The 57,671-nt window shown below is 36.7% G+C and carries 62 protein-coding genes, 1 tRNA gene and 1 pseudogene (1 of these 64 only partly in view); 20 read left to right on the top strand and 44 right to left on the bottom strand.

Annotation, left to right across the window (positions count from 1 at the left end; all coding sequences use genetic code 11):
- Nucleotides 1–445 precede the first annotated feature (445 nt).
- From NQ185_RS14090 to NQ185_RS14065, 6 genes are all read right to left on the bottom strand, one after another.
- On the bottom strand, nucleotides 446–1,606 hold the full coding sequence (locus tag NQ185_RS14090) for an AlbA family DNA-binding domain-containing protein (RefSeq protein ID WP_257582566.1): 1,161 nt from the start codon (nucleotides 1,604–1,606) through the stop codon (nucleotides 446–448).
- A gap of 71 nt (nucleotides 1,607–1,677) precedes the next feature.
- Nucleotides 1,678–2,508, bottom strand: a complete 831-nt coding sequence (locus NQ185_RS14085; protein ID WP_257582565.1) for a hypothetical protein — start codon at nucleotides 2,506–2,508, stop codon at nucleotides 1,678–1,680.
- Nucleotides 2,509–2,599: 91 nt separating this feature from the next.
- Nucleotides 2,600–4,102, bottom strand: coding sequence for a serine/threonine-protein kinase (locus NQ185_RS14080; protein ID WP_257582563.1), 1,503 nt, complete (start codon nucleotides 4,100–4,102; stop codon nucleotides 2,600–2,602).
- A gap of 169 nt (nucleotides 4,103–4,271) precedes the next feature.
- Nucleotides 4,272–9,014, bottom strand: a complete 4,743-nt coding sequence (locus tag NQ185_RS14075; protein WP_373370809.1) for a DEAD/DEAH box helicase — start codon at nucleotides 9,012–9,014, stop codon at nucleotides 4,272–4,274.
- A gap of 51 nt (nucleotides 9,015–9,065) precedes the next feature.
- Entirely contained in the window at nucleotides 9,066–9,683 is a 618-nt protein-coding gene (locus NQ185_RS14070; protein ID WP_257582562.1) for a recombinase family protein, read from the bottom strand.
- A 170-nt stretch (nucleotides 9,684–9,853) separates the two neighbouring features.
- Nucleotides 9,854–10,153, bottom strand: coding sequence for a helix-turn-helix domain-containing protein (locus tag NQ185_RS14065; protein WP_257582561.1), 300 nt, complete (start codon nucleotides 10,151–10,153; stop codon nucleotides 9,854–9,856).
- A 167-nt stretch (nucleotides 10,154–10,320) separates the two neighbouring features.
- Between NQ185_RS14065 and NQ185_RS14060 the strand changes: the two genes are divergently transcribed.
- Nucleotides 10,321–10,833 carry a hypothetical protein gene (locus NQ185_RS14060; protein WP_257582560.1) on the top strand — a complete coding sequence of 171 codons (513 nt, stop codon included), beginning with the start codon at nucleotides 10,321–10,323 and terminating at the stop codon, nucleotides 10,831–10,833.
- A gap of 104 nt (nucleotides 10,834–10,937) precedes the next feature.
- Here the strand turns inward: NQ185_RS14060 and NQ185_RS14055 are convergent, their stop codons facing one another.
- The 9 genes from NQ185_RS14055 to NQ185_RS14015 form a co-directional block, all read right to left on the bottom strand.
- Nucleotides 10,938–11,990: a phage/plasmid replication domain-containing protein gene (locus NQ185_RS14055; protein ID WP_257582559.1), complete on the bottom strand. Its 1,053-nt coding sequence runs from the start codon at nucleotides 11,988–11,990 to the stop codon at nucleotides 10,938–10,940.
- Between the two features lie 234 nt (nucleotides 11,991–12,224).
- Nucleotides 12,225–12,353, bottom strand: coding sequence for a hypothetical protein (locus NQ185_RS14050; protein ID WP_257582558.1), 129 nt, complete (start codon nucleotides 12,351–12,353; stop codon nucleotides 12,225–12,227).
- Between the two features lie 212 nt (nucleotides 12,354–12,565).
- Nucleotides 12,566–13,642 carry an RNA-guided endonuclease InsQ/TnpB family protein gene (locus tag NQ185_RS14045; protein WP_257582557.1) on the bottom strand — a complete coding sequence of 359 codons (1,077 nt, stop codon included), beginning with the start codon at nucleotides 13,640–13,642 and terminating at the stop codon, nucleotides 12,566–12,568.
- The gene (locus NQ185_RS14040) at nucleotides 13,630–14,034 is read right to left on the bottom strand and encodes a hypothetical protein (protein ID WP_257582556.1); all 405 of its coding nucleotides are present in this window, start codon (nucleotides 14,032–14,034) and stop codon (nucleotides 13,630–13,632) included. Before NQ185_RS14040 ends, NQ185_RS14045 begins: the two co-directional genes overlap by 13 nt.
- Before the next feature lie 144 nt (nucleotides 14,035–14,178).
- A complete protein-coding gene (locus NQ185_RS14035) occupies nucleotides 14,179–14,379 on the bottom strand; it encodes a hypothetical protein (protein ID WP_257582555.1) in 201 nt (66 codons plus the stop codon).
- A 26-nt stretch (nucleotides 14,380–14,405) separates the two neighbouring features.
- A complete protein-coding gene (locus tag NQ185_RS14030) occupies nucleotides 14,406–14,966 on the bottom strand; it encodes a DnaA N-terminal domain-containing protein (RefSeq protein ID WP_066144733.1) in 561 nt (186 codons plus the stop codon).
- A 158-nt stretch (nucleotides 14,967–15,124) separates the two neighbouring features.
- Nucleotides 15,125–16,633 (bottom strand): hypothetical protein, encoded by a 1,509-nt coding sequence (locus NQ185_RS14025; protein WP_257582553.1) that lies wholly within the window; start codon nucleotides 16,631–16,633, stop codon nucleotides 15,125–15,127.
- Nucleotides 16,634–16,687: 54 nt separating this feature from the next.
- The gene (locus NQ185_RS14020) at nucleotides 16,688–17,260 is read right to left on the bottom strand and encodes a hypothetical protein (protein WP_145981942.1); all 573 of its coding nucleotides are present in this window, start codon (nucleotides 17,258–17,260) and stop codon (nucleotides 16,688–16,690) included.
- A 301-nt stretch (nucleotides 17,261–17,561) separates the two neighbouring features.
- Entirely contained in the window at nucleotides 17,562–18,329 is a 768-nt protein-coding gene (locus tag NQ185_RS14015) for a four helix bundle protein (protein WP_257582551.1), read from the bottom strand.
- Nucleotides 18,330–18,707: 378 nt separating this feature from the next.
- Between NQ185_RS14015 and NQ185_RS14010 the strand changes: the two genes are divergently transcribed.
- The 3 genes from NQ185_RS14010 to NQ185_RS14000 all read left to right on the top strand — a co-directional run bounded on the left by NQ185_RS14010 (nucleotide 18,708) and on the right by NQ185_RS14000 (nucleotide 22,192).
- Entirely contained in the window at nucleotides 18,708–18,869 is a 162-nt protein-coding gene (locus tag NQ185_RS14010) for a hypothetical protein (protein WP_257582549.1), read from the top strand.
- A 14-nt stretch (nucleotides 18,870–18,883) separates the two neighbouring features.
- Nucleotides 18,884–20,368, top strand: a complete 1,485-nt coding sequence (locus NQ185_RS14005) for a recombinase family protein (protein WP_257582548.1) — start codon at nucleotides 18,884–18,886, stop codon at nucleotides 20,366–20,368.
- A gap of 66 nt (nucleotides 20,369–20,434) precedes the next feature.
- A complete protein-coding gene (locus tag NQ185_RS14000; RefSeq protein WP_257582547.1) occupies nucleotides 20,435–22,192 on the top strand; it encodes a recombinase family protein in 1,758 nt (585 codons plus the stop codon).
- Here NQ185_RS14000 and rlmH read toward each other — a convergent pair.
- The 3 genes from rlmH to NQ185_RS13985 all read right to left on the bottom strand — a co-directional run bounded on the left by rlmH (nucleotide 22,085) and on the right by NQ185_RS13985 (nucleotide 24,313).
- A complete protein-coding gene (gene rlmH / locus NQ185_RS13995; RefSeq protein ID WP_257582546.1) occupies nucleotides 22,085–22,564 on the bottom strand; it encodes a 23S rRNA (pseudouridine(1915)-N(3))-methyltransferase RlmH in 480 nt (159 codons plus the stop codon). The genes NQ185_RS14000 and rlmH overlap by 108 nt on opposite strands.
- Before the next feature lie 179 nt (nucleotides 22,565–22,743).
- Nucleotides 22,744–22,902, bottom strand: coding sequence for a CxxH/CxxC protein (locus NQ185_RS13990; protein WP_257582545.1), 159 nt, complete (start codon nucleotides 22,900–22,902; stop codon nucleotides 22,744–22,746).
- A gap of 193 nt (nucleotides 22,903–23,095) precedes the next feature.
- Nucleotides 23,096–24,313: a S1C family serine protease gene (locus tag NQ185_RS13985; RefSeq protein WP_257582544.1), complete on the bottom strand. Its 1,218-nt coding sequence runs from the start codon at nucleotides 24,311–24,313 to the stop codon at nucleotides 23,096–23,098.
- A 108-nt stretch (nucleotides 24,314–24,421) separates the two neighbouring features.
- Between NQ185_RS13985 and NQ185_RS13980 the strand changes: the two genes are divergently transcribed.
- Entirely contained in the window at nucleotides 24,422–24,847 is a 426-nt protein-coding gene (locus NQ185_RS13980) for a hypothetical protein (protein WP_257582543.1), read from the top strand.
- A gap of 55 nt (nucleotides 24,848–24,902) precedes the next feature.
- Here the strand turns inward: NQ185_RS13980 and NQ185_RS13975 are convergent, their stop codons facing one another.
- The 7 genes from NQ185_RS13975 to NQ185_RS13945 form a co-directional block, all read right to left on the bottom strand.
- On the bottom strand, nucleotides 24,903–25,697 hold the full coding sequence (locus NQ185_RS13975; protein WP_257582541.1) for an MBL fold metallo-hydrolase: 795 nt from the start codon (nucleotides 25,695–25,697) through the stop codon (nucleotides 24,903–24,905).
- Nucleotides 25,698–25,702: 5 nt separating this feature from the next.
- The gene (locus NQ185_RS13970; RefSeq protein WP_257582538.1) at nucleotides 25,703–26,515 is read right to left on the bottom strand and encodes a two-component system regulatory protein YycI; all 813 of its coding nucleotides are present in this window, start codon (nucleotides 26,513–26,515) and stop codon (nucleotides 25,703–25,705) included.
- Complete coding sequence (locus NQ185_RS13965; RefSeq protein ID WP_257582537.1) at nucleotides 26,502–27,854, bottom strand: YycH family regulatory protein; 1,353 nt, start codon at nucleotides 27,852–27,854, stop codon at nucleotides 26,502–26,504. The genes NQ185_RS13970 and NQ185_RS13965 overlap by 14 nt, the downstream gene beginning before the upstream one ends.
- The gene (walK, locus tag NQ185_RS13960) at nucleotides 27,851–29,677 is read right to left on the bottom strand and encodes a cell wall metabolism sensor histidine kinase WalK (RefSeq protein WP_257582536.1); all 1,827 of its coding nucleotides are present in this window, start codon (nucleotides 29,675–29,677) and stop codon (nucleotides 27,851–27,853) included. Before walK ends, NQ185_RS13965 begins: the two co-directional genes overlap by 4 nt.
- Before the next feature lie 5 nt (nucleotides 29,678–29,682).
- The gene (gene yycF, locus NQ185_RS13955) at nucleotides 29,683–30,390 is read right to left on the bottom strand and encodes a response regulator YycF (protein ID WP_257582535.1); all 708 of its coding nucleotides are present in this window, start codon (nucleotides 30,388–30,390) and stop codon (nucleotides 29,683–29,685) included.
- Nucleotides 30,391–30,529: 139 nt separating this feature from the next.
- A complete protein-coding gene (locus tag NQ185_RS13950) occupies nucleotides 30,530–31,963 on the bottom strand; it encodes a M23 family metallopeptidase (protein WP_257582531.1) in 1,434 nt (477 codons plus the stop codon).
- 413 nt (nucleotides 31,964–32,376) lie between these two features.
- Nucleotides 32,377–32,449 (bottom strand) — tRNA-Phe (locus NQ185_RS13945).
- Between the two features lie 726 nt (nucleotides 32,450–33,175).
- Here NQ185_RS13945 and NQ185_RS13940 point away from each other — a divergent pair.
- From NQ185_RS13940 to NQ185_RS13930, 3 genes are all read left to right on the top strand, one after another.
- Nucleotides 33,176–33,904, top strand: coding sequence for an alpha/beta fold hydrolase (locus tag NQ185_RS13940; protein WP_257582530.1), 729 nt, complete (start codon nucleotides 33,176–33,178; stop codon nucleotides 33,902–33,904).
- A gap of 101 nt (nucleotides 33,905–34,005) precedes the next feature.
- Nucleotides 34,006–34,920 (top strand): VOC family protein, encoded by a 915-nt coding sequence (locus tag NQ185_RS13935; protein WP_257582529.1) that lies wholly within the window; start codon nucleotides 34,006–34,008, stop codon nucleotides 34,918–34,920.
- Nucleotides 34,921–35,069: 149 nt separating this feature from the next.
- On the top strand, nucleotides 35,070–35,423 hold the full coding sequence (locus NQ185_RS13930) for a YciI family protein (protein WP_257582528.1): 354 nt from the start codon (nucleotides 35,070–35,072) through the stop codon (nucleotides 35,421–35,423).
- Nucleotides 35,424–35,674: 251 nt separating this feature from the next.
- Here NQ185_RS13930 and NQ185_RS13925 read toward each other — a convergent pair whose 3' ends face one another.
- A complete protein-coding gene (locus tag NQ185_RS13925; RefSeq protein WP_257582527.1) occupies nucleotides 35,675–35,842 on the bottom strand; it encodes a MerR family transcriptional regulator in 168 nt (55 codons plus the stop codon).
- A gap of 272 nt (nucleotides 35,843–36,114) precedes the next feature.
- On the opposite strand from NQ185_RS13925, the gene NQ185_RS13920 reads away from it, so the two are divergent.
- From NQ185_RS13920 to NQ185_RS13905, 4 genes are all read left to right on the top strand, one after another.
- Nucleotides 36,115–36,672: a hypothetical protein gene (locus NQ185_RS13920; protein WP_257582526.1), complete on the top strand. Its 558-nt coding sequence runs from the start codon at nucleotides 36,115–36,117 to the stop codon at nucleotides 36,670–36,672.
- Nucleotides 36,673–36,812: 140 nt separating this feature from the next.
- The gene (locus tag NQ185_RS13915; RefSeq protein ID WP_257582525.1) at nucleotides 36,813–37,187 is read left to right on the top strand and encodes a nuclear transport factor 2 family protein; all 375 of its coding nucleotides are present in this window, start codon (nucleotides 36,813–36,815) and stop codon (nucleotides 37,185–37,187) included.
- A gap of 63 nt (nucleotides 37,188–37,250) precedes the next feature.
- A complete protein-coding gene (locus NQ185_RS13910) occupies nucleotides 37,251–37,577 on the top strand; it encodes a YnfA family protein (protein ID WP_257582524.1) in 327 nt (108 codons plus the stop codon).
- Nucleotides 37,578–37,634: 57 nt separating this feature from the next.
- Entirely contained in the window at nucleotides 37,635–38,342 is a 708-nt protein-coding gene (locus NQ185_RS13905) for a DNA alkylation repair protein (RefSeq protein WP_257582523.1), read from the top strand.
- 334 nt (nucleotides 38,343–38,676) lie between these two features.
- Here the strand turns inward: NQ185_RS13905 and NQ185_RS13900 are convergent, their stop codons facing one another.
- From NQ185_RS13900 to NQ185_RS13885, 4 genes are all read right to left on the bottom strand, one after another.
- Nucleotides 38,677–39,636: an NAD(P)-dependent alcohol dehydrogenase gene (locus NQ185_RS13900; RefSeq protein ID WP_257582522.1), complete on the bottom strand. Its 960-nt coding sequence runs from the start codon at nucleotides 39,634–39,636 to the stop codon at nucleotides 38,677–38,679.
- Between the two features lie 140 nt (nucleotides 39,637–39,776).
- Nucleotides 39,777–40,490 (bottom strand): DUF4386 domain-containing protein, encoded by a 714-nt coding sequence (locus NQ185_RS13895; protein WP_257582521.1) that lies wholly within the window; start codon nucleotides 40,488–40,490, stop codon nucleotides 39,777–39,779.
- Between the two features lie 57 nt (nucleotides 40,491–40,547).
- Nucleotides 40,548–40,775: a helix-turn-helix transcriptional regulator gene (locus NQ185_RS13890; RefSeq protein WP_257582520.1), complete on the bottom strand. Its 228-nt coding sequence runs from the start codon at nucleotides 40,773–40,775 to the stop codon at nucleotides 40,548–40,550.
- A gap of 1 nt (nucleotide 40,776) precedes the next feature.
- Nucleotides 40,777–41,226: a hypothetical protein gene (locus NQ185_RS13885; RefSeq protein ID WP_257582519.1), complete on the bottom strand. Its 450-nt coding sequence runs from the start codon at nucleotides 41,224–41,226 to the stop codon at nucleotides 40,777–40,779.
- 341 nt (nucleotides 41,227–41,567) lie between these two features.
- Here NQ185_RS13885 and NQ185_RS13880 point away from each other — a divergent pair, with 341 nt between their 5' ends.
- The 7 genes and pseudogenes from NQ185_RS13880 to NQ185_RS13855 all read left to right on the top strand — a co-directional run bounded on the left by NQ185_RS13880 (nucleotide 41,568) and on the right by NQ185_RS13855 (nucleotide 46,664).
- Complete coding sequence (locus tag NQ185_RS13880; protein WP_257582518.1) at nucleotides 41,568–41,966, top strand: DUF2500 domain-containing protein; 399 nt, start codon at nucleotides 41,568–41,570, stop codon at nucleotides 41,964–41,966.
- Between the two features lie 252 nt (nucleotides 41,967–42,218).
- Nucleotides 42,219–42,317 (top strand): annotated as a pseudogene (locus tag NQ185_RS20195) (maltose acetyltransferase domain-containing protein); the annotation flags it as partial.
- A gap of 138 nt (nucleotides 42,318–42,455) precedes the next feature.
- Nucleotides 42,456–42,737: a DapH/DapD/GlmU-related protein gene (locus NQ185_RS20190; RefSeq protein WP_308784544.1), complete on the top strand. Its 282-nt coding sequence runs from the start codon at nucleotides 42,456–42,458 to the stop codon at nucleotides 42,735–42,737.
- Between the two features lie 155 nt (nucleotides 42,738–42,892).
- The gene (locus NQ185_RS13870; protein WP_257582599.1) at nucleotides 42,893–43,702 is read left to right on the top strand and encodes a putative protein N(5)-glutamine methyltransferase; all 810 of its coding nucleotides are present in this window, start codon (nucleotides 42,893–42,895) and stop codon (nucleotides 43,700–43,702) included.
- Nucleotides 43,703–43,852: 150 nt separating this feature from the next.
- Entirely contained in the window at nucleotides 43,853–44,545 is a 693-nt protein-coding gene (locus tag NQ185_RS13865; protein WP_257582517.1) for a CPBP family intramembrane glutamic endopeptidase, read from the top strand.
- A gap of 613 nt (nucleotides 44,546–45,158) precedes the next feature.
- A complete protein-coding gene (locus tag NQ185_RS13860) occupies nucleotides 45,159–45,953 on the top strand; it encodes a YheC/YheD family protein (protein WP_257582516.1) in 795 nt (264 codons plus the stop codon).
- 228 nt (nucleotides 45,954–46,181) lie between these two features.
- On the top strand, nucleotides 46,182–46,664 hold the full coding sequence (locus NQ185_RS13855; RefSeq protein ID WP_257582515.1) for a DinB family protein: 483 nt from the start codon (nucleotides 46,182–46,184) through the stop codon (nucleotides 46,662–46,664).
- Nucleotides 46,665–46,699: 35 nt separating this feature from the next.
- On the opposite strand, the gene NQ185_RS13850 is transcribed toward NQ185_RS13855, so the two are convergent.
- The 12 genes from NQ185_RS13850 to NQ185_RS13795 form a co-directional block, all read right to left on the bottom strand.
- A complete protein-coding gene (locus tag NQ185_RS13850; protein ID WP_257582514.1) occupies nucleotides 46,700–47,542 on the bottom strand; it encodes an STAS domain-containing protein in 843 nt (280 codons plus the stop codon).
- Nucleotides 47,543–47,894: 352 nt separating this feature from the next.
- Nucleotides 47,895–48,353 carry an anthrone oxygenase family protein gene (locus NQ185_RS13845; RefSeq protein WP_257582513.1) on the bottom strand — a complete coding sequence of 153 codons (459 nt, stop codon included), beginning with the start codon at nucleotides 48,351–48,353 and terminating at the stop codon, nucleotides 47,895–47,897.
- 331 nt (nucleotides 48,354–48,684) lie between these two features.
- Nucleotides 48,685–49,512 carry a putative RNA methyltransferase gene (locus NQ185_RS13840; protein ID WP_373370807.1) on the bottom strand — a complete coding sequence of 276 codons (828 nt, stop codon included), beginning with the start codon at nucleotides 49,510–49,512 and terminating at the stop codon, nucleotides 48,685–48,687.
- A gap of 56 nt (nucleotides 49,513–49,568) precedes the next feature.
- Nucleotides 49,569–49,922, bottom strand: coding sequence for a VOC family protein (locus NQ185_RS13835; RefSeq protein ID WP_257582512.1), 354 nt, complete (start codon nucleotides 49,920–49,922; stop codon nucleotides 49,569–49,571).
- A 176-nt stretch (nucleotides 49,923–50,098) separates the two neighbouring features.
- Complete coding sequence (locus tag NQ185_RS13830; RefSeq protein ID WP_257582511.1) at nucleotides 50,099–50,659, bottom strand: DEAD/DEAH box helicase family protein; 561 nt, start codon at nucleotides 50,657–50,659, stop codon at nucleotides 50,099–50,101.
- A gap of 258 nt (nucleotides 50,660–50,917) precedes the next feature.
- Nucleotides 50,918–51,535 (bottom strand): NUDIX hydrolase, encoded by a 618-nt coding sequence (locus NQ185_RS13825; RefSeq protein WP_257582510.1) that lies wholly within the window; start codon nucleotides 51,533–51,535, stop codon nucleotides 50,918–50,920.
- A 30-nt stretch (nucleotides 51,536–51,565) separates the two neighbouring features.
- Nucleotides 51,566–52,336: a class I SAM-dependent methyltransferase gene (locus NQ185_RS13820; protein WP_257582509.1), complete on the bottom strand. Its 771-nt coding sequence runs from the start codon at nucleotides 52,334–52,336 to the stop codon at nucleotides 51,566–51,568.
- Between the two features lie 20 nt (nucleotides 52,337–52,356).
- Entirely contained in the window at nucleotides 52,357–52,824 is a 468-nt protein-coding gene (locus tag NQ185_RS13815; protein ID WP_257582508.1) for an SRPBCC family protein, read from the bottom strand.
- 29 nt (nucleotides 52,825–52,853) lie between these two features.
- On the bottom strand, nucleotides 52,854–53,222 hold the full coding sequence (locus tag NQ185_RS13810; RefSeq protein ID WP_257582507.1) for a VOC family protein: 369 nt from the start codon (nucleotides 53,220–53,222) through the stop codon (nucleotides 52,854–52,856).
- Nucleotides 53,206–53,886, bottom strand: a complete 681-nt coding sequence (locus NQ185_RS13805) for an HAD family hydrolase (protein WP_257582506.1) — start codon at nucleotides 53,884–53,886, stop codon at nucleotides 53,206–53,208. The genes NQ185_RS13810 and NQ185_RS13805 overlap by 17 nt, the downstream gene beginning before the upstream one ends.
- A complete protein-coding gene (locus tag NQ185_RS13800; RefSeq protein ID WP_257582505.1) occupies nucleotides 53,883–54,650 on the bottom strand; it encodes a CPBP family intramembrane glutamic endopeptidase in 768 nt (255 codons plus the stop codon). Before NQ185_RS13800 ends, NQ185_RS13805 begins: the two co-directional genes overlap by 4 nt.
- Before the next feature lie 34 nt (nucleotides 54,651–54,684).
- Nucleotides 54,685–55,152, bottom strand: a complete 468-nt coding sequence (locus tag NQ185_RS13795) for an NUDIX domain-containing protein (protein ID WP_373370806.1) — start codon at nucleotides 55,150–55,152, stop codon at nucleotides 54,685–54,687.
- Between the two features lie 150 nt (nucleotides 55,153–55,302).
- Between NQ185_RS13795 and NQ185_RS13790 the strand changes: the two genes are divergently transcribed.
- On the top strand, nucleotides 55,303–56,982 hold the full coding sequence (locus tag NQ185_RS13790) for a hypothetical protein (RefSeq protein WP_257582504.1): 1,680 nt from the start codon (nucleotides 55,303–55,305) through the stop codon (nucleotides 56,980–56,982).
- 171 nt (nucleotides 56,983–57,153) lie between these two features.
- On the opposite strand, the gene NQ185_RS13785 is transcribed toward NQ185_RS13790, so the two are convergent.
- Nucleotides 57,154–57,423, bottom strand: coding sequence for an aspartyl-phosphate phosphatase Spo0E family protein (locus NQ185_RS13785; RefSeq protein WP_257582503.1), 270 nt, complete (start codon nucleotides 57,421–57,423; stop codon nucleotides 57,154–57,156).
- A gap of 24 nt (nucleotides 57,424–57,447) precedes the next feature.
- Nucleotides 57,448–57,671 carry the final stretch of a hypothetical protein gene (locus NQ185_RS13780; RefSeq protein WP_257582502.1) on the bottom strand. It continues 1,120 nt past the right edge of the window, so the window shows 224 of its 1,344 coding nt (coding positions 1,121–1,344); the start codon falls outside the window, past its right edge; it ends in the stop codon at nucleotides 57,448–57,450.

Raw genomic sequence — 57,671 nt, 5'->3', positions numbered from 1 at the left:
TTAACCTGCATAGTTTGCGCAGGGCAAGATATTCGTCTTTCGGAAGCTTCAGTATTTCTTTTTGGACTCCAAATTTCTCCTCCGCCTTTTTCCCTTTTTTACCTTATATCACCTCCATTTTTATAATTCAATTATACGAAACGGAACGTATGTTTGCAACCCATTTACATGATATCTAAGAAGGAGAACACCCATTCATCCCACGATTTAAATCACCGGTGTTCTGGGCGTTGACATAAAATTAATTAATCAAATCAGCCGTACTGCTCTCAGAAAGTGAATACCCTGCAGATTAAAATAGCCTATCTGTTTCTCTTTTTATATGTTAAAAACTGCATCTACTTATGATACGGTTCACCGTAGTGATTTAAGAGGCAAAAAAACAGCATTGGGGGGCAAATCTCAATGCTGTTTTCTTAAATCTAATCCCAATATATAGCCGTTATCATAAGTGATATGAAAACTGCCTTCTGAAGGTCAGTAATTCCCTATTAAGCAATACCCCCGTATGAATTCTTTTATTCTCAACATCCCTAATATGTTCATCGACACCTTCAAAAACCAAATTACTCTTTTTCATTTCATCCAGCTCTTGTACAATATCGGTAATATTTTTCCTAACATGGGATTCAAATAGCTTTCTTTCCCTTTCCGAATTGTATAAAAGAACCAACTCCATAAATCTATCTCTCGCAATTCTTGCTTCTTCACTATTTTCATCAAATAGAAAAATATTTAATTGATATTTCAGCGACCCTTTAACATAATATTTATATGATAGTTTTTCTCGATGATATTTATCTAACGGAATAAACCCCCAGTTAGGAACCGGTGCAACATACCTTCCACTATCAAGTACAACAGACTGACACTCGAATAAAACCGTGATATGATATTTGCAATGAAGTGCTTCATATGAAGTAGAAGAATTCATTTGATAATAAGAATAGAACTCTCGATTCGTATTATGATACCGATCTTCATAATCATATATTTGTTCAATAGTAAATTCGGGGGATGGGTTATAATAACTAACAGAATCTTTTTTTGTCCAATTTTTCTTATCCGATAGGGAATGCTTTAATCTGTCTATTGGCAATGGAAGAAGTCCGAATCTTCTTTTCCATAAATTCTCTACAACCCTTTCATCAGCAGACTTATCTTTAGGTGTATTTGTATCCATAATCCTCGAATAAATATGATATGCTCTCACTTTTTTCTTACCATCGCCATAGTCTTTTGTTAAAAAATATGGTGTTCGGTTACTTTGCTTGATAATTAAGACATCAATGCTATGGCTGCCTAACTCAAAACTATTATATTCAACAACTGGTCTATATCCACCCTCAAAATCCTTATCTCTTAAAAATGAAATGAAATTTTCTTGGTTTTTTCTATTTGGATCATCTTCTACACCCAGGATTCTTCCATCATCTGTTATTCCAAAAATAAGATAAGCATCTCGATTCTCAGTGTTATTGGCCAAGCAGATAATATCGTGTAACAAATCTGCCCTGTTTTCATGATATTGTTGCTTATAATCCCAATAAGCCCCTTCATATTTTCTGCTTATTAATTCATTAATTTTCTCATTTAGCGATACCAAAATGCTCACCTACAGCTTTATATATATATTGACTGACTCTTACTATGCCTTTGCGGTAAAAAGTGGTAGTATCAATCATCTTCTTTACTTATGAAAAACCTAACAAAATCCTTCCCAAACTTGGACAACTCTAAATTCTCCTTGGATTTTAGTTTTGGTAGCCTTAACTTTGGAAGAGAACGTTTATATTTAGGATTAGTCGCTTTGTCTAGGTATGCGTATAACTCCTTGAATTTCTTTACTATCTCTTCAAGATCATCGGTTACATTAAGATCTGTCTTCGTTATGAGCAAGCCTATTCTTTGTAGGTTTCTTCGAACTGATTGGTATTGCTCATAGCTAAGTCCATGCCTTTCCATAATATCTCGAAATGTTTCAGTTGTGTCGTTGCCAATTATATACCGTGAATTGTACATTAACCTTAGTACTGATATATCCACCATTCTCAGCTCTCTAAGCACATCATAATACGTAAGGACAAAGTCATCTGATACTTTTTCATGATTTGTTAAGTTTAGAAACCCATTCACCATGTATTGAATCTTGTCTTCCTGCTGTTCATCAATAACATAATCCAAAACAATATTAAACAATTGATCAATTTTTTCTTTTTGCTCATTAGTCTTGGTTTCTAAGTTCACCCGTATCGTATCAATATTAGAATATAATTGCTCAGTAAAGATAGTAATATTTCTTTCGAAGCGGACACGCTTATATCCCTGAACTGCTCCTGAAATACCAGGAAGAAGAGAGCTTGCGGTGTCAACAAGAAGATCTCCTATTATGCTAGTTATTGATTCTTTTGCAATCTCTGCGGCAGTATCACTCCCGACACTTAATACAGTATCAAGTGCAAGCCCTTTACCCGCTTCTTGTATATCTTTTCTTTTATCTTTGCTCAAAAAGGAATCTCCTCTCTTAATAAATCAATGCACATATAAAATTCTTTAGATAGCAATTTAAACAAAACATATAGTCTTTTGTTTCAAGAAATTACCGTTGTAATACATTCTCAATCAAGGGTTCTACACCTCTATCAATCAATCTTTCAACCATTCTTTGTGCACTAAAACGATTAACTGAGAAAGCAATGTGGGAAAGGATTCTCGCAGCCTTTTCCTTAGTAAGAAAGGAAAACTGGTCTTGCAAAATTGTATTTGCTAGGGAAGCAATAGGATCATAAGACTCAAAAGTTGGACATGAATCCCTAAAGTTTTCTTCAACAGCTGTAATAACATACTTCTCATTGTTGTCATTTAACTTCATATAATTTAACAATACAATTTCAAATTTTGGATTCATTACTATTTGGGCACATAATCTTTCTCCATCCAAATTATGAATGTATTGTTGTACAACCGTAGTAAGCTCACCATTAAGAATATCCTGCTTTGCTTCTTCTTTGAGGTTACTTTTTTTGATAATATCATATAGCTGATCTGAATCCCGTAACATCTCTACTGCGGATTCATAACGATCATCTCTATTTTGACTTGTAGCTTTATTAATTACTTGACCAAATTCATGTCGTTCATTATCCGGATTTCCTGTGAAAATAAAGTTAATGACTTTCCCCAATGAGAATACATCACTTTTTTTATCTCCATCCTTTAGTGCATACAATTGCTCCGGGGAACAATAATAGAATTGCCCAAAAGCATTAGTATGCAGAGTTTTATGAGAATGGATTTCTTCAATGTTTTTACCAAGCCCAAAATCGGCTATCTTTAATATCCCATTAACAAACAAGATGTTTGAAGGGCTAAGGTCTCTATGAATAATGTTCCTTTCATGGATGGTTGCCATTATCCTCATCACTTGAAAAGAAATTCTCACTTTTTCATCACTAGATAGTTTGTTGTCGATTACATACTTAAATAAGGTAAAGTCACCTTTTTCCATCTCATATAACATTTTATTATTATCAAAGTCATATAATCTAATTACCCCGGGAACATCCTGTAAAGACTTGGTTATTTCGTATTCCCTTTTAAACCTACTACGGATTCCTGGATTGGCAATATATTCGTCGTGTAGTTTCTTCAAGACCTTGTTGTCACTTCTTCGAAGATAAACTGTTGCAAATCCCCCTTCCCCTAATTGCTCAAGATCTTCATCCTCATTTCTAAAAACATAGTTACCATCTTTTCGAATTATTTGATACGTATCATACTGTAACTGTTCATTAAAAAGATTCAGGGCATTATGACTTAATTCGATTGCATTGAATTCATTCACTTTGTTATCTCTCATAATAAATCGTTTACTCAAGATTAATGTGAAAAAGGCATCTATCCTATTTCCTTGCATCATGTCCTGTAGTTTATCTACAACATAGTACCACCTTGAGGGAAAGCCAGGTTGATAGCTATCCTCATAACCAAAATACTGATTAAAAAAATCTACCAAATCCCCTCCAGTTTTATATGAATAACATTCCCCTGTGTCCCCTATAAACACCTCTGAAATATATCTTAGTGCTTCTTCAGAAACCATTGTATTCCCTCTTTCCGATTAATATTTCAGCAACGTAAATGCGAATCTCTATTTGTGTTAAACTACATAAAAAAGGCAGCACCAAACTAAAGTTCGTTGGAACTGCCTCTCGTTGTTCTATCTATCCTGTTGTTTTCATCACCAAGTATTCACATCAATTTCTTAACTGTTAAATCTCTTCAAATTCGGGTAAGTTATCAACTATCCTATTGGTTTCTATTGAAACTGTAATTAGCCTTTTTATCAAGTCAATTATATATCGTGGATTTTCAGAATACTCATTTGGATCAATGGTAATACCACTTCTTCCATCTGGTTTCACTTGATATTGATCAATAATCCATTCGATTGGTGATCTACCATTTATCATAAAATTGTACGCTTCAAGTGGTATGTCGGATAAAGTAATGTACTCGTTATATATAATTATTGATTTATCCACTTTTCTGTTCTTATCTCTACCAAACCGCATCTTTTTGACAGTATAGAGGTTTTCACCACTATTTTCCTTTTGATTCTCTGTTACCCCTTCATAAAGTTCCGCTTCTTCGTAATTCAAATGCAATTTGGCAAGTTCACGACCAGCGTTAGAGTATCCCCAAAAGTCTTTTACCATTGGGATTCGAGGCATTTCCTTTTTTAGGTCATTTGAAAAATTCTCCCTATAAATTGGACAGTAAAGAATACCATAAACGTAATTAAAAAGATCTTCTTCGGTAATTTTTTTGTCATATTGGAGCTTGAACATCTCAAGTATTTTCTTATTAATATTTCCTTTTACCTGATATTCTCCCTCATTATCAAATAATGTCCGTTCATCAATCTTTTCATAAATATTTTGGGGGAAACTTCTATTGTTAAACATCGTTTGATAGTCCGTTATTTCATCAGTAATCAAAGCTGAAAAATCCCTACTGCTTCCTCCACCTATAGTATTTATGATTTTATTTTTAGTCTCTTTATCTGGAATTATTTGATTCCATCTACTTGGGTATTCTACTAGACCTTCATCATTATACATATATCTTTTTACGAATGGTCTATATTGAATGGTTGTAATTTTTTCTGCAGAAAACTCTATTTTCTCTTTTCGTTTCCATCTATTCTTCAAACCACGTGACCAATTTATCTCTTTGGGATTGTTGTTCAAATCATTAACATTTTTAACAGAGTCAACTTCTCGGTTATAGTTATCAATTAGTCGTTTTACATTTTTGATTAATGTCTTTTTAGAATAACCAGTTACCCATGTATCTCTACTTGAACTAATGCCAATATATCTGTCGTTAAATATATTTTCCTCTCCCCCGCTAATTGGAATAAACTTTTCAAATTCCTCACTTTGTTGATTTATCCAATTATTATATTTATCAGGAGTAATTTTTACTAATTCTGACTTCATATCAGCGAAACTTCTATTGTCGGCTATTATTTCTAGTTTTTCTTCACGGCTCAAGTAATCGCCAATATCCTTGTAATATAGCGTACATCCAACTTTGCTTGGATTTTTAACAAGTAATGTAATAGCTACTGGAGTACGAGAACCACTTCCAAAAATCTTTCCACCCTCTTTACGTGAATCCTCTCCCTGTGTTCGTTGATTTCCACGTAAATTGAATACAAAGATGGAATTAAACTCCTCATATAACGATTGCCTTAATCCGTCAGAATTTAAGCTATCAATAAACGATCCATTTGTTACAAATCCAATAACTCCTTTATCAACAATCCTATCACTTGCCCACCTAATGGCACGTATATAAGAGTCATATAAACTATTCTTATTTACAGCTGTTGATTTTTTTGCATAAGTATCTTCTATCTGCTTATCCAAAATTGGATACTTCTGATTTTGATTATTATCATTTGCACTATGTTGCCTTGCAGAATATGGAGGATTTCCCATTATTGCAACAATACGATTCTCATTTTGTTTTTTTGCACGTTCCGAGTTTGCACCAAACATTTCAGAGAGCAAGGTATCCTTTTCCTCTGTCATCTGGAAGGTGTCCGTTAAAACCATTCCCTCAAATGGATGATAATCTTCTCCGTACAGAGCATGAAACGTTTCTTCAATGTTAATTGTAGCTATATAATATGCTAGTAATACAATCTCATTGGCATGAATCTCATTGGTATATTTATAAAGAATTTTTTCCTTTTCAATTAATCCACTTTGTAATAATCGAACTACAAATGTTCCAGTACCAGCAAACGGCTCTAGGACATGTATACCGTCGTCATTAAGGGTAACCCCAAATTCCTCTTTTAGAGCCTCATTTACACTTCTGATAATGAAATCGACAATTTCTACAGGAGTATAAACGATTCCTAAGCGTTCTGTGGTTCTCTTAAAGGCAGTCCCAAAGAACCTATCATACAATTCAATAATCACTTTCTGTTTACCGGCCAAGTTGTCAATTTTACTTGCACGGGTTTTAACACTTTCATAAAACTTTTCTAAAATGCGGGTTTCCTTCTCTAAATTTTCTTCTTCTAGTAAAGAAAGCATACTTTCCATAGCTATTGAAACAGGGTTGTTTTGAACGAAGCTATAATCCTCAAACAATGCCTGAAAAACAGGTTTTGTAATCAAGTGTTGCGATAGCATTTCAATTGCTTCGGCTTCTTCTATGGAATCATTCAAGTTATTTCTTAAATCTGATAAGAATTGCTGAAATACTTGATAATGTTCACTGTTTTTATCACGTAATAAAAGTTGAATTCGATCAAAATGACGTTGAGCAATTTGTGCTACATCACTAGACCAATTTTCCCAATAACGTTTATCCCCTACTTTATCGACTATTTGGGCATATATGGCATCTTGTAATTCTTCAAGATCAGGGAAACTCCAAACAATTTGCTCCGATTTTTCGGTTATTTTTTCCGACTTGTCCTTCCCATCATATTCGGATTGCTCTTCCTTCACAACGTCATTTTTCTCACCAGTATGTCCAATGATTTCTACATTTTGGGGTTTATTCATATTCAATTCCATTTGGTTTATCATGGCATTGAATCGTTCATCATGTGAGCGTAATGCTTGTAGTACTTGCCATACAACTTGATACTGTTTATTATTATTTAGTTCTGTTTCAATATCTTCACCTTTATTGATTGTGATAGGTAAAATAATGTAACCATATTGCTTATTATCAGCCTTACGCATTACCCTACCAACCGCCTGTATGACATCTATAACTGAATTACGTGGATTAAAGAAGATTACAGAGTCCAAACTTGGTACATCTACACCTTCAGTTAAGCAGCGAGCATTTGACAAAATACGACAAATATTATCGTCTTCAGTATCCTCTTCTAACCAATCAAGTTTCTTGTTTCGCTCAAGGGTGTTCATTGTGCCATCAACATGCTGAATTTCAACTGTTGCACCGGTTGATAAATCACTGTTATAAGCATATGAATCAACAACGTCCTGGAAAATTTGGGTGACTTGTTTTGATGTTTCGATTGTAGAGGTAAACGCTACAGCTCTTCTCATCGGTTTACCTTCTACCTCATTAGAATGACTCTTCCGCTTCGATAACCCATTCCATGTTCCAACAATTCTAGCAAAGTCTTTCCCAGTAAGTGTATTAGATTCGCTTTTAATTTCATTTGCAAGAGCAATGTCAACGTAGTCTTGATCAGTAACTAATACCATTACCTTATAGTCTGTTAATAATCCACGTTCTACCGCTTCTCCAAATCCTAGATTATGAAACTCTTCGCCAAATATGGACACATCATCCATTGAAGCTAGCAATGCGTCCTTTTCGTCAGCCTTGTTTTTGGTTTTTTCTCCAAATACTTTTGGTGTTGCCGTTTGATATAATCGCTTATCAGCCTTAATATATTCATTATCATGAACACGGACAAAGTGACTTTCTTCTCCATCGCTTAATGTTACTCCAGTTGTTCGGTGAGCTTCATCCGAAATTATTAAGTCAAAAGTTGGAAAACCATGATTTTGTGCTTCATGAATAACCTCAATAGATTGATAGGTTGAGAATACAACAGTCATTTGGCTATCTTCCGGGAGCGATTTAAAGTTCTCTACAATCTTTTCTGAATTTGTAGTTGCTGGAAAGCCAACATCAACAGCTGTAATATCCTCTGAGGTACGTGATACTTTCCTATCTGAACATACGGCAAATGTATGGAAAGGTGTAGTTGTTTGATGGTTCCATTCTTTTAGTGTTTGTGATAGCAAGGAGATTGATGGGACAAGATATAAGATTATACTATTCCCTTGCTTTTGACTTGCAATTTCCTCAGCAATCTTTAGTGATGTAAATGTTTTCCCAGTTCCACATGCCATGATAAGTTTTCCACGTTCAGATTTTCCAAATCCTACCAACACATTTTCAAGTGCTTCTTGTTGATGCGGTCGTAATGAATGTTTTTGCTTTAATTCCATACTATCTAATTGATCAATCATAAAAGCAGACCAATCAATAGCTGACTTATCTAAATCCTGCAATCTAATCCGAGATACCGGTTTTGATTGGTTTTCTAAGGATAATTCAGCGTTTCTACTCCACTTATCTGTAGAAGAAACAATAATACGGTTTTCATAAATTCTTTTTCCAGATTCCGTAAAAAACGAATCAATATCTCTCTTTTGAATGGTGTAATTTTCATCATAGAATTTACATTGAATTGCACAATATTTTCCAGATATGCGTTCCTTTGCAACAAGGTCTATTCCGGTATCACGTTTCCCATCATTTAATGGAAACTCATTCCAAGTCCATACAGTCTCAAACATATCAGCATAAATTGGATCTGTTTCAAAATATTTCTTTATTAACAATTCAAAGCGAGTGCCCTTCTCAGCTTCTGAGGAAGAAATAGAACGTAAATATTCTATTACACCTTTAAAGGACTTTTTCACCAATTTCGTCATATTACCTACCTCTTTTCCATATAAGTATGGTGCCCTATTATATTTTCCAATTTAAGTAGCAGCTATTTTAGAAATGTCATTCTTTATTGCATATATTGTATTTCTTGAAATGCCTACCTCTCTATGAATATCCATTACGCTTACATTATCTTGTAATAATTCTACAACCTTATCATAGATAACTCTATCCTTACCTTTAGCATTCTTATGATATTTCTTTTTACCGCCTCTAAACTTACCCTGTCTCTTCGCAATTTCGATGCCCTCTCTCTGAGCAACTCTAATACGTGTTCTTTCCTCTTCCACCATCCATGACAATAGGGTAAGCACCAAATCAGATACTAACTGCCCCACGCCTTCAAGCTCTTTATACTTCCGAGTATCCAAGATGGGCATATTTAGTACAACAATATCAATTTCTTCTTTAACAAGAGCTTCCCATTCATCTATAATTTCCTGTTTATTTCTGCCAAACCTACTTAAATCATGCACAACCAATACATCACCAAATCGCATTTTAGAACGCATTTCTTTATATACTGGTCGTTCAAAATCCTTTCCGGATTGTTTTTCTTGATATATTCGGTCACAACCATACTCTTTTAACTCTTGTAGTTGCCTTGATAGATTTTGGTTTTTGGAGCTAACCCTTGCATACCCAAAAATCAAATTTCTCACCTCTATGTATTGAACAAGTCTGTTTGAACATATCTATGTACCAATAATACTATACTCTTGTCTGTTTGCACAGGGTGTACTTTAAATGAACATATTTTTAATTATATATCGTGAAATGACAAAAGCTATCGCAATACATCTTTGCAATAGCTTCATCATTTTTATCCCTTTTTCCGTTCATACTCCCTAACGGTCTCAACCAAAAAGTATTCAATCTCACTAGCCTTCCAATTTAAACCTTTGGCAAGGATCCGAACTCTCATATGGATTGGGACTATCTTTGACCCTCTTTCGGCTCTAAATATATACGATGCACTACAGTCTATCCTGCTTGCTAAAGACTCAAGCGTCAACACTTTTTTCTCACGATAATCTTTTATCATACCACCGAAATCATTGACTGCTTTCCTGACTCTTTCTAATGTTTGTTGATCCATTACTATTCCTTCTCTCGCTCCCATTGTGCATCCTCCTAATATAACCAGCTTTTCCTGGTCCCAGTTTTTTCTACTATCATATAGTAGACCTGGGTCTACAAAAATATAACCCTATCTGTTGCATAGGAAGAATAATTTTCGTCTTACCGTCTATCATATATTAGCTTTACAAAATGAAAGGGGTTGTGCTAATGATGGACAAAGAAAAATTCATTGGAATGTCACCAGCAGAAAGAGTACAAGTAGTCAATAAACTATTAAAGGATCATGATCTAAAGAAAATCAGTAATCTCGTAAAAATACCTTCGAGTAGTTTCAGTAAAATCATGCGAGAAGGGGATTATATTTATCATAAGGCAGATAAGAAATACTATCCGTTTATCCGTTCTGAAGGAGAACAAGCGGTAAAAAAGTTACAGAGTGGGGACAACGATGAAATATCCTTTATCAAACAAAATGTAGATACACTAAAAAAGCTAGTTAAGCAGTTTGAAGAACAAGGGCTTTTACTGCTTGATAAACGCATCTATAGTAAGGATGCTAAGTTTGTCAATAAAAGCATCCGTATGAACAATGATGTTTACGAGCAATTCACTGGATTTTGCGAGGATTTTTACCCTCATCTAAAAACCCAAGATCTTATTGCACAAGCACTAATTGACGCAATGAACAGATATAAGCCAGAGAACGAACGGGAGCAATGAACAGCTCTCGTTTTTTCATGTATAAATTCACCAGCGGAAGAAAGGTGCCTATAATGTTAGCTACAACAATTTTAGGCACCCTTAGTTTAATTTTCATATACTTCTTAGATTTTGAATGGGTTTTCTAGGAAACTTGGAAAAGAAGTGTAGTTTTCAGTGGTGAAATTTTTGGGGATAAGAATTGGGTTTATCCCGAGATTAGCAAGATCTCGTAGATATTGTCGATTGGTAGGTTTAGATATGCCTCCCTCTTCCTTTGACTTTTTAAGAGGGGTATCAATGTTACCTTTGGAGACAATAACTAGGAATTTTCGAAGGCTTTCCTTTTTTCTTTGCGAGTAGGAACTATTTGCAATTATTTTTTCGGCCTCGGTGATTTTATAATAATCACCAGTATGGACAATAGGTATTACGTGCTTTTCCATATACTCTTTCATAAGTTCGCTTGAAAAATAGACTTTCAATTGCTTTGGTCTCCCCTTCCCTCCCTTATCTTCCCTTTTCATAGAATTTAAGTGCCTGTTTTTCAATCTCAGCTCATATCTGACTATATTTTCATCGTAAGGTTGTATTTGCTCTCCCTTAGCTATCCTTTCATCCTCTTTACTATAGATTACCAGCTCTGTACTCTTGCATTTATGATACTGTGACGTTTCATATTTTAGTGGATCACCATTTTCATCCTTACCATATTTAATTTTCTCTTTGTAGGCGTATTTAACTGTGTACTTTTCAAGTAAGTGGAATAGCAATTCCCGGTGCTGGGGATTCGGGACCTTTACGTCAATTCGATAATCAATCCTTGTGAGCGTATGGTAATCATAGTAATCAGAAAATCCGAAATGCCAAGTAAGGAATTTACGAATATCTAACTCTATCAATTCATAGTCTTCTTCTGTAATTGTACTTCTATTCAACACCTTTACTGCATCGACCTTGAATTGTAAATACCAAATACCATCTAAATACATATGTTCCCAAGTGCGAACAATAGCATATGCTGGAAAAACATTCTTTACTTCTTTATTCAGCTCTTTAACTGCTGCACGAATGTACCGGTACTTGTTTACTCTAATCCCGTACTTAGAGAAGATTTGCTTAATATCGTCACTGCTTACGGGGATAAATAATTCAAACGTGTGAATCAATGAAACCATCTCCTTTGTATTTATTTGTGTGGAATAAGCAATCCCTTTACTATCATGGGTTTAAGGGGGCTAACTTTTCCCATCCCGAACTAATTTATATGACTACACAACACATTGATTATTACCATTGTGAGGATGAAGTAAGGCATGCTATGTTGTTGTAAAGAATAATATTCACACTTGTCCGTTCTACAAGGCCATTTTTTATTACAACGGTAAAGGTAATGTATTGCACGGCTGAAACTATAAAACCACCGACAAAAAACCGCAAAGCATAAATGCTTCACGGTTAATATTTCTGTTTTTTCCGTCCATGAACCCGACAACTATTTGTTTTACTTTTCCTTTTGATTTCTTGTCTTCATCATTCAAAAAAAATACCCTTAATAAGAAGACCAACGTCCTATTTACGGCATATCTTAAATAGGTATATGATTCGTTGAGATTCCCACTCGGTAAACGGGAAAGCAGATTACTCCTGCGGGATTCTTGAATGACTTATCGTTCGCAGTCCATTTCTGTTTTGAACAGTCCTCAAGGTGAGGGCATCCCATTGCCCCTCCTAAGACAGTGCATATAGCATCTTAGGCTGAATGACTTTTACCATCAAGCACAGGTGCATATCGTATATTCATAGCACCGATTATGTCTCTATGCTTCTCGAATCCGCATTTACACTTATATTTTCTGTCTTGTGCTTTATTATTTTCAGAACATTTAGGGCATGTTTGACTTGTGTATGCAGGATTCACATATTCAACTTTAATACCTTCTAAGTTCGCTTTGTATTCAATGAATTGAGATAGGCGATAGAATGACCATGTGTGCAAATTCTTTTCGTTTTTACGACTGGTTCTTGTCGTCTGTCTGATATTCGCTAATTGTTCTAAACGAATGACAGTAATTTTATTTTCTTTAGCAAAATTAACAATTGAGCGGCTTATCTTATGGTCTTGATCTTGCATCCAACGCTGTTCCCTGTCCCTTGAACGTTTTATAGCATTTAACTTTTTCCTTTTGCCTAACTTTTTCCGTTCTGAACGAAACTTTCGTCTCTTATATTTATTTTTTCTGCCGTTGCCAAAGAAACGTACTTTTTCATCATCTGTTACGGCAACAGCAGGAACTTTTAACCCCAAATCCACACCCATAACTTTTGTTCCAATTTTTGGGGTAGTAGGAATTGTTATGGATATTTGGGCAATCCATTTATTTCCCTTCTTTGTAATTCGAAGCGTTCCTAATTTATGCTTTAATAACTCAAGGTTTCGATGATCTTTATCAACTACCAAAGCCCGAATAGGTGTTTTAGATGCTTTGCCATGGACCATGATTGGTATTGAAATATGGGTATAATTGAAAGAATAGCTCTGATTGTTCCACACACACACTGGCTTTTTTAATACAGGAACACTCTTATATTTATTTTTCCTGGCTTTCTTAAATACACTTTTTGCATCTATTATTGCTTGGTTTTTCACAGCACTTGGCAGAGGGACATGAATATCTTTGCTTGATTTCATTGTACTTTTCTTTTCTGTTATCATTTCAAATACAAGAGTATTAATCGCCTGAATATATGTCTTACTCATACGTTCCAAAACAGAAGCCTGTTCTTTCGTAGGTAATATTTTAATTTGTACAGTGATTATCTGTGACATCTTTTCACCCCAACATTTTTGTATTTCCTTTTTATTTTGTACTCCAACAGTGAAACGATTTTAGTTGTATATTCTTCTTTCCTTTTATCTATATTTCTCCCGTGGTTTTCCTTTAAATATTCACAAGGAATAAACAAATCAAATCCAATAATCACTTGACCTTTATCGTCAATTATTGAATAGTCGGCCGATTCCACAGTCTTTGTAATCGGATAGACACGGTTATTAGAAAGATTTTCTCCATCTTTTCCAGCTAACCTCAAGTCAGTTTCCGAAAACACCACATGGGTTGCTTCACTCACTGAACAAACTACAAATCCTCTTGTCTCAGGTGCCATTCCATGCCATGCTTTTGTATAAAACTCCTCGTAGTTACTCATACTTTTTTGCACCTCTCAATTGTCCCCCTTTTTCAATTTTCCTTTTCCAAATCCCTGTGTATTTTCCAAATTACGTTGCATCAAATCAATGCTTCAGTAGTCGCCCTAGCCCACACCCAATCCTCTGGCGATTGTTTTTTAATAGCATCTATTTTTTTACCCATGAAATGGTTCATTTTTAATAAATTGATACCATTCAATAATCCGCTCGTTTTTTTCCCGGACTTTTCTTGTTACAATGGATTCTGTTACTTTACCAAAAGTCACTTTTACTTGTTTTGTTGATGTACCGTTTACTCTAATAGGAATAGAATTCCCAGTTTCCTTAAATGTTCTTGTTTGATTCAATTTACTCACATTGATGCCCCCCACTTTCATTACAATTATTTACTTCTAAAAAGCGAACCAAATATTCCATTCTCCCGACATTTACGCTTTTCACGAATTCTTTCATTTTTAGCATATATTCTTTTTTGCATATTCGACAAATCTACATCGGCTAACGGGAGATTTAAACTTCTTATAATCCTTTCATTTTCCCTTCTTAATCTGATTGAATGATTAGATGGAGTAATTATAGGAATTTCAACGCTTACTTTTTTATATTTTTGTTGGCTACTATCGTCATCAATGACTTTTTTCTCGATTGCAGAATAAGAATCGCTTTCCTTTCTTTCTTCTTTAGTATGCAAATAGATAACCTGCAAATTAAATTCTTGACCTGTCAACTCTTTTAGTACTTCAGTAAAATGATGCAAGTATCTTTGTATTATCCACTCTTTGGCAAATTCAGTTTTCGCTTTAATTATAATAGTATTACCTTCTACTATTTTCCCCGATAATGGAGCAATCCACGTTTGGTACATTGGCTTTGATAGACGTTTTTCAATCTGTTGCAGGATAATCTCCCAAAACTCACGGTTTTCCTTCTCCAATTGATCCACTTTATTGACTCCTTCCAAGATTTATTTCTCAACTATATCCTGTAAAAAAATTCAACATCTTCAACGTAGAACATTGATTTTCATCTAAAATAGACTTTTCCATGTCCTCTGTCTCCTTTGCCACTACATTAATGTGGAAAGTTTCAAAGCCATTTCAGCTATTTTAAATACGTATAAAACAAATCTTTATTTTCAAAGAGTGCTTTGTAGAGTTTCCGTAAATTAACGTCGCTCTCGAAAGTCAGTAACATTATCACCATGCGTTTTATGACATCATTAGCTTCATTTTCAATCCAGTCCCATGCCTCCCTTGTTAAAACCAGATTATGATGTTCCTGGATTAGCTGGCTTAACACTTTGATTAATTGCCCTTGCTCTTCTGCATTCCCAATCATTTGAATTAAATTGCTCTTATTAGCCATGTCTTCTTCAACCGCCTCTTTTATGGTTGCAATAACATTCATGATGCTTTCACTTATCATGTATGTGTTATCCCAAAACACCAACAAATCCAGGGTGTCTATGACATTTTTTTCCCTATTAGCCGTGTATTCTTCTTTCAATTCCTGTCTTTTAATCTTTAACCGTTCAATTAACTTTTGGTATTCTTTATTTACAATTTGTTCAGTCTTTTCCTTATAAAATTTTCCTTTAAATATTGACAAAAGATCATTTTTTTCAATATATCTGCTTGTATGCCTACCTATAAAACCTAAATCTAAGAATATACTTCCAAATTGCGACTCAATGGAGTCAGGGAGATCGGCCCATCTCTTGGCAATCCCCATATCTTCTCTTATTTCCGGATCTATAAATACCCAAGACGAACAGATTGCCTTGATAAAGTCTATTGATTTAAACCTTGGGCCTTTGTTATCAAAGCAACAAATGTCAACAAGAATTTCTAAAGGAAGTCCCGTATTTAGGTATCTGATGATAATTAGCCTAGCCCCGAGTTGTGCAGCACTCTTGAATCTTTGTAATTCTCTCGAGAAATAGTTCCGAACCGTATTTATAGTAAATTGTTCAGCAATAAGACCATCCAATTCTGCATTAACACCAATGGATAATTCGTATAGTGCCTCAAGACGTTTTTCTTCTATCTCAATTACTTCTAAACGCTTTAAGAGCTTAGAAGGGTTAACACGGACAGGTAAATCAATCGGCCTATCTAAAAGAGAGTTAGCCCAATCTACTGCCTTTTGTGCCTGCTCGATGGAAATATTCCCATAGCAACATGCAAACATTGGAAACCTGTTCTCAATCAATGCAGCGATAGCTAGAATGAAATTGTGATAATTCTTGCCCTGAGTCTTTGAATAGAAAACCTCTCTTGCTCCCCAGTCATCCTTATTTAGGAAACCCAATAAAATATCTTCCTTTAATCTTTCTTCTTTCACTTCACTATATTTAGCTATACTGGAAAACAAGGTGAAACTCTCTCCTGTTTCTTTACTTTCTAAGTCGCCAATTATATTCCAATACTTTTCCTTTAAGCCATATTTATCAACGTATTGCTCTTCAGTACGGTCTAAAACTAATCTTTTAAAGCCATCAAGATTATCCACGTAATAAGTGGCGAATGGATACGCCTGAATCAATAGTAACGTCTCCTCAAAAACCTCTTGCCAATCTTCTTGATTTATTTCATTTGGCACAATGTCCAATCCAATGTAAACTCCCATAAAATTCACCCTCATTGCCTTGTATAATTTAGTAATTTATATTCCAATTACTCTCCTCGCTGCATTGTGTGAGCCCTTATAAAACGGATTAAATACTTTCTCCTCTTTATCCATGGATAGGATTTCTAATTCAACGGTTGGATTAGAGATTGAAAACAGCGACTTCTTTTCATATATTCTTTCTGCAACAGCATTGATAGCAGTATTTCCTTTTGTAATCATTGGCGAATCGTTTAATTTATCCACTTCATTCCAATCACTGTATATTAGTACCTTTGAAGGTAAATAAAACTCGTTGTTCAGGACTTCTTCTACGTTTGACAAAGCAAAATCAACCGCTAATATTTCGGCATAAACATTCATTTTTCTCATTGCATGGTTGTAATGTTTTTTTGATTTCACCAATGTAGTCCCTTGTCCAACAAAAATGATCCCAAGCCCAAATATTCCTTGATGTTGCAATTCGGAAGCATCGGTAAAGACACGCAATACCTCACTATCCCATAACCAACTTTCAAAACGCTCTCTGGCCCCTTTCGTTGGCTTTTTCTGCCACCTCATCAGTTGTTGTCTGTAGTTACCTTTTGAATGGTAATTCCGCTTTACCAAGTGTTCCTCTCCTCCTTCTTCCATTGACTATAGTCAAAATAAAAAAGCCCGCATTCCTCTTAATCAGAATGCGAGCTTTTTTTATCTATTGATATGTTTTGAGTTTTATTTACCCAGATCATTTTAATTCCCACTTTATCAAAGTATTATGTTGACCCAATTATAGTTGACTGTAATGCAGTAATCAAGTAATTACCGAATATTCCCTTAGTCTGAACTGTGGGATGGGAGACATGGCGTTAAAAAAGGAACCTAACCGTGATTGATTGGGTTCCAACTAGCAGGGATTAACGTATCATTCCTACATTAACACCTTAATTTCTGTGTCGATTTGTTTCATTCCTTGAATCAATAAGTACTGAATCTCTTCGATCATTTCCTTTATCTCCTCGTACTTTTCCCTATCATAAATACCTTTTGACATCATTAAATTAAGGTATGCTTTAACTACGTTACTTTCCTGGATAGCCAAGTTCAAAAACGCTAGTTTCTTTTTAGGATATAATTGCTCTGATTCCGAAGCATGGGAAGCAATATTACTAGCAGAAGTGACCATTTGTTTTAGAATGTAACTATACCACTCACCGTGGCTAATACATTGCAACTCATACAGTTCTTTTACCAATCTTTGTGCAGTTTGAACGCAAGGCAGTGTTCTTACATTCTGAACAACTGGAATTGGTAAACTCACACTGCTATTGTTTATTTTTAAATTTTCAAGGATTCTGTTCAGCATTTTGATAATACTATCAATCATGCTATCTAATGTCAGAAATTCTCCTTCCGAAATCAGTCCTTTACCATTACAAGTCATTAGCCAAGACTTCGTCTCCTGTGCACTTCCTATAGCGTCTGAATAAAGATTAAACTTTTGTCTCAGGTAAAGCTGTTCACCTTTAGCAATGTTCTGAACAATGCTTGTTGCAGATCTCTGTAGCTGATCTTTCATTTGAGATTCCTCAAACGGTAGTACCTCAACAATCATACCAATTTCCTTCAACAATTCGATAGATAATTGTAGTGCCCGTAGTTTTTCAACGTTTTGTAAAGTTAAATATGTTGCTTTCAATTGCATCACTCCTTGGATATTTTTCATAGTTATCCTATAAAAATTAATTGCATAATATTATTTTATGCCCGTTCGAGCCTGTACTATCGAAAGGTATAAAAGGATTAGCAATATAATTACTTTTATAGTGAAGATAACTTTTGCATGCTATGCGGGAGAAAATGAATTATTCTATTACAAACTGTTCTAGTTTTTTTAAAGGTGAATCATAGTTTCAAAAGATAAATCCAAAATTATACTTGGTAGAACCAAATTTTTTAGACTTTGATTTAATAGTCTTGTAAAGTAATAAGTATAGGGTAGCAATTAAACCCTTTCCCACTTTATCCAAATGGACATCCCACGAATAAAACCTCACCCCGAAAGGAACCAACTGCTATGAATAAACCACTATCATTTGATTACAATGAAGAATTTGAACAACAATTATTGACAGAAGAGGAACTTGATAAGGTAAAGGCAAAATCGTTCATTAACCTTTTGTCAGAAATGTTTCTTAAATATGAATCAGAAATTGAAAAAACAATTATTGCAAAATAGGAGGTAACTAATCCATGCCAAGAGCTGTTGGATACGTGCGTGTAAGCACAGATAAACAACTAGACAACACATCCATTGAAAAGCAAAAAGAGGAAATAGAGAAATACTGCAAAAATAATCAATTAACTCTCGTTCACATTTACGATGAAGGAGCTTACTCCGCAGAAAATCTCAGAGATAGAAAGCAATTTAAACAAATGTATCACCATGTCTTTGAAAAAGATGAGGAAATTGATTATGTTGTAGTATTTGATTCTGATCGTATTTCCAGAGATAACCTTGATGCTTTGTATATTTACAAACGAATTACAGAAGCAAACAAACACTTAATCTGCATCGCAGACAATATTGATACCAGAGATCCAAATGCAAAGCTCCTCTATCAATTTATGTCATTGGTCGCTGAGCTTGAAAAAGATATGATTAAATTTCGTACCTCAACGGGTATGGAAAAAAACCATGAAAATGGTAACTATAATGGTGGAAGGATATATGGATACATATCTGAAAATAAAGAACTTAAAATAGAGCCGAAAGAAGCAAAAGTAGTAAAATATATCTTTGAAAAATATGCTGTTAATCAGTGGGGCTATCGCAAAATTGCATCAAACCTCAATGATCAAAATATCCGAACTAGAAGCGGAAAACATTGGTCTATTTATGCTATAAAAACTATTTTAAACAACAGGATATATATTGGAGAAGTTAAATGGAAAGGTAACTACCAAAAAGGAAAACATTCAAGAATTATTGATGAGCATCTATGGACTCAAACTCAAAAAATACTACATATTAAAAGTTACATGCCTAAAAAAGTACATCCTGGAACATATCCTTTATCTGGTCTAATTAAATGTCCAGAATGCGGCTCTTCAATGGTGCAGGGTAACAGTAGCCAAAAGTATAAATACTACCAATGCAGCAGAAATAAAAATAGTGGAAAATCCGCCTGCTCATCCAATCTCGTCAATAAGGAATACGCTGAACAATTCGTATTCAACTGCTTTTATCGAACCTTAAAGTCATTAAACCTCACAGTCCCCGTTACTTCCTCTACATTGTCCATCTTATCTAGCGAAGTAGAACCCATTGAAGATAAAATCAAAGAGTTAGAAAAGGAACTTCAACGTCTGTCAAAGAAAAAAAACGATGTAATATCATGGAGAAGTGATGATGTCCTTGATGAAACAACTTTTAGACAACAAATGAAGGACATTCAAAAGGAAGAAAAAAAACTTATGCAATTCCTCGGTACACTAGAAAATCAGCTTGAACAACGACAAAAGCCAAACCTACATGAATGTATTGAATTTGCAATTGAAGAGTTAGAAGTTTTCTTCAAGGTTATGTCTAATGAAGACAAGAAAAAGGTGCTACATTCCTTTATTGATAGTATTTATGTAAATCAAGGGAATTCAACAAAGACAAGAACAATTAAAGAAGTTAAATACAAGTTTGATTTAAGACATATTACACAATTGTATCAGTCTGCATCTTAGGGAAAGGGAACATCCTTTCCTTTTTTCTATTTGCGGCTTAATATTAATTTGAAAGGAGAAGATTCAATGGATAAAATCAGAAAGGTTGCAATCTATTGTAGAGTGAGTACCGAAGAACAAGCAAGAGAAGGATATAGTATTCAAGCTCAATTACAAACTTTACGTCAATATGCACAACTATATGGATGGGAAATAGCAGAGGAATACGTGGATGAGGGAATTAGCGGAAAGAATATTACGGGTCGTCCGGCTATGCGTAAACTTGTTGCGGATATTGAAAGGGACAAGTTCCAAGCTGTTCTGGTTTGGAAAATTTCACGCCTTTCACGTAACATGTTGGATACGCTTAAATTATTAGACAGACTTGAGGATTATGGTGTTAAATTTATTTCATACTCGGAAAACTTTGATACAGGCACCCCTATTGGGCGTTTAGTAGTTCAGCTAATGGCTTCCATTGCTGAAATGGAGCGAAACACATTATCAGAGAATGTTAAACTCGGAATGAAGCAGAGAGCGTTAGAAGGCTATTGGAATGGCGGGATTGTATTAGGGTATGACCTCATTGAAAAGGAACTTGTAATCAATCAAAATGAAGCAGCGATAGTGCAACTTATCTTCAATTTATATGCAAATGGGAAAGGGCTTAGAGCAATATCCAACCACTTAAATAAAGCAGGGTATAAGACAAAACGTAATCGATATTTTTCCATTAATGGAGTAGCACAAATCTTGGACAACATTGTATACAATGGGAAAATCAGTTGGCTAAAATTTGAAGATTGGGACACGAAGCGAAGAAGGGGAAAAAATCCTAATCCTATTATTGTTGAGGGTAAGCACGAGGCCATAATATCAGATGAACTGTGGGGTATTGTGCGTGCCAGAAGAAAGAGTCGATCATTTAAACAACGTCAATCCCATGAACCTTTCTTACTTAGCGGTTTATTACGTTGTCCAGATTGTAATCAAGGTATGGTTCCAGCTATAGCTTCGTATACGAGAAAAGATGGAACAAAAAGAAAGTACCGGTATTATGTTTGCGGTGATTTCCACAATAAAGGAACAGCAGCGTGCAAATCAAACTCGGTAAAGGCATATGAAGCAGAAGAATCTATTATTAAGAGGATTGAAACGTTTCTTTCTAGTGAAAATATGCTCCTAAATACACTGCAACAGATAAACATGAACTCTAAGGACTCTCTAACAAAGCTCAATAAAAACTTTGAACAGATTGAAGAACGATTATCTGAAATAGAAATACTACAAAATCGCTACATGGAGGCTTTTGAAAAAAATACTTTACCAACAATAATCTTACAAGAAAGATTACAAAAGATTGCTAATGAAAAAAGCGAATTAGAACAAAAGAAAAATGATATTACTGTACAATTAAGCTCACACGATTCGAAGATAATACCGCCTGATTTGGTTGAAATTCTTTTAGAACAATTTATCTCAATTTTTAAGGTCGCCTCAAGGGAAAAGAAAAAACATCTACTTCAACTTCTAATAAAAAAAATATCAGTTAAACAATTATTAGACAAATCAAGAACTGTAAACGAAATTGAACTTGACTTTGACTTTTCAGAGGTCAATATATCAAAGACCTTTATACTTATCCATTTATTATATCGTGAAACGGATAATGAAAACCTATTCTCAATACCCGCTTCCGACAAAGAATTACCCTCTTATTTACAAATTTTTTTGCCTCTATTTATGGTACGGTTCCCCTTTAATTATCCTAAACGCCCTATACACCTGCTCCACCAAGATCAACCTCATCAACTGATGTGGAAAAGTCATCTTCGAAAACGATAAACTTTCATCCGCTCGCTTAATCACTTCTTCACTCAAACCCAGTGATCCACCAATCACAAACACAATCTTACTCTTTCCATATGTAGCAAGATGATCAATCCGCTCTGCCAGTTCCTCCGATGTTTTCATCTTTCCTTCAATCGCAAGGGCGATGACATGAGCATCAGGGTGGATTTTGGAGAGGATGCGGGAGCCTTCTTTTGCTTTGACTTGGACCATTTCATTTTCACTTAGGATTTCGGGGGCTTTTTCGTCGGGGACTTCGATGACGTCGACTTTTGCATAGGCGGAAAGGCGTTTTAAATATTCATCGATGCCTTGTTTTAAGTATTTTTCTTTTAGTTTTCCGACGGTGATGATTGAGATATTCACAATGGTTCCCCTCTCTTTTCTAAGACTATTTTCACACTTCCCCATATTTTCGTGATTCTTATATGTATTTTATAATCCATTTGCACCATTACAAACATATTACACACAGGTTACAAACAACTTATACACAGAAGTTATCCACATATCCCCAAAACTCATCCACATTTTGTGTGCGAATATTAGTTCCCCACAATATATGCAGCTGGCAATTGGCAATATTCACAGGTTGTGGATAAGTTACCCTCTGTTTTGATCTCCTCTAATACGGGTGCTGTTTCGTATTCATCTACAATAATATCAAGTGCCAATTCTACATGTTCTTTACAACAATAAATCATTTTTAACCCTTCTCTCTGCTGACTTTCATTTACTTTTACACAATCTCTATCCACATATTCCATTCAACTAAAAGTGTTAGTTATTTTCAGCTTATTTTACCCACAATACTAATCCACTTATCCACAACCCATTTTACCATATCAATGAAAAAAGCGGAAAAGCCATCATTCGCTTTCCGCTTAGTTATCCACATTACATTCTTGTATCGTCCGTCAGCTTAAGAGTTACTTCTTGTTTCTTCCCACCACGATAATAAGTGATCGTCATGGAATCGCCGACTTTTTTATGGTTGTATAAATATTTTCTTAATTCTACCACATCTGCCACTTCTTCATTATCCATTTTAACGATTACATCGAGTTCTGTTAAGCCTGCTTTATCTGCAGGAGAATTCGGCACAACAGATTCAATCATAATTCCGTCTGTTATATCATGTGGCAGCTTCAATGTTTGCTGTTGATGATAAGCTGAAATTTCCGCTACATTTCTTAGTGTAACCCCAATCGCAGGGCGTTTTACTTCGCCATATCTCTCAAGGTCTTCAATGATTGGCGCGACATAGTTGATAGGAATGGAAAAACCGATTCCTTCAACAGCACTTTGGGCAATTTTCATCGAGTTGATGCCTACGACCTGGCCCGCGATATTTACTAACGCCCCACCACTATTCCCAGGGTTGATGGCGGCATCAGTCTGAATAACTTCCGCATTCCAGTCTGGAATTCCGTCATTATTAATATCGACAGGTACAGTACGATTAACACCAGAGATGATTCCTTGTGTAACAGATCCTGAAAACTGCAGTCCTAATGGATTTCCGATGGCAAGAACAGGTTCGCCTATTTTTAATGCATCAGAATCTCCGAATTCATTTACTTGCTCGTTTGCAATCCCTTTTGAACTGACTTCAACGACAGCGAGATCCGTCCACACATCGGTACCTCTAAGCTTTGCAGCAATTTTCGTTCCGTCTGGCAAGGTTACTTCTAATTGTGTAGCCCCTTCTACGACGTGGTTGTTCGTTACAATATAAGCAGTATCTCCGGCCTTTTTATAAATGACCCCGGAACCAACTCCTGCTTCTTGTCCATCACCTGTAGCTGACCAGAAGTTAGCTGATTGGATATTCGTGATTCCTACTACTCCAGTTCCTGCTTTTTCAACGGCTTTCGTTACATCCGTCGTTACATCAAGAGAGAGATTTTTCGTTACATTATTGTTTTCCATTCCTTGATTCGTTTCAATTCGTGCAGTGCTTACGTCAGATTGATTATTGTTGCCTATTATATTCGGATAAATGATGGCAACAAGCAAGGCTCCTATAATCCCACCGATTAGCCCCGAAAAGAAACCCGATCTCCCTCGTTTCCTTTGATAGCGGTTCGGGCTGTGATCATCGTAAAATCCCATAAAACACCTTCCCTTTCTATAGCACCATACTCCATAGTTTGCCTTTATATGTTCATATTATAATGTTTATGGATAAAATAACAAAATATAAAGCAAAAGTGGAAAAGAGTGTTTTTTCGATATACATTACTAAAAAATGGGCGGCGAGACTTTTGCGGGAAGAAGACCCAAGAGGCGCGGCGCAAAACCAATTTGTATCTTGATTCGAACCCAATTGAGACGGAAAACACAGGAAAAATGATTTTGCGTGGCGATTCGAACCCAATCGAGACGAAAAACAAGAAAAACACGACTTTGCGTGGCGATTCGAACCCAATCGAAACGGAAAACAAGGAATACACGACTTTACGTGGCGATTCGAACCCAATTGAAACGGAAAACAAGGAATACACGACTTTGCGTGGCGATTCGAGCCCAATCGAGACGGAAAACAAGGAAAACACAACTTTGCGTGGCGATTCGAACCCAATCGAGACGGAGAACAAAGAAAAAATCAGCTTCCCCGTCCAAAAATCCCAAACAAAAAAAGAATGAATCCATCCGAAATCACTCTCGAATGTCTTCATCCTTTTCCACCAACAAACCGCTCCTAAACCGCCGTCAAAGCCGTCGGAATCAAAGGATCCGTATCATACAGCTCAAACTGCTCTCCAACAGCCATTCCCTTCGCCGCAAGCGTCTGCTGCACACTCATCCGCGCCAGATCCTTCATATTATTATCTCGGCTTAAATGTGCAAGATATATCCTCTTCGTCTGGTCTCCAATCACATCACTCATCGCCAGCGCCGCATCCTCATTCGACACATGCCCAACATCACTCAAAATCCTCCGCTTTACACTCCACGGATATCTGCCCATCTGCAGCATTTGAATATCATGATTGCTTTCAAATACATACATATCCGCATTGGAAATGATTCCTTTCATGCGGTCGCTCACATAACCTGTATCCGTCACGATGACCAGTTTTTTTCCGCCTGAACGAAATATGTAAAACATCGGCTCCGCTGCATCATGGGAGACGCCAAACGACTCAATATCAAGTCCACCGAATGTTTTCACTGTTTCCATTCCGAATACAAATTTTTGCTCGACGGCGATTTCCCCGACAAGCCCGTCCATTGCCTGCCACGTTCGCTCATTCGCATAAATAGGGAGTTTATATTTACGGGCCATGACGCCAATCCCTTTAATATGATCACTATGTTCATGTGTGACGAGAATCCCATCCAATTTCGCTGGATCACGATCAATTTGCTGAAACAGCTTGTCCATTTGTTTGCAACTATGTCCCGCGTCCACTAAAAATGAATGGTTCTCAGTTTCTATAAAAATAGCATTTCCGGAACTGCCGCTCGCCAGCACACTGAATTGCATTGACATTCATTTCACTCCATTTTTGTTTTCTCATTGGCTTGCTGTTGTGCTTGGATGATTTGTCCTTCAAACGCATTCACAAGTAAATCTTCCGTTGTGTTGTCTTTATTCTTTACAAGAAAATGCCATGTTGGCGTTAATACTTGCGTTGCTATTGCTTCCATATTGACTAGCGTATGATAGCCAATCTTCGTTTTAACGACCTCGCTGCCTGGTTTCAAATATCCTTTTAAATATAGTGCCTCTAGCGCTCGCATAGCTGGATACAATTCCTCTTGCTCACTGATCGGATCAAATGCATCGAGCATCGTCTGTTCGTATGAAATGGCTTCTCCATTCTCGTTAACGTGGAAAACAAGATGTGCACTTCGATTCATGAATAGCAGCTTATCATCGTATTTTTGATAATAGGTGATGGTGTTTTCTTCCTTGTCATAGCTCCAGAAGTCATAATCTTCACCGTAAAGCACATGTGAATGGACAAAGTCATTCAACTCGAAAAAATCTTGTTTTTCATTGACGACAATCGGTGTTTTCAATGTTACATGAATCGCTGCTAATTCTTCCGAATCCTCAATTTTATCTTCAATCTTAGCTAGTTCTTCTTTCGTAAATATCTTTGTATTGGCACTCATGTAATGGTCACTGACAATATCCTTCGGGATGCCATCGTATTTTATCCCGTCAGATTTTATATTTTCTTCTGTTGTTGGATCTTTTTTCTCTTCAAATTGCCTTGTTTTCGTCATCAATTGCGAAAGTAGGAAAAGGTCGAGGATGAGGAATGCAATAATGAAAATCGTTTTTATCTTATTCCAGTCCACTCATATCCCCCCTCATTTCTTCCAAATCAAAGCGAATCCAGGAACCTCCGTAAAGGTAATACCAAGAAGGCTCGAGGGAAACATATTCTGGACTGGAAGAATCCTTTGAAAGCCTATAGCCAATCAAGATTGATTCCAACACATCCGGATTTAATTTAAGATCATCCAGTAAAAAATTCATGACGTCTTCACCAGATGGCAGAACAGTTCTTGTTTGCTCTGGCAGTTTAAATTGGATTGAGAAAAATGGGCGTTTATATTCAAAAATTTCTTCACTGCCCCAATATTGACGAATATTCGTCATCCCTTGCTCATTAAAAACAGGATAGTTATTCAAAAATAACTGAAAAGTTGTTTTCTTTTCATATTCTGCCATACCAAAATAGCGATAGTTATCCGTCCAACCCCTATGTTCATTCACAAAGTCAATGCTTCTTTTCAAAACATCATCTTGATTGCTTGGATTCTCCTCCGATATGGAATTTTGTCCAGGGTTAATATAGTCAATCATATTAGTCGAAAAGTCAACGTTCATGACGCTTCGATCATCCGTATATTGTTCTCCGTCCGGAAGTGGATCTTTTCGAACTTTCTTCGGATCTCGAAACAACGCATCTTTGAATTTTTCGGGATTAATATACTCTATTCTATAGATAAAGCCATCCAAAGCTTTTTCTTTAGTCGTTAAAAAGATAATTCGGTCGGGACTACCCTCGCCAGGCATTTCAAAGGGTTTGTATTCATCGTATTTGCTCTTTTTCTTTCTCGTCTCGTCCAGTAATGCAGCAACTAGGTCGGGATTCACATTGCTTTTGTATACACGTCCTTCATTTGTCGAGATAAAATACACCGCCGGACCGTCTTTTTCATCGCTATCTAATTTAATGACAATCCGATCAAAGGAGGCGTTTGGCAATACATCTGCCTCAAAGTGGATGGCTCCTTTATATAAATCGAAAGGAACTGAATCTGGATAGATAAGCTCAATCCGATTGTTCGACTGCGCTAATTCTTGTATTTTATCGTAGTCAAGGATTCGCGCACTTCCTAAATCATAAATATTCCACTTGCCTACTTCGGTTAAAAGTTCACTAATATCCTCTTCTCGCACCGTTCCGAAATGTTTTTCATCAATGTGAAAAAGCACTTGCAACGGTTTGATGATTTGTGATGCCTCCCTTTGCGAAGCCTCCCTATTATCTACGACGGACATTTCATGAACGTATTTCGTATCATTTAATTCATATTTAGGCTTGTACGTCCACAAATTCCATGTTAGAAAGGCACTCAAAGCTACGAGCGTGGCCAACACTATTGACTTAACTGTTTCATATTTCACAGCCAATCATCCTCTTGTCCAGGGTCATAAGGAAGGGTAAACAAAATTGTCGTCCCTTTTCCTTCTTTGCTCTTCGCCCAAATATCCCCTCCATGGGCGCCTATCATTTCCTTCGCTATTGCTAGACCGAGGCCTGTTCCCCCAAGCTGTCTCGTCCTTGCCCGATCGACACGATAAAAACGTTCAAAGACTTTTTGAATATTGTCTTTCGGAATTCCAATCCCTTGGTCACTAATGCTCACTTCAATTTTGTCATCAAGCACTTTTACACGGAAGGTGACCGTGCCTCCTTCTGGCGAGTACTTCAGTGCATTGGAGATGATATTATCAATAACTTGAGTGAGCTTGTCCTCATCAATTTCCACAAAAACCGCTTGTTTCGGAAACAGTCTGCGGAAATAAACATCTCTTTCTTTCGTCATTTCAAATCGATCGATAATGTAATTGAAAAATGTAATAAAATCGACCCATGCTGGGTTAATCTCATAGTTTCTTCTATCCATTTTAGACAACTGCAGCAAATCATTGACGAGGCGAATCATTCGTTCCGTTTCGAGTTGGGTGACGCTTAAGAAACGAGGACCGAGCGTTTCGTCTTTCATTGCCCCATCTTTTAAAGCCTCAAGATAGCTTCGCATTGTCGTAAGTGGTGTCCGTAATTCATGAGAGACATTTGAAACAAAGTCTCTTCGCTCCGCATCGAGTTTTTCCTGCTCCGTTACATCATGCAGTACAACGATTAATCCGTTCACAAATCCTGTTTCACGCTGAATAACGGACATATTGGCACGTAAAATAAAATGGGTTTCCGGCGTACTGTAATCAAGAATGACCGATTCTTTTTCTTCTAACAGTTCCTCAAACGTATAGTCCTCATCGAGTTCCAGCAACTCCGTTATCGGTTGGGAAATGACTGTTTCACGTGAAACGTCTAACATGTCTGCAGCTCTTTCGTTGATTAAAATAACCTTCCCTTTGCGGTCTGTCGCAATTACCCCGTCCGTCATATACGAAAGGACGGATGAAAGCTTGCGTCTCTCCCCTTCCGTCATCGCCTGCGCTTCTTGGAGCTTTTTTGTCAAATTGTTAAAGGAAAGAGCAAGCTGCCCTATTTCATCATTTCCGTACACACGAACCTTCCTGGAAAAGTTACCTTTTGCCATTGCGGTTGCTTGCCGCTTCATATCAGAAATAGGCCTTGTAATCATTCTTGCCAGGACAATCCCAAGAATTGCTGTGATAAACATCGCTATGATGGTCCCAGTGATAAAAATGCTGTTAATTTCATCCATCTGTTCAAAAACAGTTTCAATCTTGGCGACAAGGTAAATGGTGCCAATGACTTCCCCATTCTGTTTGATTGGGGAGGTTAACACCCAAATTCGACCTTCCGATGGCCTATCAAAATAAATTTTATCTTCCGCTTCACCAAGCTCAAGTGTTCTTTTCACCATAGGATTGGTAGACTTTTGGCCAATGACTCCTTCGTTGTTCTGTTCAGATGTACCGATAATGAGACTCCGCTTATTGATAATGCGCACTTCGGAAATATCAGCGGTAGAGAAGTCGAATAGAAGATTTTTAATTTCCGCTTCTAAAGGAAGAGCGTCTTCAGCTGAACGGTCTTTCACGATTTCTTCGCGAATATTGTATTCAAGCAACGGAAGACGCCCTTCAATTCCTTTTTGAAAGTTTGTGACGAGCTGATCTTCGAGCTTGCCGACAAAATAGACCCCGATGATTTGCATGGCAATCAGGATTAATAACACATAGATCAACACAAATTTAAGGTGGATTGATCTGAAAAAACTTACTTTTTGCATGATGCCTACTCCTGTTCAGGTGTGCGTAAGTAGTAGCCTACTCCCCTTCTTGTTACAATCCAATTAGGATGGCTAGGGTTATCTTCAATTTTTTCACGGAGTCGTCTTACGGTTACGTCCACTGTCCTGACATCCCCAAAATAATCATAACCCCATACGGTTTGCAGCAAATGCTCCCTCGTCATCACCTGGCCGATATGCTTCGCCAAGTAGTGGAGGAGTTCAAATTCACGATGCGTCAGCTCAATCGTCTCACCATTTTTCGAAACGACATACGCATTCGGATGTATCGTTAAATTACCAACTGTAATATCATCATTTTCATCATCTTCTGCATGTTGCGCTGCTTGGGCATGACGGCGCATATTCGCTTTCACACGCGCAATCAATTCCCTCGTGCTGAATGGCTTTGTCACATAGTCATCTGCACCAAGCTCAAGACCTAATACTTTATCGATTTCCGAATCCTTTGCGGTTAACATGATAATCGGCATTTCGTACTTTTTACGAACTTCCCTGCACACTTCCATGCCATCACGATTAGGAAGCATAATGTCGAGCAAGATCATATCAGGCTTCATTTCTTCCACAAGTCTAAGAGCTTCATCCCCGTCGTATGCACACTGCACGGTAAAGCCCTCTTTCGTCAGATTGAACTGAAGAATATCTGCAATTGGCTTCTCGTCGTCAACAACAAGTATCTTTTTATCCATGGCCTCATTTCCCCTTTACAAAATAATCTATTTTATGTGAACGTAATCTGTATTTTATGCTGTTAATCTCTTTATTTTAGCATAAGAAAAGAGACAGGTCCAAGGTAGCTTAGCCCCTTTAGAATCTGTCTCTAATTCCTTAAAAATAACTTAATGGATTTCGCAGCTGCCCATTTTGATAAACTTCAAAATGCAGGTGGGTTCCAGTTGAATTTCCAGTGCTCCCCATTACCCCAATGGCTGAGCCTTTTTCAACGCGCTGACCGACTGATACACTAATTTTACTTAAGTGAGCGTATACGGTACGATATCCGTTTTGATGATTGATGACAATTTTATTCCCATAGCCGCCATTATTCCAGCCTGCTTCTACGACGATTCCATTGTCGGCTGCTTTGATTGTGTAATTGCTTGGTCTCGCAATATCAATCCCTTTATGATGCGCTCCCCAACGTTGACCCTGGACGCTTGAAACATATCCTCCGTTTGTCGGCCATGTAAAGTTGCCTGTTCCGCGGGATGGGATTACTTTTGTTCCTTTGATCGTAATTTGTTTCACCGGTTTTTCAAGGACGGTCTCTTTAATGACTTCTTTATTCGTTTGTTGACCATTTACTTCTTTAATTTTATATATATAAGCGGTTTTCCCGTTCTTTCCTTCTTGTTTCACTCTCGTTTCGCCTTTTGGCAACGAACTATCCTCGATTACTTCTCTTTCAAACGAAACGGTTTCTTCTTGATGCTTCTCCCGATCCACAACGACATGAAAAAGTGGTTTCGTTACAACGGTATTCAGCTCTTGCCCGATTTGAAGGATGGAGTCTTCCGTTATTCCTTCGTTTAGTTTTTCCAACTCTTTAAGGCTTAGATCGTAATCTTTTGCGATGATTTCAAGGGCTTCGCCTTTCTTCACAACATGTTTTTTCTCTTCAAGAGTGCCTTTTTGTAATAGCTTCAAAGCATCTTTACGGGATAAGATGTTTTTTGGATCTATTTTTTCAGCTTTGAAAAAGAATGGTTCTTTAATGTTCACATCGATGACACGGGATTGATCTTTTTTAACATCCTCTAGTTGTGCCTTCGTCGCTTTTAATGCCTTTACGAAACTTAGATCCTTTTTTGAAACATATTGAAGCTTGAGATCATTGATAATCTTCTTTGCGTCGGATTTGTCTTTGACATACGCAATGGCTTTGCCATCAGCCATGATTGCAGTGGCAACAGCTTTGATTGTAGCTAGTTCTTCCACCTTTTTACTAGCAGCTTCGTTATCTGCATTGGACCTAAATACTTGCTCAGAAATGTAAATAAGCTTGTTTCCAAGTTCTAAGTTGTAGTCCTCGTACTTTTCTTGCTGTTCATTAACTAGTTTTTCGACAACATTGTCGATTACGCTTTGATTCGACACGGTTCCTATATATGTATCGTCGATGTAGACGTGAATAACTGAATCAAGTTTTGTATCGGCAGCGACAGAAGATGATATCATCATAAAAGCGCATATGAACGCAATACAGTTTAACAAAAACCTTGATGTCCCTCTCCTCTTGGGCCGAGTAACCTCTAAAGCCATTTGTTTTCCCCCTAAAATTAAGCTTCTAACCTATTCTCTAGTATGTATAGTAGGTATTTAGTAGCATAGTCATTTCCTGCTATTACTTTACCATATAAATCTTCCAAAATGAGACAATATGAAACAATGTAATATAATTGTATAAATGTTGTCATTTCGGGTTGATAAGACCAGGTGTCGGAGGAGCTAAACCCTTTAGGGGCAAGGTTTTGGTGTTTTACATAGACAAGAGTCCGAACTTTCTATTATTTTACATATACAAGTAATTTATATTACAAACTTGTTACAACAATGTTTTTTTAGGGCTTACGTTGTCTTATTTCAAATTTTTCTGACGGATTTGTTATAACGTTTTTCCACATAAAAAAAGCACTACGAGAGGCTAAGTCATCGCAATACTTTTTGTGGGAATGTGGCTCGGGACGGAATCGAACCGCCGACACAAGGATTTTCAGTCCTTTGCTCTACCGACTGAGCTACCGAGCCATATTATTATTTTGTTCCGCTTATGCTAATTCGATCGTCCTTCACCCCCAACTCAGAAGGCTTTGCAAGATGCGGCTCCTTGGGGGTGGCTGCGTGGCTGAGGCAGGGATGTGTTGCTTCGCTGCTCTACCGACTGAGCTACCGAGCCGTAATATTATTTTGTTCCGCTTATGCTGATCCGATCGTCCTTCACCCCCAACTCAGTGGGTGATGCAAGATGCGGCTCCTTGGGGGCGGCTGCGTAGTTGGGGCAGAGATGTATCGCTTCGCTGCTCTACCGACTGAGCTACCGAGCCGTAATATTATTTTGTTCCTCTTCTACTTAATAGCATCCAACAAACTTTACTGTGGTAATTCGATAGGTTGTTACTACATATAACCTAATTCGCTACGTTTTGAGAGGATAATTTTGATTTTATCATAAACTTTTAATAGGTTACAACTTTTTTCGACAAATTCTTTTCGTTTTCGACCTTTCTGCTTGTACTAATAGTCCTATTATATATATCCTCATAAGCATTATTCAGATTTTATCCTTGTATCTCCTTCCATATACATGAAACATTCTACTAACCTTCTCTTAAAATATGTGCAATTCGATTCCTATACTGACTCCTTGTGTAATTGTTTTAAATTCACGTTTTTAAAAAGGAGAATTTAACTTCTTATGGAATTTATTCTAGTAAAGATATTTTCAACTACTTACTACAGCAGAGGAGAATTTTTATGAACGTGAAAAAATTAGGAAACCCCCATGCACCTATTATCCTTGTACCTGGATTCTGGCTCGGGGCATGGGCGTGGGATGATGTTGCCCATGCTCTCCAAAACGAAGGACACCATGTTAAAGCTCTTACTTTGCCCGGTCTCGAATCGGCTGATTCTGACCGCTCCTTAGTTACACTGTCCGATCACGTTGACGCGATAATCGATGCGGTAAGAGAAGCTGGGGAGCCTGTCGTGCTCGCCGTTCACAGTGGGGCTGCAGTTCCCGGTTACGCGGTAAGTGATCATATTCCCGAGCTGATTGCAGCAATGGTTTACGTTGATACCTTCCCATTGAAGGGAGCGGTAAATCCTAACTTCACTGGTACTGAGATGCCACTGCCTCCATGGGAGGAACTTGATGAGGCCGATATCCGCGGAATGAGTGACGAACATCGTAACCTATTAAGACAGCGCGCTATTCCAGAACCAGGTGATGCCGTCCGGGAGGCACCTATATTGAAAAATAATAAGCGACTCGATGTGCCAAGCATCGTGATTTGCACATCGCATTCGTCTGATGAAATGAAAGCTTTCATCAAAGAAGGGCATGCTTGGATAAGTGGACTAGCAGAGCTGCATGACGTCAAATACATTGATCTTCCTACACATCACTGGCCCATGTGGTCGCGTCCAGGGGAGTTAGCTTCCATGATAGGCGATGTTGCAAGGCAGTCTCAATATGATTGAAAAGGGGAAACGGGAGCGATAAATTTTAAGAGTTTCTTTACCGAGTGATGAAAGAAAACATAGACATTTAGCAATCATTTTAAAAAATTAGGAGGATCACTATGTCAAAAGCAAATCAAAACATCGTTCCTCATCTTTGGTATGACAAGGAGGCGAGTGAAGCAGCTGCGTTTTATGCTTCCATTTTCCCGGACTCTAGAATTACGAATGAAACTACACTTCACGACACACCATCGGGTGACGCTCAATTAGTCTCTTTTGAGCTGTGGGGACAGAAATTCATGGCAATCAGCGCAGGGCCTTACTTCAAATTCAATCCGTCTGTTTCTTTCATGGTAAACTTTGATCCATCACGAGATAAAGAAGCGAGTGAAAAAATAAATGAAGTTTGGAACAAATTATCGGATGGCGGCACAGTGCTAATGCCACTCGATAAGTATCCATTCAGTGAGAGGTATGGCTGGATTCAAGATAAATTTGGTTTGTCATGGCAGTTAATCCTTACGAATCCGGAAGGTGAGGAAAGGCCAGCGATATTACCCTCACTTATATTTGTCGGTGATAAATGCGGCGAAGCGGAAGAGGCAATCCATTTTTATTTATCCGTTTTTAAGAACTCCAAGCAAGGCTTAATGGTCCGCTACCCAAAAGGCATGGATCCCGACAAAGGAGGAACCATTATGTTTTCTGATTTTTTGCTTGAGAATCAATGGTTTACCGCAACGGACAGCGCAAGAGATCATACATTTAATTTCAACGAGGCAATCTCATTTATGGTATATTGCGACACACAAGAAGAGATTGATGACTACTGGGATAAGCTTTCTGCAGTTCCTGAAGCCGAGCAATGCGGTTGGCTGAAAGATAAGTTGGGAGTGTCCTGGCAGATTGTGCCGCGAGATATGGACGAGATAATGACGAATAGCACACCAGAACAATTTGACAGAGTTAATAAGGCCATCCTTAAAATGAAGAAACTTGATCTTACGGAGATACGGAAAGTGTATAAGGAATAATGAAAATACAGCCTCTACTTAGTTTCATGGAAGTACTTTGGAAGCTATTAGGGAAATTATGTAAAAGAAACTAATTTTCCACTGATAAAAATTTTTTCATTGAAATGTGTTGAACGACGGGGCAAGTAAAAAAGAAGGAGGAAATTTTTATGCTGTTTATGTTGATTGTCAAAGCCTCAAAAAATTCGGAAGGCAGAAATCTCCCGAACCCAGAGCTTATGGAAGCCATGGATAGGTACAATGAGGAATTAGTTAAGGCAGGCGTGCGGGTTATGGCTAAAGGACTTCATCCAAGTTCAAATGGGATTCGCATTTCTTTTCCGAAACAAGGGGAAAAGCCAGTGGTTACGGATGGCCCATTTACGGAAACGAAAGAATTGATTGCCGGGTTCATTCTGATTGATGTGAAGTCGAGGGAGGAAGCCATCGAGTGGGCAATAAGGATGCCGGACCCGCAAGGACATGGGGAAGGACAGATTGAATTGCGTCAAGTATTTGACTAACATGCATAGTGAAAAGGCAGCGGATTATCCGTTGCCTTTTACCATCCATTGTTAAAAATATTTACTATAAAATTCTCTTCTTACGCTTCCACTTAGCTGAGCCTAGTTTACTCGAAGAAAGATTAACGCTTTTTTGTTGAGGTTATTTTACTAACGAAGTAGGGGTTAAATAAGCAAAATCTTAAATGGATTTAGGAGAAAAAACGTTACGAAAATTAAGGCTTGAACTAAAAATTTAAAACGACGGATATTTACTGTGTTGACGATATCTTCCAGGCGTTTTTTCTTTGGAGAAGAATATCTAAATAGACTTCTAACGCCCGTTTGCAATAAAAATCTGTATGGCCTAGATTTTTTTGGATTTCCTTTAATGAAAACCCCATTTCTTTGAAAAACAAGATTTGCTGTAATCGCTCCAACTCGTAATCTGTGTAAAGACGATATCCTGCTTGGTTTACCTATTCGGGTGAAGGGAGACCGATTTTATCATAATGATGGAGCGGAGCAATACTCACAGCTACAAATTCGGCAACTTCTTTTACTTTGTATTTCATAGCATCATCACTCTATAAATAATCATATATTCTCATGTAACATCAGAGTCAAAATAAGTAAGGAAATCTTTTTGATAAATGGCTAGAATAGTAAAAGAATAGACAAAGGCAAATTATGTTTTTGGGGTGGGGTTGGAATGAACCTTAATAAAGAAGAGAAAGAAATGGAACTAAAAAAGTCATTTAAAGCTCAAAAAATAGCATTGTACTGGCTACTAGCACTAATTTATGTATCGTTTATAGGGTTACAGCTTGGAAGAATCCAAGCTATTGCGGACTATAATTATAGTCTCCACGAAATATTGTATGTACCTTTTACAATAGCCATATTTGTAGTACCTGCTTTGCTTCTTATTTACATCATCCTCTTTACTAAGTATCTACGAAAAAGAGGCAGAAAAAAAACGCATTTAAAAACAATTGTTCAATCTATACTGATCATATCTTCTATCGTTATCATTATTTTTATAACAGAGTATCAATTCCAAGAAGTATCGACTAGCGGAATATTTAAAGTGGAACAAAAGCTACATGATGACGGAAAGTATTATTTGATCATCAATGATAAAAAAGTCAGAGTTTCCTATAATGAATTTCAATTAATTGAAGAAAATCAACAGTATTTAATCACTTTTATTTGGAATAAACGTAGCCCTTACAAAGGGAAACTTGAAATTATTGAGCCTTTAGATTAATTGCATAACATTATTAACTTATTTAAATAACTAGTGCGTTGATCCACGAAAGGATTAATGCTCTTCTTACATGCGTTGCTTAATAAAAAATATAATCTCGTTGGTTAAATGGGTATTAATATTAATGAAGGAAGTGCAAAATGATGAATTCTCTAAAAGATAAGGCAGTGGCGTTTTTGCAACTGGTGGCGTCTGGGGAAGTACGCGAAGCATATCGTAGGTATATTGGTCCGGATTTCCGCCATCATAATCCCTTTTTCCGTGGAGATGCTGATTCTCTGATGCTCGCTATGGAAGAGAATGCAGCCAAGAACCCTCATAAAAGTCTTGAGGTAAAACGTGTCATCGAAGAGGAAGATATCGTTGCAGTTCACTCTCTTGTGAAGCAAAAGCAAGATGACCTAGGGGGGGCTGTCGTCCACATTTTCCGCTTCCATAACAATCTCATCGTTGAACTTTGGGATGTGGGTCAGCCCATACCGGAGAATTCTCCCAATGAGAATGGTGTGTTTTGATAAATGGTTTTAAGCTAATTTACATTTACAATGATGTTAAGGATTTAGAAGGGTGTGTATGAATTGGCTTATGCAATTCTCTTATTTGCATTTGCAGGACTTGCTGAAATTGGTGGGGGTTATTTAATTTGGCTTTGGCTAAGAGAAGGTAAACCTTTTTATTGGGGTGTTTTCGGTGGAATCGCCTTGGCTTTATACGGTGTTATCGCTACATTTCAAACATTCCCATCATTCGGCAGAGTTTATGCTGCGTATGGGGGAGTGTTTATCGTTCTTTCAGTACTATGGGGATGGGGCGTTGATAAAAATACACCGGATTTATATGATTGGATAGGTGCAGGTATATGTATAATTGGTGTTACCGTCATGTTGTTTGCACCTCGGCCGTAAACAATCTTATTTATGATGTTAAACTATACTAATATTAATTAAGGATGTGCAAAAACGATGGACTTCGAAACAGTTATGCAGGAGCTTGAAGCCCTTGGCAAGGAACGAATGAAAAAAATGTACATATCGAATGGTGCACACGAGCCGCTTTTTGGTGTGGCTACAGGCGCTATGAAACCAATTGCTAAGAAAATAAAAATAAATCAACCTTTAGCTGAAGAGCTTTATGCGACAGGCAACTATGATGCCATGTACTTTGCTGGCATTATTGCGGACCCAAAAGCCATGACTGAACAGGATTATGATCGTTGGATTGATGCAGCATATTTTTATATGCTGTCAGATTATGTGGTGGCTGTAACGTTATCGGAGTCAGATATTGCACAAGACGTTGCTGATAAATGGATCGCGAGCGGCGAAGAATTGAGAATGTCAGCGGGCTGGAGTTGCTACTGCTGGCTGTTGGGGAATCGCCCCGACCATGAATTTCCTGAAAGTAAAATTTCCAATATGCTTGAAATGGTGAAAAATACGATTCACGATTCGCCTGAACGAACGAAATCAGCTATGAATAACTTTTTATACACCGTCGGGACCTCATATATGCCGCTCCATGAAAAGGCTGTCGAGACTGCAAAAGAAATAGGTATCGTAGAAGTTAAACGTGACAATAAAAAAAGCAGTTTTCTAAATGCTCTTGAAAATATACAAAAACAAATTGATAAAGGGAAGCTCGGTTTCAAACGCAAATATGTAAGATGTTAAAAATAAGCTTCGCGTCGGGAGGGTCAACCAAGAAAGATTGGATTGACACTCCTTTTTGTTAGTAGTATTTGTGTGTTTTGCACTAATGATTAATTACTTTTTCTATATTAACAAACTATCATTTGATTGAAGTGGGGGATTCAATCCAACGATTCTTTATTGACTAGGCTATCCCTGGTATTCGGATAGTAAGAAAGAGACGAATAGCTTCGTCTCTTCTATTTAGTCCTATATTAAGGCCACTTTGGTGATGGGTGCCACAGCAAAGTGGTCTTAACATAGGTTGAGATTCTTGACGTCTATATGTTTGTACCCATACATTTCCGAATGTAAATCATCCAGTTTTGACTTCCAAAACGACCTTTCCCTTTGTATGTCCACTTTCAACATGTCGGTGAGCCTCTACAATTTGATCCAAAGAAAAGCATTTTTCAAGAACAGGTTTTATCTTCTCTTCCTCCACGAGACTGCGTAAGAAATCCATATCCCTATCATTCGGTTTTGTAAGATGAACCTTTGCTTTCTTGCGACCAATCAATGAACCTATCATTAATTGAATTGGGTGATACTTTGGATAAATTGCGTGTTCTGTAATATAAACCCCTGTCTCAGTTAAAGAACCCAAACAGCTGAAAAAGGTCCGCTTACCAACCGCATCTAGAATGACATCGTACTTTTTTCCGTTATCCACGAAATCTTCTTTAGTGTAATCGAGAACATAATCTGCACCAAGTTCTTTTACCCATTGAAGATTTGAGGTACTACAAACTGCCGTTACCTCAGCCCCGAAGCATTTAGCAAGCTGAACAGCAAAGTGACCGACACCACCTGATGCACCATAGATTAAAACCCTTTGTCCTTGCTTTATTTGAGCTACATTTCGTAATGCTTGCAGTGCCGTCTGTCCCGCACATGGTATAGATGCTGCCTCCTCAAAAGTTATGTTCTTCGGCATAAGACTAAGGGAATTCTCACGAGGTGAGACATATTCTGCATGGGAACCGAAACAACTACCGAAAACATGATCGCCAATTTTAAATCTGTGCACGTTTTTACCTATCGCCTCTACCGTTCCCGACACGTCTATACCCAGTATATGATTTTTGGGTTTTGTAAACCCATTATCTAACCTTGTAGGCAAATAGCCTCTTCGGTACAGAGTATCAAATACATTGACTGACGCGTTATGCACTCTAATCAACACCCTATCTTCATCCTTAATAAGTGGTTGTTCTACATCCTGTATCTTCAGTACTTCAGGGGGACCATATGCATTATAAATAGCTGCTCTCATCTGTACACTCCTTTTAGTTAATCTCTTCATCGTGAATGGAATCATAACGTATAGAGCCCGACAATAGAAATCATTGATTTTTAAAGATTCCAAAAATTTGTTCCGGATTATTTTTAAAAATTTCTATGCAATCTTTCCTGCTAAATCGTTGTTTTCTTTTTGGCAAACAATGAAGCAAGTGCAGATTGATTGAATCCTTTAACGATGAGCCAAACTGCTAAAATCATTTCATTCGCAGCTACAGGTAATGCCAGAATAGCACCCCAAATAGAAAGTTGAGGAAATACACCGAACATTACGAACAAAGCACAAATAAAAACAAGGGTTGCCCCTGTCATACCCAAAATGGGTATAAACCTCGGTACGAGCTTGGTTTTATAAAATATATAACTGTACATCATTGTATTAATTCCTAGCATGAAATTAGGGCCAAGCAAAAATGTCCATTTATGGATTGCATGTAATACGATTCCTGATGCATGAAAAGATGAGGTTTCCGGAGACTCTAATGCAACAAATTCCTGGCTTAATGTCAAAAGGGACAGTACGCTGATTATACCAACAGTAATAATAATCGCTTCAAGAAACCTGAAACAAACATGCCATAAGGCAATAGTTTCATTATATTTTCGTAAAATCGGAAACATTATTGTTGCCGTACCAACCGCTGAAGCGACAAGAATGAGTTCCATAATTGATCCAAGTACTATTTGATTGGCATGTTCAGTACCATTAACCAAGTAATCAGGACCGTTAAGGATAGGGTCGTATAATATAAGGCCCGCAACCGCCGAAACGGCTGCAAGAATAAACAGTACCCCCACAACTTTGGCTGCTTTTTTGTTTGAATTCATTTATTTGTCCCCTTTTTAATAAATTTACAAACGATATAGCAAAACAATAATCAATTCTTACAGCTTTGAGTTGTCTCCATAAAAGAAAACCTCTTCCAGTGGTAAGTTAAAGGCATGAGCAATGCGAAAAGCCAATTCTAGAGATGGGGAGTAGTTTCCCTTTTCAAGAGCCACGATTGTCTGTCTTGTAACGCCTACCTTGTCTGCCAATTGCTGCTGTGTCATTTCATCATGATTGAATCGTAATTTTCGGATGTGATTGCCGACAAGATTTTTTTTACCCATCTTAAACTCCTTTCCGATAATGATAAAGTCTCGTAGTAGTTCCGGTCACATCGGAAAGGAATCCAGAAGTGATCAGGATAATAAACATTACTTGTAAAGGCTGATAGATGATCAGCGACCCCATTGCAAGGAGAAAGCCGGCGATAAACACAAAAAAGGAATTCCGGAACGCTTTCAAATCAATTAATTTATCCAGTTCATCCGCAAAATTTGGTTCCTTTTCTCTGGTTGTAATTCTAAAGACGATGTTAAATATAATGCTGATAATTATGTGTGCAACTATTGAAACTAAAGTCAAGATGAGGACAAAGAAACCCCAATAGCGAAAGGACTCAGCCGACCCCATCATCTCCCCGCCGGGATACTGCTGGTACATGTACAAACAATAAATTCCAAAAATGAGAATCGTACTGATCAACGATAAGATACTTTTCTTTTCCTGATAGGTCATTATTAACCTCCTTGTTTAGTTAACTTTACACTATGTTAATTTTATTAAACATAATGTAATATAAACTATACACAGTGTCAAGTTTATGTTACAAAAAAATGACCACATATTGCTAATTTAACAATATGCTGATCTCCCTATGACCCATCTTATTTAGAGATATCATGTTTCCCTTTTCAAATCATAAAATTTATTCAAAGAATCTAACATTTTTTAATTAGAGGTTCACATGCAGTTTTGATAAAACTCTTTAACGTTTTCAAACTTCTTATTGCTTTGGTGTTGTTGAAACCTTCTGAATTAATGGTACGTATTATGGGTAACGAAGCGAGGTGAATGGTATGGAGGAAGTGTACTTTTCGGGTTTTAACAATGCAATGTTTGATATTGTTCCAACTTTTATAGGCATTATTTTTTTCGTTATTATTACTATGATTATCATTTCGATTGTTAAAGGAATAAGTCAGTGGCAAAAAAATGAGCAATCACCACGATTGTCGGTCCCAGCCCTTGTAAAGACTAAAAGGGCAAAAGTAAGTAGACATAACCATATGAATGGGAATGATTTCCACCCCCATCATACGAATACATCTTATTTTGTTACGTTTGAATTTGAAAGTGGCGATCGTTCTGAGTTAAAAGTGTCGGGAAAGGAATACGGCCTGCTTGCAGAAGGAGATATTGGCATTCTTACCTTTCAAGGGACACGTTATCTTGGATTTGAGAGGAATCTAAACTAAGTAAAATACATGAGGATATTATTGATATTGTTGATGAACTGCTCATGAAAATAGTTATCGCTCTTTTTTGTTAGTTGTTCCTTCCAGCATTACCTAATCATTTTTAATTGAAGGAACCTTCATAGGTTGTTATTATGAAAAGCGGAATCTCACAGAATATACAACATAGAATAAGGAGCTTATTCCATCATGACAGAGAAAGAAAAGGCACAAGCAGGATTGCTTTATAATAATAATCACGATCGGTAGCTCATAAAAGAAAGAACCGAGTGTAAAAAGATTTGTAGAAAATATAATCTTTTAGAAATTGATGACTTTGAGGGTAGGGAAGCTACCATTAAACAGCTGTTTTCTAAGATTGGAAAAGACTTTGTTATTGAACAGCCGTTTTATTGTGACTATGGATACAATATTGAAATAGGCGATCATTTTTATTCCAATCATAATTTGATTATTCTTGATGAGGCTAAAGTAACGATAGGTGATTATGTGTTTATTGGACCGGATTGCGGAATATATACTGCAGGACATCCATTAGATGTTGAAGATAGAAATGAAGGGCTTGAATATGCTTATCCCATTACAATTGGTCACAATGTTTGGGTTGGTGGCGGTGTAAAGATTATGCCAGGCGTGACAATAGGAGACAATACCGTAATTGCTTCAGGAAGTATCGTGACAAAAAACATACCTAGTAATGTACTAGCAGCAGGTGTTCCTTGTAAAGTAATCAGAGAAATAACGGAAGCAGATAAAGATAAGTACAAATAAATGATGGAACTCGTTACTACTCGGGAATTATAGTACCATTTTCAATTATAGGGCGCATATCCGCAATAAGGAGTGCGTCCTTTTTAATGTTGAAGGAGGATATTCTTTTTATTTCCTCGAATTAATGATTAACCAAAATTAAAGAGGTGATAGGAATAGATAAAAAGATAAATGTCTTTTTTGACAACCAAACTGTAAAATCTATTGCCAACAAGCTTCGTAATGCCGGTTGTATTTATGCAGAGGATGAGACTCAGTTACTTATTTTAGAGGCACAATCTTTAGAGGACCTCTTAAAAAAGGTGCAAATGCGACTAGCTGGCTTACCACTTGAATATATCATTGGATGGGCACACTTCTGTGATCTCCGGATCGTAGTGGAACAGGAAGTTTTTGTTCCCAGGCAACGTACCGAATTTCTTGTTCATCAGGCAAAAACCCTGGCTTGTTCCGGTGATATAGTCGTTGACCTTTGTTGTGGTTCAGGGGCTATCGGTGCTGCTCTTGCGGCTGATTTAGGAGACATTTTTTTATATTGCTCTGACATTGACCCCATCGCAGTACAATGTGCAAGACGAAACATTACTAAATTTGGCGGACATGTTTTTGAAGGTGACTTGTATAAGGCTTTACCACAATCCATTAAAGGGCATATTAATATTTTAGTGGCCAACGTACCTTATGTTCCTACTGAATCAATAGAACTACTTCCCTCAGAGGCACGTCTATATGAACCAAATGTGGCTTTAGACGGCGGAGATGACGGGCTAAATATATTACGAAGAGTTGTAGATGAAGCCTCGTATTGGCTCTCTCCGGGAGGACACCTATTGATAGAGACGAGCGAAATGCAGGCACCAAAAACTTTTGAGATCTTTGCTAATGCTGGGTTGTCCACTAAAGTAGTTCGAGACGTAGAACTGGATGCTACTGTAGTTATTGGGGTCAATCCGGCATTTAATTAAAGTGTTCGAGAGCTAAATAGTAGAGGCTCTTTTTTTATTGAACGACAGGTTTGTTGAATAACCGCATAATAGTTTTTGTAAATAATGGCTAAATTGGAAGGCCTATCTTGTATAATAAAGCAAAAAAAGCTGAATCCAGAGGAGAACTATATGACTGAAGTAAGTAAGTGGAAAGCACTTTTAACACCGATTATCCCTGATATTTATTCAAGGAATGATATTTTAATTGGTATAGCAATCACTAGCTTTGCAATGATGGGTATATTTGCAACAAGTATAATATTTGGATTAGTAGAGATCAAAAATATTAGCTTTCAACTAAACACCTTTGCTTACTATACAGGACTCACATTACTATCATCAGGGTATGAAGAATTAGTATTTAGGTGTATCTTATTAACTATTCTCCTAAAGGTATTTAAAAAACCATGGCTCGCAATCCTTATTACTTCCATTTACTTTGGCTATGTGCATTTTGATAATGACCATGCCACCCTATTATCTGCTTTTAGCAATGGCTTGGGCGGGGCTATGTATGGACTAGCTTTTATCTTTACACGTAAAATTTGGCTTCCTTGGGCATTACATTTCGCTTGGAATTATGTACAAGCACCCATTTTAGGTTTTCCTCTTAGTGGTTTTAAAGTAGAAGGAATTTTAAGGTTAAACCTTTTAGATCAGTCTTGGCTTTCTGGTGGATTATATGGTCCAGAAGGTGGAATTGTAGGGATTGCCTTTCGCTTCCTCGTTATCATACTTATTGTCATATGGATTAGAAAGTCGCGTGGTGGTTTAAAATACAACTTCATTCCGCCATATAATACACAAGCCGCTAATCACTAAATTCCTAGAGAGAGCACTATTTCATTAGGGTGTTAATCCAAGATTAACGCTTTTTTTATTGTACCAATGTCGCAGATTGATTGTTCAAGATTCAAGTTACAAGACTTCCTATACTTCCTCTATAGAATTTGAAAATTTCTTCTGAATTTCTGTTAAAAACATCTCAGCAGCAGCAGAAAAAAAGAGGAATTTCCACTCGCATCGGTCCCTTACATAACTATATGAATAGGGGGATTTTCACACCCATCATACGAGTACTTCTTATTTCGTCACCTTTATATTTGAAAGCGTCGATCGAACAAAATACAAAGTGTCTGGAAAGGAATATCTTCCGCCGTTTGTTTTCATCCCTCGGTACACTATATAAAGCCTACTATTTTCTTATTAATTAAAAGTAAAAAAAATGACTTTGTTAGGATTATTTACATTATAAAACAAAGAAAGCTAGTCAATTGTTTAGACCAGATTCCTTTTCAAACATATGTTATTTAAGAATGGATTTTTATTCATAGGTAGAGAACATGCAAAAGTTTGTAACCTTTTTCCTATTCCATTTTCATCACAAACAATACTTATCTATTATCCTAGACTAAAACGAAAAGGGGTGATTTTATTGTTTTTTAGGATAAGTAAACATTACCAACACAAACTATTATCCGAGAATCAATTAACCGCCAATTATATTCCTGAAACAAAGATTTATAGTGTTGAAAATTTTAAAGAATTTTTAGAGCGCTATGAATTTGTTTATATCAAACATGAAAGAGGTGGCCAAGGGAAGGGAATATTCAAAGCCTATAAAGAGGATAATGGGAATTATCGTATTAATGGCTTTACGCTAAAGGGGGAGCCATTAAATATTTCTATCACTTTAATTGATGACTTTTCGCTTGAAAATTACTCAACTGGATTCGGTTTAAATGGCGCCTTTATTATTCAGGAAGGAATCAATAGCATTACCTTAAACGGAGACCCGCTTATAATTCGTACCCATATCCAAAAGTTAAAAGGAAGCTGGATTGTGAGTGGTATGTTTGCAAATATTTCTACAGATGAAACATTTGAAAGTGGTATCGTCAATATAAATCAAGGAGCCCATGCTTTGGGGATTTCTGAATTATTATCAAAACATCTTGGGATGAACGCCAAAGAAAAAAATGCTTTTATTCGTACCATTAAAAAAATCTCTATTATGGCAGCTGAATTGGTATATCTTGAATTTCCTTGTTTGGAATATGGCATTGATTTTGGAATAAAATCAAATGAAGTTCCCGTTATATTTGAGGTAAACACCTTCCCTGGAATTCGAAACTTTGCAACGATTGGAGATAAAGAAACGCTAAAGAAAATCTATAGAATCAGGAAATTACAAAAAGAAGAAGAAAATAATAAAATAAGACGCCCCTGAGACCTAGTATGGGCTTGAAATAAACTGATAGTCCAATCACTCATTCTTCTTTAAGTGTTATACAGGAAAATAAAATGGAGTTTTTATTAAAAATTGAAGTATGATTATCGAATTTATGTTGTAACCACCTATCAACCTTGAGATAGGTGGTTATTTGTGTTTAAAACGAAAGGATTTTTATCGTTATATCTCGAATATTATATCAACAACTTTTTAAGGAGAACTATTATGTATACAATTAATGAACTGATTCACGATTTAGAGTCTTTCAATATTTGGGTCGCATCATTAAATAAAATAGAGGATCGTTTGTTCTTTATGCCGATTGCAGAAGGCAAATGGTCCATCGCGGAAATTATCAGTCATATTACATTCTGGGATCAGTATATTTTGGAGGAAATGCTGCCCTTAATGAAGCCTAATGCTGACATTCAAAGTATTGAGTTCGAACCGCTCAACCAAAAAGCCGCAAAATATGCTTTATCTGGCGTATCATCTCAGGACTTAATTAATCGTCAACTTGAAATGAGAACTAAGGTCGTTTCCGCATTAAAGGAAAAAACAGAAGAAGATTTTTTTGCAGCATTCACGTTAAATGGTGAAAAAACTGATGAATATTCCGGTGAGCCTCATTCCATGTTCAATTATTTAGCAAGTTTTGTTTGGCATGATAACCACCACAAAAAACAAATTGAAGAATTTTTAGATTAAGCAAATGAAATCATTTATTCAATTTCAGGAGGGCGTCAGCAAAGCTCTAGCCTAGATACAACCTCTACATCTTGAAAGTCAATTCCCATTTGGACAGCTGTCTGTGCTACTTCTGGACGAATTCCGGAAAGAATTGATTTTACCCCAAGGAGATCCAATGACTTTATTAATTGAAAAATTTGATGTGCCACCATTGTATCCATAATTAAAACACCCGACAAATCAATATAGAGTAATTCAATTCTCTTTTTTGCAACGCTTTGCAGTGTATTTTCAAGGATCATTTTGGAACGTACCTCATCAATATCTCCTATAAGCGGAAGCAAAGCTTTCTCGTTCCCTACTTGAATAACTGGAGTACTTAGTTCCTTAATTGTTTCCTGCTGTGCCTCCAGCCTTGCCATTGAAAATTTATTATTTTCTTCTACAAACCAGCTCACAATTTTTTCAAATGTAAAAATAATTCTTCGGCGCCACTTATTTATTTTATCAATGGAATATTCTTTGTCTTTAAGAGAAATAAACTCCTCAAATAAGTCCAAATATTGTTCTTGTGTTCTAAAAAACTCACGTAAAATATAGTGAACAGGTGTTGTTAAATGTTGCTCATCTGAAGCGATTGCCACTATCCACTTTTCAAAGTCAGTATAAAAAGGCTGTTCTTCTCTAATGAAAACATCGCAAAATTGAAGATGAAATTCATAATTTTGTTCTTTAACATCTTTTATTACATTTGGATCTTGGGATGAATAAATACCTGTCGGGTCACTTTTGTCTAATAACTTGTACCATGTTTCCGTAAGCTCCCATGTCTTTTCTTTGAAAAAATGGAATAATTCGTGAGCTAATTCTTTGTCATGTTCTATTTTCGCATCCATTAAACTAATCCACTTCCTTAGTCTTTTATCTATTTCAAAATCCTTCCGAAAACACATGTCCCTTTTTTTAACTATACTGAAAATTAAGCTTTATGTCATATTTTAACAGAGCATATCCGAAAGTTATAGATACTTAGGATTTATTTATACAAAAATAAATTCCAATCTAGTTCTTTAATCAAATTCTTAAAGAAAGGCAGAACCATGTTCCGATACAGGTATTCCATTGAAGCGTGCATCTTTAATAGTAGACAAAAAACAAGAACCGCCCTACTATCTATCAGTAAGGACGGTTTACATTTCGTTAGTGCTTTAATATTTTTTCGCTTTTTTCATAGTCTTTTATGATGATTTAACCTGATCGATTAAGGAATCCAATAATAAGACATCCGAAACTAATTATTCCTGAAATTAACCGGACAATATGCCACTTCCACCAGTCAGCTCTTAGCTCCATCCAATTTGATGGAGGTTTATCCGCTACCCAAGTCATGACTTTTGCATTAATAGGTTGATTCAGAAATCGTGTAACAATACCGGATATGATTAGAAAAATTGCTGTCGCAATCAACAGCACCATCAATTTCTTATCTCCCCGGGCAAGTATGGCGGAAATGATTGTAAGTAAGATAGCAATGAGTGCCAATACAGGCAATTTAACATTTAACTGATTTATTAGCTGTTGTTGATGGACCACGTAATCATTGTAGGATAATTTATTCGGGTTAAAACCATACCAAACTGCAAACATAGAGCCCACTACAAGGGCAACCAAAAACACGTTGATTGAAAAGATAATGGTTTTGACCATGTGATCACCTCCTTCAATAACGTTAAATCCTCCTATGCACACTTATACTCGAATCCACGCGGGTCATTATTTTCATATATTAAAAAGAGTCTAGGCTAGGCGTGACCGCCTAACAACCATAGACTTTTCCTTGTTTATTAATATGTAGGCATTTTATTCGATATGCAGGTTTACATAAATTTTAATGGGTATTTGACCAAGAAACTCACTACAAGGTAGGAAATGCAGGGAAAACCAATGTCTAGGCATTCAATGTGTGGCCAACAACCCACTATTTTGGTGCCTTTGGCATATGATTAAATCGAACAAAACTTAAAAATTTCCCACGCCATTAAACATTTTTTCGCCCTATCAAAACTTCCAAATCAATGCTGATCTCTGGAAGGCGAACCTCCTCGCCTGCATTGAGTTTATTCCAAGTTAAAGGCGTCATCTGCAATAAAGGCTGGAAAAGATATTCGTCGAGAGGAACTTTGTAAGATAGCTCATATGTTTCTACTTGTTGGAAGTTCTCTTTAAACCGTTCAACCGTTTGCTCATTGGAATATGTATTTTTATAAAAAAGGTTTCTAATTTCTTTTAAATAACCGCTTTTGGGAACTACCTTTATTAACAGTCCATCATCTTTCAGAAGCCGATTGAATTCTGAGTAGTTTGCCGGTGATAAAATATTTAAGACAACATCAAAGGATTCTTCTTTAAAAGGACTGCTCGCAAGATCTCCTACGCACCAAATCATATCGTCATAATATTTTGCTGCAGACAATATTCCTTCCTTTGCAATATCAATTCCAACGCCAACAGCTCCTTTTGAAATTCTAAGAATATGTGATAAATGCGAGCCTTCTCCACAACCTGTATCCAGTACTTTCGGGGCCTTTTCCTCACCAATGATTTCGCTAATCTTTGAGTGAAGCGGCTCATATAACCCGCTGTCAATGACTATTTTCCGCGCTTCAAATAATTCCTTATCATATTCTGAACGAACAGGACGGGTTAGGAAATTGACATAGCCCTGTTTTGCGATATCAAATGTATGATTTTGAATGCAAACTATACTTTTATTTTCTACTATTTTCATCGCACTAGCACAAACGGGGCATTGAAAAATAGATGCAAACTGTTGCATATACATCGCACTTTTTTCTTTTTTCTTCAATCTGTACACCTCTACTTGAAGTTCAATTTACTATCATCATGCTACGGGATGCCTTTCTAGCAACGGCACATCATGAGGTGATTTCCATCAGGATCCTTAAAATTAAAATAATGACCATGCTGAATCTCTGTTAATATCTCCACATTTTTACTTTTTACATAATTAAATGCTTCCTCGATATTGTTTGTTACGAATTGAATAATTGGGGACTTGATAATCAGATCTGGCGAATATATTTTACTATCGAGTACAATATCCGGTCCTTCCATCGGTAACACATATAAATGTCCAAATGGGATTTCCCCATCATTTGGCACACCCAATAAGTCGCAATACCAATCACGAGCCTTCTCAATATTGCTTACTGGGATAAAAACACCGCCAAGTTTGTTTAATACGGGACTTTGCATAGTCAACACTCCTCATTTTTATATGGCTGTTACTTTTTAACGAAGATACAAATTTCCTTCTATTTTAGTAATTCTTCTTTGTATGGTTCTATGTAACTACGATACTCGTTAAGAAGTCCATTCGGCAATTGATTCCGCTTTATTCACTTCAATTACATAATCCAGTTCGACCACCTCTATAATTGAAATTGTTCTTTTATTATTGTTGCAACTTCTTCAGCACTTTTCTCTGTATTATTGATTCTCAAATAATGTTCCCGCTCGATTTCTCCTTCAAATGAATTCAATCGATATCTCTCCATCGAATGAAGCAAATCACGTTCCGACCACTCAATATTTCGTTTCGTAGGCTTCTGTTCTAGTCTATGAGGGCTTTTATTCCGTTCCAATCGTTCTTCCACATCTGCCTCAAGTTCAACAAAATATACTGTAGCACCCTTGGACTCAAAAATTTGACAGATTTTATTGAGGTAATCCAAATCTGCCTTTATGTCAAACGCGCATACATATGTAAAAATTAATCCCGGCAAATCACTATTGGCGACTTCCTTAAAAATCTCCTCACGAAAAAGCTTCACTAATCTTTTCCCAGCTTTCGTCCCATAACTGAAAAATGGCGTCACCATTTCAATCGTCATATGGTTGTGAAAAAGTTTCAGGTCTGTTATTTTCTCCAATTCTTGCCCCACCGTCATCTTTCCAACGGCCTGAGGTCCAACAATTAATACAAACTTCATAAATGCCCCTCACTTTTATAAGATTTTCTAGTTATTAATCCGAATAGGTGTATAGTTGATTCTATCTTGAACGGGTTTCTATTTTAAATGAACCACATTGGAGCTTCTACCAGGGGTCGGATGGTTCTATTAGACGATTGATCGGGTCTAATAGACGTTCCGATCATTCTATTAGCTGTCACCACTTTCTATTAGCCGTGCGACAAGTCAATTAGCCGTAAAGAATTTAACCCAATCTTGAATCGACACCGCAAATTATTAAATACTTGCTCCATCGATATGCGAAGCTATGCGTTCAGCTACACTTTTAAAATAAGTATCCTGATGCGGGACAAAGGCATCCTTACTTATCCACCGACGAATAGGGTCAGTACCTAAAAATCCTTCCACAAAAATTCCCTCTATTTCCCCATAACAGAACTGATAAAAGTCTTGGAAATTCGCTTTTACGATTCCAGAAACCTCTTCTACCTGCAAGTCAGTGGTTAAAGGTTGTTCGGATTTATACAAAAAATTGTGACCGAATTCACGATCAATGAAATTGTCCATTTTAATCGTATCTCTAATGATACTTAGAGGGATTAATTCATTCATCGCCACATCAATCCCTAATTCTTCCTTGACCTCCCTGACCCCATCTTCTACGGTTTCATGCGAGAGAATATGACCAGCTGCCGTGATATCTAAAAGACTTGGAAAGTCAGCTTTCTCATCGCTGCGAATTTGGAAATAAATATAATTGGCTCCATTCTCGTGCTCGACTATCCAGCAGTGAAAAGTTTCATGCCAGTATCCTTTTCGATGCACTTCTTTACGGCTTTCTTTCCCTATTAAGTTTCTATGTTCATCATATATGTTAAGAATTTCATTTTCCATGACTTGCAGTCTCCTATTATATCGTTATATTCATAACTTTTTCGCCAAACAAAACATCTCAGCAAATTCATTTACAATTCTCATATTTGGGTTACTTTTTATATCCACTTTCATTTTCTCTAACCCTTTTCGATACTCATCATCATTGATTAATGTTAATACTGAAATATCCCGATTATCTGCATAAACCATGTAGTCCGCTACTTTTACTTCCTCCATACGATAGCCAATCTTCAAATCCACTTCGAAGCCTCTTTTTACAAGTTCATTAAAAATATGATTCTTATCCCAGTATCTTTTTAAGTCTTCCTCATATGCAGAAGGAAAATAATGATAAACCCACCACTGACGCATATCGTGGATTGATATATTGTGTAATTTATACATCCCGCCTTTTATAAGCACACGATGTATTTCGTCTATAGCTTCTTCCTTTTTAGTAAAATGATGAAAGGCATAATTATTTGAAATGAAATCAAAAGTATTGGATGTATATGGCATATCCTCAGCAAACCCATGAGTAAAAGAGACTTCCGTTATCTTTTCCTTCGCTTTTTTTAACATCTCTTCTGAAGCGTCTAATCCATGCCAGTTGATGCGCCCAACTGTAAAATTGTCCACCTGCTTATTTAGATAAAGACCGGTTCCACAAGCTAGATCTAAAATATTATAGGATGGTTTTGCTGTTTTACTTATGTATTCTTCAATGTCCTTATCATACTGAACTTCCCTTTGTCTAAATGGGTTTTGATCATATCTCTCGGCAATCTTAGAATAATCCGTTAGCTTCAATTTCAACACCTTCTTTTTTACTTAAAAAGTTATTCAGTGGCTCCATTACTTTTTTCCGCTATCCTTTTTAACTCTTTAGCACGATTGATAATAAACTTTCGCATATATTTTTTTAAAAATAATGTATCCGCTAGTTTTCCAAAAATGCCAAAAGGAGCTTTATAAGAAAAGGTATCTTTCATAATAGTTCCTGCGCCACTTTCGATAAATTCGTGTGTATGCGTAAAAGAATGAAATGCTCCTTTCACCATAACATCTGTAAATTTATATGGTCTTTCCATTTCTATTATCTTAGCTGTTAATTTTTGTTTTACTCCAAAATGGATGGCTTCCCAAGTAACGGTATCGCCATTTTCCATCAGCCCAACCGTAACGCCGCTAATCGCTCTTTCCTTTGTTTTCTTTGATGTTTCTATGTGGGCTTCTACGTTTCTTGCTAGGTCGAAACAAATATTGATTGGTGCATTGATATAAATATCGTTCTCAATTGAAGGCATGTTTTGTTTACCTCATTTTTTCAAAAAAATTAAACCCACTCCAACACTTCAATCCTATTTCCAAATGGATCGGAAACGTAGAACCTATTTGCCCCTGGAAGGTTATTGTCTTCAATAATCTTTACATTGTTTTCTAACAAATGTTGTTTTAACCCTTCAATGTTTTCCACCTCGAAAGCAGGATGTGCTTTTTTGGCTGGTGAAAAAGGCTCTTCAATTCCTACATGTATTTGTATATTTCCATAAGCAAACCAAACTCCGCCGTTCTTTTTTAACGTATCCGGTTTTTCAATTTCTTCAAATCCTAAAATGCCATTGAAAAAACGTCTTGCCTCTTCCTCGCATCCCTTTGGTGCTGCTAGTTGAATGTGATCAATTGCTTTAAATGTAAACGTCATATCCTTCATTCCTTTTCCTTACATATTTTAATACGTCTAGTAAATCGTCAATAATATAATCCGCTTCTACATTTTGCCAACCGGCATCTCTTTTCCAAACCCCGACCATTCCAATTTTTTGAGCGCCCTTTACATCATTTTCGGGATGATCACCAACGTACAGACATTCCTTAGATGACACGCCAAGCCTATCCGCCACCCTCTGAAAAATTTCAGGATTTGGCTTTTTCATCCCTTCCCATTCCGAAACAAGAATCTCCTCAAAATAATGCTCAATTCCTAAAGCTTTAATGTTATCCATTTGAAATTGTCCAAATCCATTCGTAATCATTCCTAGATGAACATGTTCTTTTAAGCCTTCTAATGTGTTAAGCAGATTGGGAAAAGGAACACAGGAATATTGAAATTCCTTTATATAGTCTCGCAACAAGTCTTCCCAAGATATATTTTGGACGTCAAACTCTTCCACCATTTGTTGATAAACTTTATCTTTCCAAACATATCCTCTGCAGTCCAATTCTATAAACCTGGAAATATATGTTTCATGTGGAACATTTCTTACAAATTCACTTAACCTCTTATATTGGGCATGAATAAATTTCCGGACGGAGGCATCCCGATCGAGCAGCGTACCATCTAAATCGAATATGACAGCTTTAATCATATTACAATCACCCTTTTTTTATCTCGATAGTACAGAAATGCAATGACAAACATTAAGGCTGCAGCCATTAGTAAAATAGTTGTATTTAGGAAAGGATCGATGCTTCCTTTCGCCATTTGAAAAATTCCATCTCCGTAACGACCGGAAAGACCAAAAAGCATTCCGTAAGCCATATTTAGTCCAAAATGAATGCCAGTAGAAGCCCATATGCTTCCAGTTTTAAAAAATGCATATGTGAATGATAAACCTAACACAATGGAAAAAATAAAGTTTATGATGCTAAGATCCCCATTCCAAAAATCATCCAGTGCATAAATCAAAATGCTTATCGCAGCAATAGCTAGGGGCGGGATTTTCCCTTTTAATATATTGATAACGAACCCTCTCGTCACTAAATCATTAATCAACGAACCTAGAAAAAAGCCAACCATGATTTGACCGATAACCCACAATGTCTCTAGACCTGATTTAACACCAGTAATGCTGAATTTCCCTGCCATAACATATGTAAAATACATGAGGGCCCAACAGCCAAACCCAATTAGAAAACTTGCTGGAAAATACTTTGTCCACTTTTCCCTTACCATTCCAATTCCTCTAAGTCCTTGAAGCCCATTTACCTTAGCAATGAATGAAGCTAGAGGAAAGAAAAGTAGAATACTAATTAATTGAATAAAGATGTTAAAGTTAATAAAGTGCGTTGTGATGTTAAAATATAAATCAAGTACGATGAAACTAAGTAATCCAGTAATAAACTTTTTCATATATTCTCCTTAAGTGTTATGCCCTTCTATCTTATCAAGAAAAAAAATATTTTTTAAAAAATTCTTTCGTGTCGGAATGGGTTAACTTTTTCAATACATCTTTCTTACCCACAAATATTATTTGTTCGATTTCATTGTCCAATGGCATCAGACAACTTGGATCACCTACAAACTCAACATGAAACATCACGGTCTCTTGGCGGGCATACCCAATCTTTTCTCGGAGAACCGGTGGAAAGTCAAAGCGGATTTTTTCATCAAATTGTTTAATAAATTCATAGCTTGAAGAGCCTGTTTCTTCTGCCAGCCCTCTTGACATCGCTCTTTTTAAATCCTCATTATCTTCCACTCCACCCTTCACAAAATCCCATTCCCCCTGAATATTCTTCTTCCCTCCTTCCGCATTGATTTTCACTTTATGAACAATCATAAAGCGCAGACCGTAAGATACGATAGCCCCAACCGCTTTCCTAATCAATGTATTTTCCCAGAACGTTAACACTATTGTTCACCTCTAAAATCTTATAAATACATATTCTCTATTCCTTGTAAAAAGCCTTTTACAGTAGGAAGCAAATTTTCGTTGACTACCAATATAAAAATGAAATAATAGAATTGAACATATGTCAGAAAAGAAAGTTGGGTGGACAGCTTGATAGAATTGGCATTAAGAAAGATATTGAAGCAAGTGAAAAATGCAAACCCAAAAACCCGTTACGAAGCCCTTGGAAAACTATATGAGTATAAGCAACAAGATGGTTTAGAAGTTCAAATTGATGTTTTGAAAGAGTTAATTAAAACAGCTGCTTCCCCATTTCCGGAGCGTGTCGATCATTGGGATAATCCTTCTTTCTATCTCATCGATTTTGTATGTGATTTTCCAATGCCGGAAGTCGTCGAAGGTCTTATTAAGCATTTCGATGGGTTCGATGTGGACGCGAAAGAACGCGCTATAGAATTTTTATTACTAACAGAAGATGAAGAAATATTTTATTTTCTTGAAGACAAGATTGTCGAGTTGATTAACACTGTAGAATACAGTCTCCCAATTGGTCAGCTGACTTCCTTCCCGATGCTCACAAAAGGAATTCTTGATGCTGCATTGGACAAGGTTCATTCCGACTATTATGAATACATGATTTATGCTTTAATCCTATCTCTCAATTCATCCGGCATGGAGCAAGGTTATAAAAAAGAGTTTGTACTCTCTACTTTGCGTACGGACTATGAATCTGTGAAACAAGAATACTTAACATTTAATGCAGATTATTCTACGAAGTATGTATATACTGCTTGGAAAGATAGTTATTTAACCGTTCGAAATAAAATGAGGCTTTTCATCGGTTTAATGGAATACTATTTTTCACAAGAAATTGCGGAGGAACTCAACGAGGCCATACATTTCAACGATCCCATTATTAAGACAGAAGCATTGCTCGTGTGTATCGCTAAAAGGCTTTCATATCCCGAAAGCTTGTTGCTAGAATGCGCCGAGCACATAGAAAGTGCTGAAATGGTATATTGGGAATTAGTTGATAAAAATTTGGAACATCTTTATCCAATCGCGGAAGGTAAACAACTGCATTTATCCAAAACACGACTTTTTCACACAATCATCAATACTCCTGAAGATGATGATGTCATCCGTTATCCCGAAGACATTCAAGTAGTGGATCAAATTGAATCAGAAAACAAATACGGACAGCCCATTCGTTATTACTTAATGACATTCAAAGAGCATCAAACAGAATATGTCGGCTGGGTAGGTGGTTATGCGCTTGAAGAAGGGGATGATGCGGCACATTTATGGGACGGAACTTACTCTGATTTTGTAGAATTTGATTCCGCTAGCATCGAAAAACATAAACGGGATTTTTTTGAAAAAAGAAAAGAAGAAGAGTTGGAGCATGGAAACAGCATTTACTTTGAAAGTTCTCCCAAACTTAGTAAAGGAGCTTGGTTCTTTGTAGCTCTTCTGATCGCCCACTGGTTTAAACAGATTTTATCGGGATTCAATGGCTCCATGCTATTTTCCCTTTTCTTTACCATTGTCGGAGGTGGCTTGTGCCTTTACGAACTAACCCAAAACAAAAAAAGAAAAATTACTATTATCGGAGACCAACTTATCAAGCAAGATGGATCCAAGCAAAATAGTATTTTCCTTCACGACATCAAAAAGGTAGAGTACAACAAAAAACATATTTTCATCTATAACAATATGCAAGAACTAGCTCTTAAGTTCCCACATCGATGGGTTCGTTATGAAATATTCTCCTATTTCATAAACGAGCATACCGAGCATTTAAAAGATCGTCCTTTTATACAATCATGAAAGTAGGCTTTTCTTTCAATATATCCGTCTTGGGAGGCGGAAGATCACATAAAAACAAAGCCTGGAAATGCGTTTACCATTTTCCAGGCAACTCTCTCGCTATCTTTCCACGGACCTCATTAAATTTAAAATGCTTACATTTTACATAATGCCGAAAATCCCCATGCCAGACTATTTTAATTGGGAATATTGATTCAATAATGAATCAAGCTTTTGGCTTAGATTTAGCGTTTCAGGATTATTTAACCCTTTAGACAAACCGGCATTGACCATTTCCTGTCTTACTTTGATGATCTTCGTTTCAAGGATTTTCTCTGTATTATCCATAATAAAGTATGTATTTACATCGATGTTCTCTCCCGAAACGAACGCTGAAATTTCGCTGCTCACAGCAATTAACTGTAATTCGTAGGCTGCTGCTCTTATTCTTTTTTTCTGCATTTTTTTCTCCTTCTCCTTATTTTTTTATGGTAAGAAGAAGGATTGTTTTGGCGGTTTAATCGGTGGTTCTTTATTCCACTTAGTCCGCAGGTTTTTTACCTTAAACAAAGCTATATTAGTTATTTCACTTTCCATATATCTTATTACATCCAATTTTCCGGCAAACAAGTCTCCCATACCTGTGTTGGACGCGGAATTTCCTGATGAACCTTGGGCACCTGACCCAGTTAATGAAGTCCCCGGTATGA

It is taken from the genome of Lederbergia panacisoli, assembly GCF_024626525.1.
Lineage (GTDB): Bacteria > Bacillota > Bacilli > Bacillales > Bacillaceae_C > Lederbergia > Lederbergia panacisoli.
Note: the sequence above shows the minus strand (reverse complement) of the source record. Positions and strands in the feature narration are given on the sequence as shown.

Excerpts from the sequence above, each read along its gene's own strand:
- NQ185_RS14080 (WP_257582563.1), bottom strand. The coding sequence starts at position 4,102 with ATGGTTTCTGAAGAAGCACTAAGATATATTTCAGAGGTGTTTATAGGG.
- NQ185_RS14075 (WP_373370809.1), bottom strand. The coding sequence starts at position 9,014 with ATGACGAAATTGGTGAAAAAGTCCTTTAAAGGTGTAATAGAATATTTA.
- NQ185_RS14065 (WP_257582561.1), bottom strand. The coding sequence starts at position 10,153 with ATGGGAGCGAGAGAAGGAATAGTAATGGATCAACAAACATTAGAAAGA.
- NQ185_RS14060 (WP_257582560.1), top strand. The coding sequence starts at position 10,321 with ATGATGGACAAAGAAAAATTCATTGGAATGTCACCAGCAGAAAGAGTA.
- NQ185_RS14055 (WP_257582559.1), bottom strand. The coding sequence starts at position 11,990 with ATGGTTTCATTGATTCACACGTTTGAATTATTTATCCCCGTAAGCAGT.
- NQ185_RS14045 (WP_257582557.1), bottom strand. The coding sequence starts at position 13,642 with ATGTCACAGATAATCACTGTACAAATTAAAATATTACCTACGAAAGAA.
- NQ185_RS14010 (WP_257582549.1), top strand. The coding sequence starts at position 18,708 with ATGAATAAACCACTATCATTTGATTACAATGAAGAATTTGAACAACAA.
- NQ185_RS14005 (WP_257582548.1), top strand. The coding sequence starts at position 18,884 with ATGCCAAGAGCTGTTGGATACGTGCGTGTAAGCACAGATAAACAACTA.
- NQ185_RS14000 (WP_257582547.1), top strand. The coding sequence starts at position 20,435 with ATGGATAAAATCAGAAAGGTTGCAATCTATTGTAGAGTGAGTACCGAA.
- NQ185_RS13990 (WP_257582545.1), bottom strand. The coding sequence starts at position 22,902 with ATGATTTATTGTTGTAAAGAACATGTAGAATTGGCACTTGATATTATT.
- NQ185_RS13985 (WP_257582544.1), bottom strand. The coding sequence starts at position 24,313 with ATGGGATTTTACGATGATCACAGCCCGAACCGCTATCAAAGGAAACGA.
- NQ185_RS13975 (WP_257582541.1), bottom strand. The coding sequence starts at position 25,697 with ATGTCAATGCAATTCAGTGTGCTGGCGAGCGGCAGTTCCGGAAATGCT.
- walK (WP_257582536.1), bottom strand. The coding sequence starts at position 29,677 with ATGCAAAAAGTAAGTTTTTTCAGATCAATCCACCTTAAATTTGTGTTG.
- yycF (WP_257582535.1), bottom strand. The coding sequence starts at position 30,390 with ATGGATAAAAAGATACTTGTTGTTGACGACGAGAAGCCAATTGCAGAT.
- NQ185_RS13950 (WP_257582531.1), bottom strand. The coding sequence starts at position 31,963 with ATGGCTTTAGAGGTTACTCGGCCCAAGAGGAGAGGGACATCAAGGTTT.
- NQ185_RS13940 (WP_257582530.1), top strand. The coding sequence starts at position 33,176 with ATGAACGTGAAAAAATTAGGAAACCCCCATGCACCTATTATCCTTGTA.
- NQ185_RS13935 (WP_257582529.1), top strand. The coding sequence starts at position 34,006 with ATGTCAAAAGCAAATCAAAACATCGTTCCTCATCTTTGGTATGACAAG.
- NQ185_RS13930 (WP_257582528.1), top strand. The coding sequence starts at position 35,070 with ATGCTGTTTATGTTGATTGTCAAAGCCTCAAAAAATTCGGAAGGCAGA.
- NQ185_RS13920 (WP_257582526.1), top strand. The coding sequence starts at position 36,115 with ATGAACCTTAATAAAGAAGAGAAAGAAATGGAACTAAAAAAGTCATTT.
- NQ185_RS13915 (WP_257582525.1), top strand. The coding sequence starts at position 36,813 with ATGATGAATTCTCTAAAAGATAAGGCAGTGGCGTTTTTGCAACTGGTG.
- NQ185_RS13905 (WP_257582523.1), top strand. The coding sequence starts at position 37,635 with ATGGACTTCGAAACAGTTATGCAGGAGCTTGAAGCCCTTGGCAAGGAA.
- NQ185_RS13900 (WP_257582522.1), bottom strand. The coding sequence starts at position 39,636 with ATGAGAGCAGCTATTTATAATGCATATGGTCCCCCTGAAGTACTGAAG.
- NQ185_RS13895 (WP_257582521.1), bottom strand. The coding sequence starts at position 40,490 with ATGAATTCAAACAAAAAAGCAGCCAAAGTTGTGGGGGTACTGTTTATT.
- NQ185_RS13890 (WP_257582520.1), bottom strand. The coding sequence starts at position 40,775 with ATGGGTAAAAAAAATCTTGTCGGCAATCACATCCGAAAATTACGATTC.
- NQ185_RS13885 (WP_257582519.1), bottom strand. The coding sequence starts at position 41,226 with ATGACCTATCAGGAAAAGAAAAGTATCTTATCGTTGATCAGTACGATT.
- NQ185_RS13880 (WP_257582518.1), top strand. The coding sequence starts at position 41,568 with ATGGAGGAAGTGTACTTTTCGGGTTTTAACAATGCAATGTTTGATATT.
- NQ185_RS13865 (WP_257582517.1), top strand. The coding sequence starts at position 43,853 with ATGACTGAAGTAAGTAAGTGGAAAGCACTTTTAACACCGATTATCCCT.
- NQ185_RS13855 (WP_257582515.1), top strand. The coding sequence starts at position 46,182 with ATGTATACAATTAATGAACTGATTCACGATTTAGAGTCTTTCAATATT.
- NQ185_RS13850 (WP_257582514.1), bottom strand. The coding sequence starts at position 47,542 with ATGGATGCGAAAATAGAACATGACAAAGAATTAGCTCACGAATTATTC.
- NQ185_RS13845 (WP_257582513.1), bottom strand. The coding sequence starts at position 48,353 with ATGGTCAAAACCATTATCTTTTCAATCAACGTGTTTTTGGTTGCCCTT.
- NQ185_RS13835 (WP_257582512.1), bottom strand. The coding sequence starts at position 49,922 with ATGCAAAGTCCCGTATTAAACAAACTTGGCGGTGTTTTTATCCCAGTA.
- NQ185_RS13830 (WP_257582511.1), bottom strand. The coding sequence starts at position 50,659 with ATGAAGTTTGTATTAATTGTTGGACCTCAGGCCGTTGGAAAGATGACG.
- NQ185_RS13825 (WP_257582510.1), bottom strand. The coding sequence starts at position 51,535 with ATGGAAAATGAAATTCTTAACATATATGATGAACATAGAAACTTAATA.
- NQ185_RS13815 (WP_257582508.1), bottom strand. The coding sequence starts at position 52,824 with ATGCCTTCAATTGAGAACGATATTTATATCAATGCACCAATCAATATT.
- NQ185_RS13810 (WP_257582507.1), bottom strand. The coding sequence starts at position 53,222 with ATGACGTTTACATTTAAAGCAATTGATCACATTCAACTAGCAGCACCA.
- NQ185_RS13805 (WP_257582506.1), bottom strand. The coding sequence starts at position 53,886 with ATGATTAAAGCTGTCATATTCGATTTAGATGGTACGCTGCTCGATCGG.
- NQ185_RS13800 (WP_257582505.1), bottom strand. The coding sequence starts at position 54,650 with ATGAAAAAGTTTATTACTGGATTACTTAGTTTCATCGTACTTGATTTA.
- NQ185_RS13785 (WP_257582503.1), bottom strand. The coding sequence starts at position 57,423 with ATGCAGAAAAAAAGAATAAGAGCAGCAGCCTACGAATTACAGTTAATT.